Origin of the sequence: Maribellus maritimus (assembly GCF_022267315.1) — a bacterium.
Lineage (GTDB): Bacteria > Bacteroidota > Bacteroidia > Bacteroidales > Prolixibacteraceae > Draconibacterium > Draconibacterium maritimum.
This window is the reverse complement of record NZ_JAIKLE010000038.1, coordinates 1-57,671: the sequence shown is the minus strand read 5'-3', so window position 1 is coordinate 57,671 and position 57,671 is coordinate 1. Positions and strand designations below refer to the sequence as shown.

The 57,671-nt window shown below is 37.9% G+C and carries 44 protein-coding genes (1 of these 44 running past the window's edge); 4 read left to right on the top strand and 40 right to left on the bottom strand.

The window, feature by feature from the left end; translation table 11 throughout:
- From K5G00_RS23965 to K5G00_RS23845, 25 genes are all read right to left on the bottom strand, one after another.
- A protein-coding gene (locus tag K5G00_RS23965; protein WP_238769043.1) for a sulfatase family protein crosses the window boundary here: on the bottom strand, window positions 1-437 show its start. The gene continues 1,012 nt to the left of window position 1, outside the view; 437 of the gene's 1,449 nt are visible here — the first part of the coding sequence; its start codon is at window positions 435-437; its stop codon lies off the left edge, out of view.
- 324 nt (window positions 438-761) lie between these two features.
- On the bottom strand, window positions 762-2,417 hold the full coding sequence (locus K5G00_RS23960; RefSeq protein WP_238769042.1) for a sulfatase-like hydrolase/transferase: 1,656 nt from the start codon (window positions 2,415-2,417) through the stop codon (window positions 762-764).
- A 39-nt stretch (window positions 2,418-2,456) separates the two neighbouring features.
- Window positions 2,457-4,244 (bottom strand): FAD-dependent oxidoreductase, encoded by a 1,788-nt coding sequence (locus K5G00_RS23955; protein ID WP_238769041.1) that lies wholly within the window; start codon window positions 4,242-4,244, stop codon window positions 2,457-2,459.
- 57 nt (window positions 4,245-4,301) lie between these two features.
- Window positions 4,302-6,209, bottom strand: coding sequence for an FAD-dependent oxidoreductase (locus tag K5G00_RS23950; protein WP_238769040.1), 1,908 nt, complete (start codon window positions 6,207-6,209; stop codon window positions 4,302-4,304).
- A 416-nt stretch (window positions 6,210-6,625) separates the two neighbouring features.
- Window positions 6,626-7,642 carry a glycoside hydrolase family protein gene (locus K5G00_RS23945; protein ID WP_238769039.1) on the bottom strand — a complete coding sequence of 339 codons (1,017 nt, stop codon included), beginning with the start codon at window positions 7,640-7,642 and terminating at the stop codon, window positions 6,626-6,628.
- Window positions 7,643-7,742: 100 nt separating this feature from the next.
- Window positions 7,743-9,542: an arylsulfatase gene (locus K5G00_RS23940; protein WP_238769038.1), complete on the bottom strand. Its 1,800-nt coding sequence runs from the start codon at window positions 9,540-9,542 to the stop codon at window positions 7,743-7,745.
- A 97-nt stretch (window positions 9,543-9,639) separates the two neighbouring features.
- Window positions 9,640-10,464, bottom strand: a complete 825-nt coding sequence (locus K5G00_RS23935) for a sialate O-acetylesterase (RefSeq protein ID WP_238769037.1) — start codon at window positions 10,462-10,464, stop codon at window positions 9,640-9,642.
- An 11-nt stretch (window positions 10,465-10,475) separates the two neighbouring features.
- Window positions 10,476-12,674 carry a glycoside hydrolase family protein gene (locus K5G00_RS23930; RefSeq protein ID WP_238769036.1) on the bottom strand — a complete coding sequence of 733 codons (2,199 nt, stop codon included), beginning with the start codon at window positions 12,672-12,674 and terminating at the stop codon, window positions 10,476-10,478.
- 31 nt (window positions 12,675-12,705) lie between these two features.
- A complete protein-coding gene (locus K5G00_RS23925) occupies window positions 12,706-14,640 on the bottom strand; it encodes a glycoside hydrolase family 97 protein (RefSeq protein ID WP_238769035.1) in 1,935 nt (644 codons plus the stop codon).
- Window positions 14,641-14,820: 180 nt separating this feature from the next.
- Window positions 14,821-15,927: a nucleoside hydrolase gene (locus K5G00_RS23920; RefSeq protein ID WP_238769034.1), complete on the bottom strand. Its 1,107-nt coding sequence runs from the start codon at window positions 15,925-15,927 to the stop codon at window positions 14,821-14,823.
- Window positions 15,928-16,222: 295 nt separating this feature from the next.
- Window positions 16,223-17,650, bottom strand: a complete 1,428-nt coding sequence (locus tag K5G00_RS23915; RefSeq protein WP_238769033.1) for a sulfatase family protein — start codon at window positions 17,648-17,650, stop codon at window positions 16,223-16,225.
- A 45-nt stretch (window positions 17,651-17,695) separates the two neighbouring features.
- Window positions 17,696-19,165: a carbon starvation CstA family protein gene (locus tag K5G00_RS23910; protein ID WP_238769032.1), complete on the bottom strand. Its 1,470-nt coding sequence runs from the start codon at window positions 19,163-19,165 to the stop codon at window positions 17,696-17,698.
- A 144-nt stretch (window positions 19,166-19,309) separates the two neighbouring features.
- Complete coding sequence (locus K5G00_RS23905; protein WP_238769031.1) at window positions 19,310-20,086, bottom strand: glycoside hydrolase family 16 protein; 777 nt, start codon at window positions 20,084-20,086, stop codon at window positions 19,310-19,312.
- A 174-nt stretch (window positions 20,087-20,260) separates the two neighbouring features.
- A complete protein-coding gene (locus tag K5G00_RS23900; protein ID WP_238769030.1) occupies window positions 20,261-23,341 on the bottom strand; it encodes a glycosyl hydrolase in 3,081 nt (1,026 codons plus the stop codon).
- A 141-nt stretch (window positions 23,342-23,482) separates the two neighbouring features.
- Window positions 23,483-25,777, bottom strand: a complete 2,295-nt coding sequence (locus K5G00_RS23895; protein ID WP_238769029.1) for a glycoside hydrolase family 31 protein — start codon at window positions 25,775-25,777, stop codon at window positions 23,483-23,485.
- Window positions 25,774-27,204: an arylsulfatase gene (locus tag K5G00_RS23890; protein ID WP_238769028.1), complete on the bottom strand. Its 1,431-nt coding sequence runs from the start codon at window positions 27,202-27,204 to the stop codon at window positions 25,774-25,776. The genes K5G00_RS23895 and K5G00_RS23890 overlap by 4 nt, the downstream gene beginning before the upstream one ends.
- A gap of 1 nt (window position 27,205) precedes the next feature.
- Window positions 27,206-27,421, bottom strand: coding sequence for a hypothetical protein (locus K5G00_RS23885; protein ID WP_238769027.1), 216 nt, complete (start codon window positions 27,419-27,421; stop codon window positions 27,206-27,208).
- Window positions 27,397-29,217, bottom strand: a complete 1,821-nt coding sequence (locus K5G00_RS23880; protein ID WP_238769026.1) for an FAD-dependent oxidoreductase — start codon at window positions 29,215-29,217, stop codon at window positions 27,397-27,399. Before K5G00_RS23880 ends, K5G00_RS23885 begins: the two co-directional genes overlap by 25 nt.
- A gap of 177 nt (window positions 29,218-29,394) precedes the next feature.
- Window positions 29,395-31,344 carry a hypothetical protein gene (locus tag K5G00_RS23875; protein WP_238769025.1) on the bottom strand — a complete coding sequence of 650 codons (1,950 nt, stop codon included), beginning with the start codon at window positions 31,342-31,344 and terminating at the stop codon, window positions 29,395-29,397.
- Between the two features lie 68 nt (window positions 31,345-31,412).
- Window positions 31,413-32,528, bottom strand: a complete 1,116-nt coding sequence (locus tag K5G00_RS23870; protein WP_238769024.1) for a glycoside hydrolase family protein — start codon at window positions 32,526-32,528, stop codon at window positions 31,413-31,415.
- Between the two features lie 177 nt (window positions 32,529-32,705).
- On the bottom strand, window positions 32,706-33,623 hold the full coding sequence (locus K5G00_RS23865) for an alpha/beta hydrolase (protein ID WP_238769023.1): 918 nt from the start codon (window positions 33,621-33,623) through the stop codon (window positions 32,706-32,708).
- Between the two features lie 406 nt (window positions 33,624-34,029).
- The gene (locus K5G00_RS23860; RefSeq protein WP_238769022.1) at window positions 34,030-35,721 is read right to left on the bottom strand and encodes a RagB/SusD family nutrient uptake outer membrane protein; all 1,692 of its coding nucleotides are present in this window, start codon (window positions 35,719-35,721) and stop codon (window positions 34,030-34,032) included.
- Between the two features lie 32 nt (window positions 35,722-35,753).
- The gene (locus K5G00_RS23855; RefSeq protein WP_238769021.1) at window positions 35,754-38,777 is read right to left on the bottom strand and encodes a SusC/RagA family TonB-linked outer membrane protein; all 3,024 of its coding nucleotides are present in this window, start codon (window positions 38,775-38,777) and stop codon (window positions 35,754-35,756) included.
- Between the two features lie 17 nt (window positions 38,778-38,794).
- On the bottom strand, window positions 38,795-41,092 hold the full coding sequence (locus K5G00_RS23850) for an FAD-dependent oxidoreductase (protein ID WP_238769020.1): 2,298 nt from the start codon (window positions 41,090-41,092) through the stop codon (window positions 38,795-38,797).
- Window positions 41,089-42,750: a sodium:solute symporter family protein gene (locus K5G00_RS23845; protein WP_238769019.1), complete on the bottom strand. Its 1,662-nt coding sequence runs from the start codon at window positions 42,748-42,750 to the stop codon at window positions 41,089-41,091. The genes K5G00_RS23850 and K5G00_RS23845 overlap by 4 nt, the downstream gene beginning before the upstream one ends.
- A 193-nt stretch (window positions 42,751-42,943) precedes the next feature.
- On the opposite strand from K5G00_RS23845, the gene K5G00_RS23840 reads away from it, so the two are divergent.
- Both K5G00_RS23840 and K5G00_RS23835 read left to right on the top strand, forming a co-directional pair.
- Window positions 42,944-43,960: a LacI family DNA-binding transcriptional regulator gene (locus K5G00_RS23840; RefSeq protein WP_238769018.1), complete on the top strand. Its 1,017-nt coding sequence runs from the start codon at window positions 42,944-42,946 to the stop codon at window positions 43,958-43,960.
- Window positions 43,961-44,082: 122 nt separating this feature from the next.
- Window positions 44,083-44,688: an IS5 family transposase gene (locus tag K5G00_RS23835; RefSeq protein ID WP_238769017.1), complete on the top strand. Its 606-nt coding sequence runs from the start codon at window positions 44,083-44,085 to the stop codon at window positions 44,686-44,688.
- A gap of 156 nt (window positions 44,689-44,844) precedes the next feature.
- Here K5G00_RS23835 and K5G00_RS23830 read toward each other — a convergent pair whose 3' ends face one another.
- The 6 genes from K5G00_RS23830 to K5G00_RS23805 form a co-directional block, all read right to left on the bottom strand.
- Window positions 44,845-45,087 carry a hypothetical protein gene (locus K5G00_RS23830; RefSeq protein ID WP_238769016.1) on the bottom strand — a complete coding sequence of 81 codons (243 nt, stop codon included), beginning with the start codon at window positions 45,085-45,087 and terminating at the stop codon, window positions 44,845-44,847.
- 16 nt (window positions 45,088-45,103) lie between these two features.
- Window positions 45,104-45,739: a DUF6563 family protein gene (locus K5G00_RS23825; protein WP_238769015.1), complete on the bottom strand. Its 636-nt coding sequence runs from the start codon at window positions 45,737-45,739 to the stop codon at window positions 45,104-45,106.
- Window positions 45,740-45,744: 5 nt separating this feature from the next.
- Window positions 45,745-46,467 (bottom strand): hypothetical protein, encoded by a 723-nt coding sequence (locus K5G00_RS23820; RefSeq protein WP_238769014.1) that lies wholly within the window; start codon window positions 46,465-46,467, stop codon window positions 45,745-45,747.
- Complete coding sequence (locus K5G00_RS23815; protein ID WP_238769013.1) at window positions 46,464-47,153, bottom strand: porin family protein; 690 nt, start codon at window positions 47,151-47,153, stop codon at window positions 46,464-46,466. The genes K5G00_RS23820 and K5G00_RS23815 overlap by 4 nt, the downstream gene beginning before the upstream one ends.
- A 41-nt stretch (window positions 47,154-47,194) precedes the next feature.
- A complete protein-coding gene (locus K5G00_RS23810; RefSeq protein WP_238769012.1) occupies window positions 47,195-48,004 on the bottom strand; it encodes a tetratricopeptide repeat protein in 810 nt (269 codons plus the stop codon).
- Between the two features lie 457 nt (window positions 48,005-48,461).
- The gene (locus K5G00_RS23805; protein WP_238769011.1) at window positions 48,462-48,785 is read right to left on the bottom strand and encodes an aminotransferase class III-fold pyridoxal phosphate-dependent enzyme; all 324 of its coding nucleotides are present in this window, start codon (window positions 48,783-48,785) and stop codon (window positions 48,462-48,464) included.
- Window positions 48,786-48,902: 117 nt separating this feature from the next.
- Between K5G00_RS23805 and modD the strand changes: the two genes are divergently transcribed.
- Both modD and K5G00_RS23795 read left to right on the top strand, forming a co-directional pair.
- Window positions 48,903-49,748: a ModD protein gene (modD, locus tag K5G00_RS23800; protein ID WP_238769010.1), complete on the top strand. Its 846-nt coding sequence runs from the start codon at window positions 48,903-48,905 to the stop codon at window positions 49,746-49,748.
- A gap of 353 nt (window positions 49,749-50,101) precedes the next feature.
- On the top strand, window positions 50,102-50,689 hold the full coding sequence (locus K5G00_RS23795) for a hypothetical protein (RefSeq protein ID WP_238769009.1): 588 nt from the start codon (window positions 50,102-50,104) through the stop codon (window positions 50,687-50,689).
- 148 nt (window positions 50,690-50,837) lie between these two features.
- On the opposite strand, the gene K5G00_RS23790 is transcribed toward K5G00_RS23795, so the two are convergent.
- The 9 genes from K5G00_RS23790 to K5G00_RS23755 all read right to left on the bottom strand — a co-directional run bounded on the left by K5G00_RS23790 (window position 50,838) and on the right by K5G00_RS23755 (window position 57,078).
- A complete protein-coding gene (locus K5G00_RS23790) occupies window positions 50,838-51,191 on the bottom strand; it encodes a hypothetical protein (protein WP_238769008.1) in 354 nt (117 codons plus the stop codon).
- A 232-nt stretch (window positions 51,192-51,423) separates the two neighbouring features.
- Window positions 51,424-51,603 carry a transposase gene (locus K5G00_RS30245; RefSeq protein ID WP_394800878.1) on the bottom strand — a complete coding sequence of 60 codons (180 nt, stop codon included), beginning with the start codon at window positions 51,601-51,603 and terminating at the stop codon, window positions 51,424-51,426.
- 20 nt (window positions 51,604-51,623) lie between these two features.
- A complete protein-coding gene (locus K5G00_RS23785) occupies window positions 51,624-52,274 on the bottom strand; it encodes a (Fe-S)-binding protein (RefSeq protein ID WP_238769007.1) in 651 nt (216 codons plus the stop codon).
- A gap of 4 nt (window positions 52,275-52,278) precedes the next feature.
- On the bottom strand, window positions 52,279-52,980 hold the full coding sequence (locus K5G00_RS23780) for a GTP-binding protein (RefSeq protein ID WP_238769006.1): 702 nt from the start codon (window positions 52,978-52,980) through the stop codon (window positions 52,279-52,281).
- A gap of 40 nt (window positions 52,981-53,020) precedes the next feature.
- Window positions 53,021-53,827, bottom strand: coding sequence for an ATP-binding cassette domain-containing protein (locus K5G00_RS23775; RefSeq protein ID WP_238769005.1), 807 nt, complete (start codon window positions 53,825-53,827; stop codon window positions 53,021-53,023).
- A gap of 94 nt (window positions 53,828-53,921) precedes the next feature.
- Window positions 53,922-54,563, bottom strand: a complete 642-nt coding sequence (locus tag K5G00_RS23770) for a response regulator (protein ID WP_238769004.1) — start codon at window positions 54,561-54,563, stop codon at window positions 53,922-53,924.
- Complete coding sequence (locus K5G00_RS23765) at window positions 54,560-55,513, bottom strand: sensor histidine kinase (protein WP_238769003.1); 954 nt, start codon at window positions 55,511-55,513, stop codon at window positions 54,560-54,562. Before K5G00_RS23765 ends, K5G00_RS23770 begins: the two co-directional genes overlap by 4 nt.
- Window positions 55,514-55,703: 190 nt before the next feature.
- Window positions 55,704-55,925 carry a hypothetical protein gene (locus tag K5G00_RS23760; RefSeq protein ID WP_238769002.1) on the bottom strand — a complete coding sequence of 74 codons (222 nt, stop codon included), beginning with the start codon at window positions 55,923-55,925 and terminating at the stop codon, window positions 55,704-55,706.
- 271 nt (window positions 55,926-56,196) lie between these two features.
- The gene (locus tag K5G00_RS23755) at window positions 56,197-57,078 is read right to left on the bottom strand and encodes a metal ABC transporter solute-binding protein, Zn/Mn family (RefSeq protein ID WP_238769001.1); all 882 of its coding nucleotides are present in this window, start codon (window positions 57,076-57,078) and stop codon (window positions 56,197-56,199) included.
- Window positions 57,079-57,671 lie beyond the last annotated feature (593 nt).

Below are 57,671 nucleotides of genomic sequence, written 5' to 3'. Positions count from 1 at the left end.
AACAAATTGCCGGTTTCAAAATTAAAATCAGTCTTCCCCCATTTGGTCATATCTGTAGCCTTTCCATTAGTACAGAAATAACCTGCTTCCTTAAAATACTCAGTTATAGGCTTAATACCCTCAGGCAGTGGCATTTTGTCCATAGTCCTATGATTTAAACAATTAATAGCGGAAGGATACATACCTGTAATTAATGATGACCGGCTCGGAGAACACACTGGAGCAGTGGCATAACAATTTTCATACAAAACGCCTTGTTCTGCCAGCTGGTCAATATTGGGTGTCTTAACATCTTTGTTGCCATAGCACCCTAATTCTATCCCGAGGTCGTCGCAGTTTATCCAAAGTATATTAGGGCGTTCCTGTGCTTGAAGCAATGTCGAAAAAAACAGTAAGAAACAGACCAATAGCATAATCCGAGTTTTTTTTATGTTCATGGAAAAAACATATTAAATAGTTAATATTTTATTTAAATGAATACTATTACTGAGAGTTACTCCAAATCTCTTTTAATTAATAATAAGCCTTCGGGGAATACGAAAAGCATCTACCACTCCCCTCTCTCTACATCCTGAATCAGGTTTCCTATCATTTAAGGCTGGAAAAGGACAAATGCCATTTAGAGATTCTTTAATACATTGTGCTTTTGTGTAACCTGCTAAAAGGGACAGAAAGGCTAATGATGATAATAACTGTTTCATATCTGTTAATATTTCCTTTTTTTAACCATATCTATCTTCGTTTTCATTCCATTTATTTTATTATTCCGCCTTTACAAATTGACTTTGACTGTCTTTTGTATATCGAACTACTTGAGGTTTATTTTTTCCTCGTGCAAATGCAATTTTCAATTTCCAGATTCTCCTCATTTCTTTCAATATCTGGCTATAATTAGCCTCCGCCACTATATTTGTTGTTTCGTTTGGGTCATTTTTAAGATTAAAAAGTTCTTCATATATAGGTTCTTCTCCATGAAACGGAGCTTCTACATAGTTCCTGTAAATAGCTATTTCTGCATCATGCACACCATAAAGCAAATCATCTGATCTCATGCCCATATCTTTTGCCATTTTAATGATTTCAATTGCAGATATGTTATTGTTAGCATAATAGCGAATGTATTTCCATTCCTTGTTTTGTACGGCATCACAACGAGGATTTCCAAATGGCGTTGACCATAAATTCTCTGTAAACAGGTATTCTCTTACCGGAGTAATTTCCCCTTCAATAATATGATTTAAAGTTTTGCCCTGATAAGAATCTGGAATTTCAATACCTGCGTATGCAAGCAATGTTGGAGCAATATCAATGGTTTGGATCAATTCGTCTACAATTTGTCCCCCTGCACTCTCCTTTACCAAAGGATTATATATAATAAACGGAACATGGGTGCAAATTTCATAGCACAATGCTTTACCTCCCAATCCAAATTCTCCTGAAAACAATCCATGGTCTGAAGTAAAAATAATGATAGTGTTTTTCTCCAGGCCATTTGCCTTTAGCGTTTCGCGCAGCTCCCCAATCAACCTATCTATTCCTGTAACGGTCTGCATTTGGCGTATTACTCGCTCCCTCACTGTATTAGGAGAATCGACCCAATTGTAACCTGTTTGTCTGTCTTTAAAATGGTGGACGCTCTCGGGCAACCTATGTGTCTTAATGTCTGATTTCGCTATATAATTTTCGGGTAAAGGAATGTTTAAGTCTCGGTATAACGTGCGGTAAATTTCAGGATCGCTTTCCAAAAGCTTCATACTTCCTGTTCCCGCTCCATGAGGGAGATTAAAACAGATATTTAAAAAGAAAGGCTTATTACCAGGACGATTCTCTAAAAAATACCGTGCCTCTTTAATTTGATGTTCATTCCCTAAAAAATCCTGAACCCCCTCTCCTATTATTTCGATTTGAGTATCACTCTTCGCGCCTTTAAAAATCTCATGCCTCGTTTTAGGGTAAAAAGTCAAATGTTTATGACCAGCATACCAGTAATCAAACGACTTCTCCATTAAGCCACTTTCATACCCCTCATTACCAACCGGAGTATGATTTTTTCCAATGTATCCGGTGTAATAGCCATTTTGACGCAATATAACCGGATAGGATTTTTCCCAAGCTTCTGGCGCCACACTGGTTCCGGAGTTAAAATTGACTCCATGTTTTCGCTCAAACTGACTTAGTAAAATAGAAGTGCGACTTGGCGTGCAAATGGCACTCGTAACATGAGCATTGGAGAAGAGGGTTCCTTCTTTTGCTAATTTATCAATATTAGGAGTTTGTATCAACTTGTTTCCGGTACATCCCAACATGTCATAACGCTGGTCATCAGTTAGAATAAAAATTATATTAGGCTTATCTTCAGCAACTAACGACTCACTAAAGAACAGAAAAAAACAAAGCACAATAAAAATCTCCCTCATAAAATATTTATCTTAAAATGGTAAAAAAACTGTCTCTGTTTAGTGCATCTTTGTTTTCTCTTCAATACGCATTTTATCTAAACGGGATTTCATTTCTGAAAGGTGCGAATGGTACACATCGCGTGGAGAACAATCATTTTCGGTGCAAACAACCGCTGCTGTTCCGACAACTACACCCATTTGCGTGGTAGTGTGCATCACCCGCGGACTTCCCAACCCTACATGTGTAGCAGAAAAACAACGTCCTGCCATAAACAGATTGTCGATGTCTTTCGAATAGAAACAGCGATAAGGAATTTTGTAACGTTCAATCTTGGTGAAATCGGCGTAACTCAAAAAATCATATTTCCCTCCTTTGGGATAGTGTATATCAATTTCTCGTACCTCTTCTACAAAACCATCTTCAAAATCAGGGTGGTTAACGATATCGCTTTCTTTTAAAATGTAATCGCCAATAATACGGCGCGATTCACGTTTGCCCGCTACATAAGCGATCCATTTTAACTTTAGGTTCGCATTTTCCGGGTCTTGTTTTACATTGTACCAGTTACCATAAATTGCACGAAACATGTGGTCGCGAATTTCCTCAGCATCGTAAATAGTATTCATAAGCAGCCCGTATTCCCAGAACCATTCTCCGCTTTTTGCTTTGTAATCTTTTGCTACATCCATCGCCCATAAAACCTCTTTCCACCCCAATGTTCTGGGCTTTTCCTCAAATTTGCGGGAGATCTCCCCTTCCACTTCAACAGAATTCCACAAAATGGTATTTCCCATCGTCATGTTATCGGGTTGCTCAGGGGCCATCGATTCATTGAATTCTTCCCGTGCTTCACGCCCCATCCGCACTTCAGCACCTGCCCAATATCCAATCCAGCCATCACCGGTAGCATCAACAAACAATGGTGCTTCAAAACGTATTTCTTTGTGTGTATGCGTGTGAAAACAATCGACTGCTGTAATTTTATTATTCTTTTTATGAACTGTAAAAGCACGAGTATTTGGAAAAACAGTGATATTTTCTTCACCCCGAACCACCATTTCAATGGTGTCGTTTGCTGCAATTGCTCCGGAATCGCCATTTGGATAATGCTCTGTTCCAAGCTCTTCAACGATGTTGTATACTTTCAGTCCCAATGTATGTACCCGAATTTCTTTACTGGCATTTCCACCCAGCACAGGCCGGTCATTGATTAAGGCAACTTTAATACCCTGACGCGCTGCAGCCACGGCAGCCCCACAGCCAGCCAGACCTCCACCTATCACTACCAGATCAAATTCATCTTTTAATTCGGGGGGAGGTATCCCCAGTTTTTCTTTTCGCCACGCTGTCATTTCTTCCAAATCCACAGGCGGAAAATCGTTTTTATCTTTTGAAAAATAAATCGCATCACAACGTCCCTCAAAGCCAGTTTCATCTTTTAATTCAATTTTCAATTTTTTTGATCTTCCTATCTTAATACGTCCTGATTGAATCCATTGCCAATCTTCGTTGACACCATAAGTTTCCGGATATTCCTTATTGTCAAATATTATCTTAAACGTTCCAGGTGTTTCCGGATGTGTGGGCACCCAGTCTTTTGTGCGTACCCAGAACCAGTACCTCCCACTTTCAGGGAAATCAACTGTTGTTATTGCATTTTCCACTGGTTCACCCATTCCATGTGCCAGCAGATAAGGAGAGCCCATGGAAGAAGTAAATTGCTGGTCGACCACCCAGCCCCCTTTTTCATCGAAGTTTTCTGTTTCTACTAAAACCGAGAAAGTCTGGGAAAATAATACTTTTACAAAAAATATTAATATCGTAGTAATTGATATGCTTTTCATTTAGGTTTTTATAAAATGTGTATTGAACAAAAATTATTATTAATGATTTACTTATTTCTAATTATTTTGTGGAACTCCGTTAACTAAATGTGATTTTAGCAGGTTTAGTTTTTTTTGATACACTTCACGTGGAGAACAGTCTTCCTGCACGCAAATCGCAGCAGCCATCCCAACAACTTCCCCCATCATTCCTGTTGTGCGCATTACGCGAACAGTACCTAATGCCACATGAGTTACACTAATGTTTCTTCCTGCCATAAAAAGATTTTCAATGTTCCGGGAATATAAACACCGATAAGGAACAGCATATGGTTCAATTTCAATATGTTTGGCTTCCGACAGGAAAGGTTCTTCTGTAAAACCTTCGAGCGTCAAAGGATAGTGCAGGTCGATAGTCCAGGTTGTTGTAAAACTGGCATCAGGGTATACCGTTCTTTGTATCAGATCCTGCTCTTTCAGAATGACATCTCCCAAAAGCCTTCTGGACTCTCGTTTTCCTCCAATATAAGCTACCCATTTTAATTTATAGTTCTGGTATTTTTCTTTGTTTTTACTTTTATTTTTCAGAAAAGACCAGTTCCCATATACAGCCCGAAGACCATAGTCTCTGATATGTTCAATATCTTCAACCTGATCCCAAAAAAATCCGGTTTCCCAATTCCAGTCGCCATGCGTAAGATATTGACAAGTTTCTTCTGTAAATTGAACGGCCCATGGACATTCCGGGAACGAGGAAACTGAGTCAAGTTCTTCCGCATACCATTGAACAGATGTTCCCATAATCAAGTTGTCTCCATCATTTGGGGCGCTGGACTCTCCCGTTTTTTTACTGCTCTCCCGTCCAATTCTGTAATCGGCGCCAGCCAGGTACCCCAGATTACCATCTCCCGTACAATCTGCAAAAAGTTGTCCTTTAAATAATAATTCTTTCCCGGTGATAATGTCTTTTGCTTTAACGGAAATAATTCTGTTATCTGATTCTTGTGCAGCAAAAACATGAGTATTAAGGAATAATTCAATGTTTTTCTCTCCGCTTACAATTTTTAACTTTTTATCATCACCATAATTACTTTTCGGTCCGGCATTGTGAATTTTCTTTTCCGGATTGTTTTTTATTATCTCCAAAATTCTCTTACTTCTTTCAGATTCAGGATTACGTTTGGCTTCCCAGAGTGTCCAGTGTCCTACAGAACCAGTTTCATCAACCAGTTTTCCAAGTTTTGGGTAGGGGTCCTGAAAAATAAGTCCTGAAAGTCCAACACGAACTTCTGAACTGTTATTTCCTCCTAATACCGGGCGGTTTTGAATTAATGCTACTTTACACCCAAGTCTTGCTGCAGTAACTGCAGTGCAAATTCCGGCCATTCCTCCGCCAACAACAACTAAATCAAATTCTCCGGCATCTATTGTTTCTTTTGGAAACCCTGAATTATCGCGCCTGAATTGTGCCAAAGCATCATATTCAACAGGTGGGGTAAACCGTAAATCCTTGGTTAAAATAATCGCATCGCAACGGCCGTTAAATCCTGTCATATCATGTAAAGCTATCTCAACTTTACCTTCTTTTAACTGAATGGTACCGCCATTTTGCCAATGCCATTCAGCTCCTTTGGTTCCAAATATTGTTTTGACAGGCTTATTATCAATTAACACCTGAAATTCGCCGGGGAATTCAGACACTCTCCATAGAGCAGTCCAATCCCGGGTACGAACCCAAATCCTGTATTTCCCTTTTTCAGATATATGGACTTGCGTTTTTGCGTCCTCCACCGGAACTCCCATTCCATGTGCTAATAAATACGGAGACCCCATTTGGTCCATACTTTGCTGGTCGATAACCCATCCTCCACGATCTTCAAAACTTTCGGCTTCCAAAAAGATATGATTTTTTGAGGTTGATGGTTTCCATATCAAAATCAGCAGAAACGCAAATACAAATATTCTTGTTGTGTTATTATTATACATCGTTTTTTTATTTTCACTGTTTATCTTTTACTCCTCTGTAGTTACGAATAGTTACGGAGGCTATTAAGCAATAATTATACTATCTCTTCTCCGCTGTTTTCTCGTTAATTTGAGTTTGACCTGTTATGCATGACAGGCAACAGGTTAAATTTAATTTTTTGAATTATTAAATTATAATTTAAAGATTTTATCAAGCTATGGGGACGATTTTTTGATTCTTTTATCACACAGTTTTTTTGATTTAGGTTTTTACTAAGATTAAGCTAGTTAAGGACTTTACTTATTTCAAAAATAATTCTCACTTAAAAATATAAATGGTTAAAACCAAGTCCAACAAAATGAATAACAAAAACCTCGGAAGCGTTTCCGGAAACGTTTTCGTTCTCCGGAAACGTTTCCAGAATCAGAAGTTTTAATTATAGCACTTTCCTTCTCAAATGGTACAGCCAAAGCTTGGTTATGTCGTTTTCATTCCCAGCAACAAGCATTCTGGGATGTTTGAGCAATTTCCCGTTCATCCCATAAATCATCATAATATCCCGGGGACCAGTTCGCGGTTGATTAAAGAAAAAAGGATCAAAAAGACGCCATCGGAGACCATTATCAGAAGTATAGTGTAGCCAGGTAAATTCCTCGTTTTCAAAATGGCGGTAAAAAAGATGCCAGATATTTGCTATTTTAAACACGCGGGGCATTTCTCCTCCACCATCAACCGCAAGAACAGGCCCCGGATGTTTTTCAAATTTTAAATCATTTACAGAAGCTTTGGCATACCCGACTCTAACGCTGTCAAGTTCGCGATTTGTGTTGAAAGCTTTATAAAACATATGAAGTGTGTCTCCATCAGGGATGACACATGGATCGTCCAGACGCATGGAATCCCAATCATCAACGGAACCAGGTGTTATCACTACACCATGTTTTTCAAAATTTCCCATTGGCGCCCCGTTTTTATCGGCTTTAGCTATAGCAAGAATAATGGAACGTGACATATATCCTGATTCTCCCTTTTTTGCATAAATGTTCGTACTATCATTGTTTGACTTAGGTGTGCCACCATAAAAAAGATATATTTTGTCATCGGTAGCATATACATGCGGACTTGAGCACCCTACGGCATCGGGAACACCAAGTTCAGCATGTTTTGCGACGGTAGACACATATTCCCAATGATACAAATCGCTGCTTCGATAATACCTTATCACTGCATTATAAGGAGACATTCCTTTTTCCAGATAATCCGTAAAAAGATGATATTTTCCCTTTTTATCCTGATAACAGCTGGCCATTCTGGGTTGATAAGGTGTGATATCAAAAGCAGGTTTTTCACTATCCGGTTCTAACTTAAAATATTCAGAAGTAGCAACTTCTGTTTGAGATTTTGTGAACATGGATAGGGTTAATAACATATACAGGCTAAATATTTTTTTCATTATGTAAACAAAAAATGGAGAGACTTTAGGTTTTATAAGCTTACTGTGCTATCTTATCGCATAAACTTTAAACATCTTCAATAAAGAAATAATTTTCTTATCACATTCTTTCTATGTACAAATAGTAGGCAGGGTAAACCCTGTTTTCACTATCGATCAACTGTGCTTCCAGATCATATTTCCCGGCAGGAACATAACCGATAAAGGTCACGTCCTTTTGACCTTGAGTGATATTTGCAAATTTTTCTATATTAGCTACATATAAGTACGCTTTTACAAAATCATTCTTTTCACTTGCAGGCATGGATCTCTGCAATTCGATAGGCTTTTTTGCCGCAGGAAAAGTCTCATTAATATTTAACCCGCTTTCTCTTGGAAATCTGCAAAGGCTTATTTTATAATTAGCGCTTTCAACAAATTCAATTTTCCATCTTCCTGTCGCCTGCGAGGCTGTTGTTGCACCGTACTGATGCCAGATTAATCCATGTTTGCCAGTCAGCATATCATGTGCTGATATCCGACTTGGGCTTTCATACCGAGATCCTACTTTTATGTATGCATATTTTTCATCTATACCTTCTTCCAAAAATGACTGCCACCACCTTTCATATCCTTCTGCTAATCGAGCCGCCACCTCCGGATATTCTTCGATAACATTGTTGTGTTGTCCCAAGTCTTTGGAAATATAAAACAATTCATCTCCATTTACCAAACGCCATTCTTGATCCATTACGGAATAGTTTCTGTATTTTACGAGATTTTGCAGTCTTTGTGTATCCATATACAGAATTCGATTGGGCCATTTACTATTTTTATCATAAAACAGAGGTTTCAGGCTAATACCATCCAACGACTTTACAGGTGTAAAATCAAGATTCAACATATCAACAAATGTTGGTAACAAGTCATAATGTGCAACCAACTTATCAATATCTTTTCCTCCGACTAATTCTCCATTAGGCCAACGAATAAAAAATGGCACACGATGCCCTCCATCATATTCACTCCCTTTACGGCCTCTTAATCCGGCATTGAAAACTAAGTTTCCGCTGGCTGTACCGTTATCGGTTGTAAATATGAGAATCGTATTATCTGTGAGATTTAATTCATCCAATTTGTTTTCGAGGGCTTTAAAATTATCGTCAATATTAGTAATCATCCCGTAAAAACGTTGAACATCTTCCGGAAGTTTGTCATAATTTTTATAGATGTCGAGATACTCTTTTGGTAAATTTAACGGGCCATGTGGAGCATTTGTCGAGATATAGCAAAAAAACGGGTTGTCTTTGTTTGCTTCAATAAAATTTATTGCTTCCTTGAAAAATACATCTGTGCAATATCCCTCGTATTTTTCGGGTTCGCCATTGTGCCAGTAGGTATCGTCAAAATAATCATTTCCCCAGTAATCGGGACCCTGTGTAATACCTCCACCGCCATGCCGAACAACTTCGTGAAACCCTCTGTCTTCAGGACGATAAGGATAATTGTCACCCAGGTGCCATTTACCAAACATGCCATTGGTATATCCATTTTGGGCAAATATCTGTGGGAGGAGTACTTCATCCTCAAAAAGGAGTGAGTGACCAGCAATGGTATGATACACATTTACTCTGTTGGTATGTCTCCCTGTCATCAAAGAACCACGTGTCGGAGCACACGTAGTTGATACATGATAATTTGTAAACCTTACTGCTTCCTTATATAATTTATCAATATTGGGTGTTTTAACGTAGGGATTTCCCATACAACCAAGATCCCCCATCCCCTGATCATCGGTTATTACTATAACAACATTTGGTCTCTCTTCCTCCAAAGGTGTTGCATTTACAGTCAACGGAACTCCTAGTAAAAAAAATATTGACGATATTATCACACATGAATTCTTAAACCTGATTTTCATATTATTAAAATTTAAGTAGACAAAACAATTCAAACAATCCCATGCACAAATTGCAAGTGAATGAAAATGCAAAAAAGAGAAATAGAATCTTATATGTTTATTCATTGTCCTCTTGGTTATAATGTTTATAGACGAATTCAGCAGCTTTTGTACCGATATCATTCAAGCCTTCCTGATTGTAATGGACTTTGTCTTTAAACCACTTTCGTTGTCCAAACTCATTTGTTTCTCCATAAGCGATATAAACTCCGTTCATCTTTTTCGCAATTATCGTCTGAACATCTCTCACAGCCCGACAACCGCCAGGTGCTTTATCCTGCTGATAAGCCGTTTGTACGATAAAAAATGGTAAATCTTCACCAAATTCATTTCTGAACCTTTTGATCAATCCTTCAAGTACCTTTTGGTATTCAGTTGCAGTTAATTGTCCAGCCAAAATAGCATTTGCATCGCGTTCGCCTTGAATCCAGAGGACACCAGACAGACGAATGCCTGACTTTATTTCGGCCATTTTTGTTTTTTCAACTGCCTGAGCAAAGAGTTTGCCCGAAGTATCCCATGTACCGTAGTTAGCCATTTCCGCTTTCCAGTGACACGAGGCACCTCCCCGGGCTGCCGTCACCATATAAATTTTTTGCCTAAAGAGTTCATACATCCCCTTTGCAAAAGCGGGAGCCACACTTCCTGTTCCGGCTTCCTGGAATTGCTTCCATGATTTCCCTGCAGGATCTCTTAGTGGAATAAATTTATTGTTTTGAGCATCAAATTCAAATGCTGTATTTGTTTTACATACAGGACTATTTAACGAATCTCCCTGCCCAACAGCATTACTCTGACCGGCTAAAAGGAAGAGTTGAGATTTTTGAACAGAATTAGAAAAACAATTCATCAAAATAAAGATTACGATTATTTGAGTTTTCATAACTATCTTTTTTAATAAATTAGCGGAACTATTGTTGAAAATGATATTTCACTATCGACAGGTAATGTTGCCATAATAAGTGCTTTCATCTTACCATGTTCCATATAAATTTTTGGCATGTCACAGGTGCGCGTGCACGTTGTAACATCACCATCTGTCCAGGGAATTTTTCCTGAAAGAAATACCAGTGGTGCTTGCGCCAATTTCCAATTTAATCCGGATGAGTCTGAAGTCCAAAGCAACATTGAACCTTTTGGATAGTCCGAAAAACTTTGATAACAATCTTTGCCGATACAATAGTAACGTCCGTCTTGATACCACTGCACATGGTCATCAATAGCAAATTTAGACTGCACGTCAGTATCATCCTCTTTGTTCTCTACTGTAATAAAAGGAATATTCGTATCAACAAACGGGCCTAAGGGTGAATCAGACAAAGCAGTTACATGCACCACCTTTCCACCCCATGTGCTTCCGTCAACAGTAACGTATTTGTATGCCATGAGAAACTTACCATCGGGGCGAAGGGAGACCACAGGTGTAGCAGTCATCTGTCGCCCATTCGAAATATCTATTAAAGGCTTATCAAAACGTTTCCATTCACCATTAATGTTATCAGTTATAGCAACACCAACTCTCTGATTATTGCGATTTACCCACCATTCAGGATTATCTGTTTCAGGCATAAAATCATCAGGAGTTGTAGCCCAATAACCGGAACCTTTGTTCCCATTATAGTAAAGATAATATTTGCCATCATACTCAATTAAATGAGGATTGTGAGTCATCTCACCATCCCAATATTCATTGCCTCGTGCTGGAAGCACCACATTTTTAAAAACATAAGGTCCAGTTAAATTATCTGACACTGCATGAGCCACTTCTGAATGTGTTACCCAGGCATGGTGCCCACGAGATTTTAACCAACGTGAATAAATGGCATGATATTTCCCATCTTTCCCTTTAATAATATTTGTTCCCCAAACATTATATTTCTCTTCTTGAATGATATTGGATTTATCCAATTCTTCGGGAAGTAATTGTTGAAAATTTAGTTCTTCATATTTTTGTTTTAAAGGTATTCTTACATTGCACGAATGATCACGATATACCCCATCGACAGTCAAGCTTAATGCACCATACAAGGATCTTGGAATACCATTTTCAATTAACAATTGTGGGCGTTCAAGTTGTGCGGTACTCTTTTCTCCATTTTCCCATTCAAATCTACTCCTTAGTACAAGCGGATGTTTTGTTGGTTTCCAATCGTACCCATTTTCCGATTTCATTAGGGCCAAAGCCCCGGCATCTCCTGTATATGTTCCAACAACATCGCGTACAATTGCATAGTATTTATTATACTGGTGCCATACATAAGGATCTTCGGCAACCATATGAATATTTTCTGTTCCTTTTAGCTCAAAAATTGGTTCGCTGTGTTTTTTGAAAGGTCCCAGAGGGTTATTTGCAAAAGCCACCATAAAGCGAACCTTTTTCCCAGTCGAAAGTTTGTAACTCTCATCAGTAGATAAATCAATGGACTTATAATTTTTACCTTTATCGACCGCTTTGTATATCAAAATAATTCTCTCATCACTCGTATAATTAACTGCAGGATTTGAGGTCATCAATGCATCATAAGCTGTGGGATTATCACTTACATCTATTATTGGTTTATTCAAACGCTTCCATGGCCCGGAAGGATTGTTGGCAACGGCGACGCCTATTCGCTGGTTATTGCGATAAATCCACCAATCTTTGTTACTCATCGAAATAGGTTGTTTGGCTTCAATAAGGCCAGTAGTTCCCATGTAGTAAAGGTAGTATAAGCTATCTTTTCTGAGTATTGTTGGATTGTGGGTTGTTGTTCCATCCCAGAACTCTTTTCCCCGAGGAGGAAGCGTAACATTTACAAATTCAAAAGGACCATCAACATTGTCTGAAACAGCATAAGCAATCTCTGAGTGGGTTACCCACGCATAGAAACCAAGTTCGCGTTTCCAACGGGAATAAAACATGTGGTATTTCCCATCTTCACCTTTAACAACTGAAGCTCCCCAAATGTAATAATCAGAATCGATGAATTTATTTAATTTGGAAACAGGTTGCACCATGACCCCAATATTTAGTTCCTGACCTTTTACAAAACCTGAATTTAAAACAAATACAGCATAAGGTAGTATGAAAATTATTGGAACGATTTTCTTCATAATATATACCGGCTATCGGATTTAAAACTGATTATTTCTCCCTTGCTTTAAACCAAATTACAGCACCTCCATTCGCGGCTAAATTCAACATTAATTTATTATTCTTATCACAAATAATTGCTTCTTTTTTGAATGGAATGGCTGTATTACGCTTTGTTAAATTAGCCCTTGGGTTTAGTCCTTCCAAAGGGACGGGTTCTGCTAAAATATCATCCGAAAATATTTCAGCAGAATAATTTCCTTCCTTTAGAAAATTACAATTCACCTGCAATTGTTTTTTCTCTCCGGCACTTAAAACTCCCAAGTACCAGTCATTCCCTTTTCTGCGTGCAAGAATTGCCAATTCACCTATTTTACTTTGTGGAAGAACAAAAGTTTCATCCCAAACCGATGGCACCTCGTTAATAAAATTAATGGCAGGTTGAATTTTTTGTGTCTTCAACAAATATTCGGGATTTTCGGCGATACATTGAAAAGGAGAATAATAGCAAACCAGTGTAGCCAGCTGATGCGCCCAGGTAGTTTCTCCGGGAGCAGTAAAAGCAAGTGGCGTATAATCTGCATGTCCTGTAACGTAGCGAGTAAAAGGCAAAGCTGCATTGTGACTCGCAGAAAGTGGTCCTTCTTTCATATTATTTAGTTCAACTCCCCGAATTCCTTCACGTGAAACTTCGTTCGGATATGTTCGGTACTCGCCTGAACTTTGCTGGCAACCGTGAAAATTAACCATCAACTTTCGTTCTGCAGCCAGCTTTAAAAGTGCTTCATCAAAGTTGATGAGTGATTTAGTCTCGCCATTCATAAAATCTACTTTTACGCCGACAGCACCGGTTTGTTTTAAACTATCCAGAAATCCAGCCATCAAGGCATACCCGTTTTCAGGAAAATTGAGCTGATCGGAATGTTTCCATAAAAAAATGCCTACATTTTTATTTTTTGCATAATTACACAACTCTGTAACTGTCTCCCATTTGTTACTCCACCTTTCCCAACCTTCGTCAACCATTGTGTATTCAAATCCAAGTTTTTCAGCATTATCAACAGTACGCTTTTCTGCTTCAAAAGTTGAGAACTTTCCCGACCACCAATACCAGGCTGCTTTTCCAGGTTTAATCCAACTCATATCAGCAAACAATCTTTCATCCGGTTTTGGGTTTAGCGATGGAACAAGGGTATTATTGACAAGGCTATTTAAATCATCAGCTAAAAGAATACAACGCCAGGGAGTTAAAATATCTCCTTCAATTTCAAACCCTTTTTCATCTTCTGTAAAATTTGCTTTGAATGTATTGTCACCAATAGCCTCCAAGCGCATTCCGCTGTAATTATATAAGGCAGCTTCAGCCACTAAAGCATAACCACCGGCCGGCATCTCGCAGGTTATTGTCAGCCCCTGAACCGGTCCCATTTTTGAAACAGTTGGCATTTTTGAAATATCTGAGCAGAGCCATTCTCCAGCATGAGATTTTAATTTCCAATCGTTGTTGCGTTCGAAATACCACACTTTTGTATTGTTTGGGAACCGGAATGAACTTAATTCTCCTTTAACATCCTGAGTGCCGGTACCTGGAACTATGTACCTGTAAGCTACTCCCTCTACAGAAACCAGAAATTCAAGAAACCAGGTAAAACCATCTTTTTCCTTTATTTCAAATTTTGAGATATTCGCCTTGTGGTTAGCAGTATTCTTTCCACCAAACATTGAATAGTCAAATTCTTCACTGAAACGATCAGAAAGCTTTATTTTTGAATTAGACCCTAAACTTTTCTCATTTACTATAATTCCTATCAAAGAGGTATCTATAATTACATGCCCATCTTTTTTTACGGTGTATGATATTTGATGATTTTTTAATTGTAAAACCTGGGCTTCGACGCCATTGTTAGAAATATTAAATTCTGTTTTATTAGAAGTACATCCTGCAATAAACAGGAGGGTAACCAGTAGTAAAATTAGATTTTTCATTTATGTCATTTCTTTAAATTTATTTCTGTTTTAATCATTCAAGGCCTGTGAGTCAAACTCAATTATGAGATACACCCCCACACCAAAAGCTATACAGATCATTCTTCAATAAATACTTTACGCTTTGTATAAACAAATCGGAAAGGAACATCCAAATACTATCAGAAAATGAAGAGTTCTCTAATTCGGATGCTTTTCTTTTTGTAATAACATTGGTTTTCTGTTGGTAGGAGGATCGCCTGAATATTTCAATTTTGCAGGCTTTTGTATCATTAAATCTTCAATGATTACAGCCAGATCCCTTTTGGGCATCTTGTCGATTAACCTGTAATGATTTCCATTTTCGTTGGGTATCCAGTCAATTACCGCACGATCTTTAACAACCATTGTACCTCTTTCCAGGTCAAAATAGTTCCGCACACCTCTTACCGCAACCAAAACTGCTGTTTGGTCGTAACTGGATCTCCCTCCTTTTCTGTATTTATAGTTAGAAACTGTATCCAATCTGTCTTCAATAAATGCTATCTCGTATGCATCTTTCACCGGATTATTTTTTGTTTTCGTTTTCACCAAACGATCACCTGTCCGAATAGAACGTCCTATCTCTCCCCCGCTAATAATGATTTTGGTTGGCCAGTTTTCAAAAACATATTTTCCACTCTGAACATCCAGTAATATATTACATGCGTCTTTCCCTTCCTTGAAATCGCCGGCCATAGATACCAATTGTTTAACTTTTTTCTGCACTAATTCCACTCCCGTCAGCGGACTTATTTGATCCGGCGTAGATTTTAATAAAATGTTCAAATTTGTTAAAAACCCGACAGTAACAATTGTCACACTACTATCAGGCTGGTTACTTAATACCTTTCGATAAACTGAAACTGCATCAGGTGCCTTTGAAGTTGCAGAAATAGTATGCTGATAATGTAATGGTAATTCTTCTGTCCACTTTCTGACTTTATGCCATGGGCCAAAGGCTCCGGCCCTGCCTTTTACTGATCCAATTGGTATATTCGGTCGTCCGTAATATGTATTGATTATGTCAATCAATGGAACTGATTTCTCATATTGGTTGGAGCTTCCGCATGCCAATATTTCGACTTCTCCATTATCAGCAAAAGCATTCAAGGCTGCCAAAGCCCCCACATCATCATAATCTGGTCCCATGTCTGTATCAAAGATGACTGAAACCTTTTCAATAGGGTGCCAGACATTTTTTTTCGCCAAACTGATGTATAAAAGAATACCTGCAAAAAAAATTAACAATATTAGTCTTTTCATCATTTTTGATTTTCTTTATTTTAAAATTTCAAAGTTCAATACATCTCCTTCAACTTCACCTTTTATATATTTACCGTCGGGGCTAATCCTATATTTCGAAAACAATCTATCAGTTCGCTTAGCTTGTTCTGCTATTTCACAGATTGCTGTTTTAAAAATTATATTACCAAAACATCTTTCATGAGCAAAAAAAACCACTTGACCATTTATTGTAACCACATATACTTCACTTCTTTTACTACTGATCTAATCAATACAATAATGTCGTTTCTTTCGTTTTCTTATTTCCAACCACTTACTATTTCGAAAAAGGAAGCATCAACGTTTTTCCGTAGCCAATCCGTTTTCGTTTTTGTACATATTGTCGTGTATCTGTAAAAATATCCATTTCGCCCGTTACGCGAGGGTCTTTGGTCAACATACCATATTGGCGAAATTCATTGGCGAGCCTTTGCATATCATCAGCAAAGGCAGGATCTTTCGACAGATCATTCAATTGCCAGGGATCATTTATAAGATCATAAAATTCAACTTTTGCCGGTTTAATGGATTCTATATTTGTAAGAGGTAATCCATTTTCATCCACGTTGTTATAAGATACAATATAAGCAAACCGATCATCGCGGATACTTCTTGATGACCTGCTATCGGGATCAAATTCGCCATGCCACTCCAGACCTGTTACAACTGAATTCCGATCTGCTTCAATACGCCCCGACTTTTTCGATTCCAGGATCCGCAGCAGACTTGAGCCGCTCATATCTGCGGGTGGTTTTATTTCCGCAACCTCAAGAAAAGTTGGCGCAAAATCAGTAAAACAAACAAAATCACTTACTTTCCTCCCAGCTTTCACACGTGACGGCCACATAATTGCGAGTGGTTCATGCACACCCAGATCATAGCCACTTGCTTTACCCACTTGTTTTTCCCCTCTTAATATTGGTGTACCATTGTCAGAAGTCACAACAACTAAAGTGTTATCTAATTCGCCAATGGCTTTCAGGCTTTCCAGCATCCTTCCGAGTTGCATATCGGCGTAACATATTTCATAAATATAGTTTGCTCTATCTTGTCGGTTCTCTCTTGTGTCCTCAACACCAGGGAAAAGTTGAATTTGATCGAGGGTAATCCCAAATTCCTCCTCCAACCGCTTATAATTTTCACTGCCATTAGGAAGATGAGGCTCCGAAAGACCTGCCCAAAAGAAAAATGGCTGGTCCATTTTCCTCGCTTTTAGAAACAAGTCAAAATTGGCTGCATAATCGTTATCTACAATACCTTCAATTTTATTATCAATTTTTGCCTCATTAAACGGGACTCCAGACACTTCTGAATGTCCATTCTCAATATGTACACCGGGGCCCCAGGTTTTTTGGGTGTTTCCGATATAATATCCATTTTTCGCTAATATATCTGTAAAAACAGGAAATTTCTTTGGCAAGAAAGCCTGAATAAAAGCCCCTTGTTCCAGCTCCCAGAAGTTGCGACCAGTAAGTACACTTGCCCTTGACGGGGCACATGATGGTGCAGAGGTAAAGGCATTGGTAAATAAAATACCCTCTTCTGCTACCTGATCAAAGTACGGTGTTGGTATCTTTCCAAAGCCATAGGCACTTCGCTCTATCCAACTTTCATCATCTGTAATAAAAAAAAGAATATTAGCTCGCTTTTCTTTCTGGCAAGAAAATAAGATTGAGAATAAAATCAACACAATGTATCTATTCATTTTCGATTTGTTTTTTAGTTAACAGATTGGTTAAGTAATTATAATTTAGAGTTTTGTATTTGTATCGCTCAACACTTGTTTGAGTTGATATTTAGGCCAGTCTAAAACTTTAAAGTTTATTAGCAGCAACCACCCGCATAATGTCAAGGCGACAATTATTCCAATAGTATAAGAAATCACGTAAGAAAGTTGAAAACCTTCCGGTGCAATTAAAATATAGGTTATTACAACTGCTGTCATAAAAGTTGCAGGAATCAGAACGAACCAAAAGGTTTTACCATTTTTAAGCATGTATACAACTGCTGCCCATAAAACAATCGTTGCCAACACCTGATTTGACCATCCAAAATAACGCCATATAACTGCAAAATTAACCCGTGTGAGAGCCAGCGCAATTGTAAAAACCGGAATGGTAATTATCAAACGCTTAATTAATTTTTGCTGATTTATTTTAAACGAGTCAGCTATGGTTAGCCTTGCACTTCTGAAAGCGGTATCGCCGGAAGTAATTGGGGCCGCCACTACACCAAATATGGCAAGAATACCACCAATCCTGCCCAGCATTGTATTACAGATAATATTTACGGCCCATGCTGCATTGTGTCCCTCTTCTGCCATCGTTTTACCCAATTCACTAACTCCGCCAAAAAATGCCATTGCTACAGCTGCCCATATTAAGGCGACTATCCCTTCTGTAATCATAGCTCCAAAAAATATTTTCTTCCCAAGCAACTCATTGGTGACACATCTTGCCATTAAAGGCGACTGAGTAGAATGAAAACCTGATATAGCCCCACAGGCAATGGTTATGAACAACAGCGGAAAAGCAGGGAAGTCATCTGGTGAAGCGTGTAAATTTGCAAAGTTCTGAGCGTTTAACTCTGGTATCCTATAATCCCCCAAAAGCAGGGATATAAACAATCCAATAGCCATGATTAACAATGAAATCCCAAATAACGGATATACTTTCCCGATTAACTTATCAATTGGAATCATAGTGGCCAAAATATAATAAATGAAAATTGCAGCAATTAAAATGGCTACGTTAATCCCAGTTAGTTCGTACATGATGGTTGCAGGACCTTTTACAAAAACTACCCCGACAAGGATCAACAAAACAACTGCAAAAATTCTCATAAACTGCCTTACCCCGTTCCCCAGGTATTTGCCAACGATTTCAGGGACACTTTCTCCATCATGTCTGATTGATAACATCCCGGAGAAATAATCGTGCACAGCTCCTGCAAAAATACACCCAAATACAATCCACACAAATGCAATCGGGCCCCACAAAGCACCAGCAATAGCTCCAAAAATTGGGCCTAAGCCAGCAATATTTAAGAACTGGATAAGAAATATCTTTCCGGTTTTAAGCGGAACAAAATCAACACCATCCTGTTTAGCGATAGCCGGTGTCTCTCGGTTTTTATCCGCACCAAATTTTTTTTCCACATAAGTTCCGTACAGGAAGTAGCCCACAATTAATATAAAAATGCAAATTAGAAATGTTATCATAGTTATCGGGTATTATTGGTCTCAGTCTATTTCTATGTAATCTTCTTACTTTTAGTGCCATTTTCAACATTACTCCAATGGCACCTTCGGGTTATTACGGATTTACGCCCGTTTTATATTTACAGTCGGTAATATGTTTCAAACCTATTTATTAAATATTTTAACATAATCAATCTCCATGTAAGTTCCATCTATTTCATCGCTTACTTCTCCCGCCCATGTTATAATGGCCAGACTTAACAGAACAGGAGCAGGAGAATGACAAAATTCATTTTTCGCTCTACGGATTTCCTTTCCGTCCAAATAGTAAATTAATTCCTGCTCATTCCATTCCAGACCAAATGTGTGGAAGTCTTTCGAAAAATCTGTTTGATCAAACTGAAACGTTTTGTGAAAAGAGGGATGTGTTTTTTTCCCATCTGTGTTGACCGTTATATCGGACCAGTTATGAATGTTTGTATTCACTTCATTGGGATAGTGACCTTCATTTATGTCAATTTCAAATCGTTTCCCTGTTGACGGTTCAGAAGCTGAAGACCTTGTCATCAGCCAGAATGAATTATTTGTTCCGGTCTCTGAAGCGTAGCGGTAACGACACTCAAAATAACCGTAGCGGAAATCTTTTCTTGTCCACATACTGGCAGAAGTCCAATCTTGTCCACCTCGCGATTCTTTGCGATTTACCAGTCGTACTGTTCCACTTCCAACTTCAATATTTTCCGGCCAACGGCTGCACAATATATGTCCGCTTGGACCATTCTGAGATTCCCACACCTTTAATAATTCTTCTCTGTTTGCGTAGTTAAACTCGTCTTTCCAAACTAACTCCCGTTCTTTTGTTTCGGGCAAATTATTGTCCTGCGAACATGCAAACTGAACTATTCCTATACAAAATATGCTTATTAAAAAAAGTGTTCTCATTGTTGTTTGTTTTTATTGGTAAAAAATGAATAAATAAAGTCTCCCTTTTTTTAGTACCTGATTCAGGTATTGGCAACATTTCAAAATCAAAATATCTTAAAATCCACAATAGGATGATAAAAAATTGACTTTTCATACGTATTAAACCGATTATATCTCTTTACTATACTATTATTACCTTACTTCTACTTTTACCTTCGAAATTAATTGTACAGGACCGATTAAGCCCGACGGAACTAATTCTTTGTTTTTCAAATGTTCCCATTTCCATCCCACAAAAGCTTTACGACCAGTGGGACTCTCTTTTCCTTCAATTACCCAATCGGGAATCTTAGCTAATCCCATCCCTTTTGCCGTAGAGCCAGTATTGGTGGTCCATTCACAATCTTCTGGTAGTTCCTGGTCTCCAATTACACGGTTTACCCAAAGGTTGGCCACATTTATTTTAAGAGCATTTTCCCCTGTTTTTAACGCACCTGTAATATCAATAACGAAAGGGCGCTTCCAAAGTACTCCTACTGATTTCCCATTAACAAATACTTCGGCTGCCACATTTACTTCACCAAGGTCCAAAATCATTTTTTCACCCTGATTCAATTCATCAATATTTATTTTATTCTCGTAAGTAATTGTTCCCGAAAAATATTTTACGTTCGCCTCATCGTACTTTGCGAGATCTACTAATTCCCTCAAAATTAAAGGTTCCGGAGCCCCACTACCATCAAAAGAAACATTCCAGGGTGTTGTTAACATGTATTCTCCAACTTTTTTTGCGGGGGTGAAATTATTGGCACTCTCCTCTTTTATAGCTTGGCGAAATACAACAAAAACAGAACCGGCCTCCTTCATTCTCAATGTTACCTCCATTCGCCCGTCTACCAATTTTTGATATTCAGGCGCTATAATTATCTCACCGGTTTCAGCATCCCATAATTCAGGTAATTTATCTGCTACTCTGAATTTAGCTTTTATAGTTTTGGCTCTGTTGTGTTGGTTACTAACAAAATACATGTCTGTTTGAGCAGTACTCCGATGGATAAACTCAACACCATTTCCAGGAAACAAAGCTCCTTCATATTGCCTGGCATCATCCAGGGTAAAATCAAAATCAGGCAAAAGGTTACAATCCGCACATGCATCCAAAATGTTTGCTGAGGCATAAACCGTTCCTTTTCCATAGCTATTCTTATATTTTATTTCACCATCTGATTTTCCCCAGATTCGGGAAGTAAGGATTTGCAGTTCAGCAAGGGCTGAATCTGCATTATTCAAGCCGGGAACACATGTTGGTTTATTAGCAACAACAACGGCTCCTTCATTAATTAATTTTTCCAGTGTTTTTAAAACTTCCGGTCTGGCATGATCTGAATTCATTACTACAAGAATTACATACTCCAGTCCGTTAGGTAAAACGAGCTTCCCATCCTTAACCTTTACAGCTTCAAGAATATCCCTGTTACAAAAATCGTAATCGTAACCATAAGGTACAGAGGGGTGCAAATCTTCTCTCAATTCCGGATCAACAGGTGCGTCTTCACCAACATAGTACAAAACATCACTTTTCGGATTCCCTGCTTGAAGCATATACTGACAACGAGCCATATAATCAAACCAGGGTTTGGCATATTTCCACCAGGTATTGTGTCTATTGAACAGAGAGCCATACGATCCCAAAAGCAATCCGGGTTCTTGTCTGAATGGGCTGTTTGCATATCCATGCAACCAAAACTGATTAATGCCTTTACAATAAAACCAGTCTCCCTGTGCTTTTATATCGCGGGGGTTAGTTTCAAATATTTTTCCCGGAGAACCTGTAAATGCTTCGGCACCTACTATTTTTCTGCCATAGGTGTGTGCAGAAGAGGAAGACAATTTGGCAATTCCACCGAGGTTGCTCGAACTATTTGCCCAAAATTCAGAAGCCGGAATATCTATGTATTTACCCGAAGCAAAATCATTGGTATTTCCAAAGTTTCCATATCCCTCGGCAACAAATCTTACCCCGTTATCATGAGCCAAAGTCTGAAAACGTTTGTAATAATTTTTAATAATCATGTCACTGACCGTTTTTCTAAAATCCCATAAAAATTTTTCTGTGAAATCGGTACTTTCAACCACTCGTCCGGTAATTGCAGGTAAATATTTGCGAATGTCATACCCCCTCATTTTGTTAAAATTGTTCTCAAAACCTTTTGTCCAATTCTGATGACCAGCCTCGTAGCTGTCAATGGTTACAGATGCTATCGAACTTTTTTCTCCCTCTTTTCCTGCCACAAGCATCCTTTTTACCGATTCTTTCCAATGAAAGTCCACCGCTGCCGCCGACATTTTATCAACTTCGAGCCCTTTACCTCCTTTGGGAGCAGGATGATTTGAACGCCCTGTTGGCTGATAACCGACACGCAATATTGTCCAGTCACCTTCAGGCACATCCCACTGCAAATTCCCATCCTCATCCAGGTTGTCAGTCAAATCAATCATATCGTTCATTTTTACCACATCTTCAGGTGGAGCCTGTCGTTTATCTTTTATATATCTCGCCATTTTTGAATAGCCGGCTTTTTCCCACCAACCATCGATGCGATAAGGTTTACCTGCTATCTCTCCCTTTGGAGTAGGAAAAGCCAGTAGTGCAATATCGTGGTAGTAGCCCCTTACATAATCGCGAGGCATATAATAGCGTAAATTAACTATAGTATCACGCTTCATATCACGTTCCAGTCCTAATGCGGGTTTTGGAATACTTAGTTTTTCATCAAACTTCAATGGTCCTTTAAGCTGTTTTTCTGTCCATACGACCTCTTGCATAGCGTTTTCAGGTGTGTTCCAAGGACCTCCGGAAGCCGACCAACCCGGACCATTCATCACCCCCATTTCCAAACCTAATCGTTTAGCTTCTTTTTTGGTATGAATAAACATCTTCCACCATTCATCGCTGTAATAAATTACCGAACCAGGAGGTGTTCCCTCGGCTGCATTAAAAACACTGAATCCACCAATCCCTGATGCTTTCATGGATTCAAGGTCTGTCGTAATGCCCTCTTTTGTCAGGTTTCCATTCAACCAATGATACCACACCTGTGTTTTTGCAGAATGAGGTGTTTCTTTGAAATAAACCTCTGACCATTCACAGTTTTCCGTGATTAAATTATTGACATCTGCATCCGGTGACGGAGTATGCGTACACCAAAAAAATGCCAGAAGGACAAGCATAAAAGGTATTTGCTTTATAATCTTTGTTTTAAAGGTTTTCATTGTTACTGTAATTTTTTTCTTTATCGTACACCAATTCAATTTTTATCGTTATCGCAAGTCCGTGTTTATAAAAGTCCCTCAACCTTTTCCTCTGTACTCACATCTGAAAATTCGTACATCAATTCCGATGCATTTCCTATTTTATTTAATGTGGTAATTATGCCCTTCAATAAAATCAAACTGAATGGCATGCCTTATCTTTTCGTGAATAACTTTTTTGTCAGCAGTTAAATCAAAAATTTCCAAATTCTCCCAATCAGGATTTTCTATAGAAATCTCACTTTGTGTTTCTCCATCTTTTCCATAAAAAACAGTTTGTGTTTTGTTGGTTACAGGATATATCCGACCTTTTAATTCGCCCTCAATTTCTTCAATCACTATCCCTGTCCCTCCTACAAACAGAGGGGTTTTATCTACCGAAATTTCAAAATCGTTAAGTAGCAGCGGCCCATAATATTCCTTTCCCGTATCGTAGTCGATCCATTTACCTTCCGGCAAATAAACATTTCTGGTTTGGGCGGTTTCATAATCGTCCCCATATAACGGATATGCCAAAAGCGCATCTCCAATCATCCACTGATAGCCTCTTTCTTTGTAGTTTTCTCTTCCATGTACATTTATATCATTTGGATATGCAACAGGAAGTGGAGTCATTGTATGAGGATATCCGTCGTGATAAAATTTTATGGCATTGCTATAAATATATGGATGTAAACGTGCATGCAACAGAGCACAGTCCAGCATTACTTCTGAAACCTGCCGGTCATTATAATTCCAGGGGCCTTTCCCCATTGACATCGCGGAATGTAAAGCAGCTGTACGGGCATTTCGCATCAGATAGGTTTTTATTTCAGATGATACTTTACCGTCAAAATCGCGACCACCAAATAATCCTCCGATTATATCCATATAAGTTAGAGGAAAACCACTATATGCAAGAGTTAGAGAATTAACAGGTCCCCTGTCCTGATTCATATCATAATTAAAATCTTCAATTCGATGTAATTCACCGGGAGAAGTCAAATAGGAATTCCGAATCATAATTTGATAACCTTTTTTCTTTAATGCAACATTGACCGCATCTATTTTGTCATCGGGAAATGAATAAGCACCATAACTATAAACATCTTCCTTAAATCCATCAACCTGCCATTTGTCACATAAGTTTACATACCATTTCACAGCTTCTTCATTGTGAACATCAAGAAGATATACCAGGTCCTTTGGAAAACCTATTTTATATTCCTTTGCCGCTCCATCTTCTTTCAGAAAATAACCATTTTCAAGGCCTTCCTTTGTAAATGGCCCATTATGAATAAAGGCTATCCTTAAGCCTATAAAAAATTTAAGACCTTTCTCTTTGAAATATTGTTTAAATTCTTTGGGATTGGGATATTTGGTCTTGTCCCACATACCAAAACTGGTTGTGGATTTATATTTTTCATCGGTTTGTGGCCAAAACCCTGAACCGATGACCATCCATTTTAACGGATAACCCAGATTTAAGTAGTGATCTATATCAGCCTTGACTGTTTCCGCAGATGTATTCCAGGCAAGTGCACCCCATGCTTCCCAACCCACGCCATAAAATTCATAATCTGGTTTCATTACCGGAAAACCATTCTCATTTCTAGCTGTCAGAAAACCAGAATAAATAGACCTGGGATTTCCAAAAAAATAGTAAAACGAAGCTATTTTTTTTGTATGCCTACTTCCTTGTATTATCTCATCTTTTGTACTTACTACTATTTTAGCACCCGAATCGATATTAATCAATCCAAACTGATTCATCGGATAAATGGCAAAATTACTCACCATGCGCGAGGCATATCCGTTTGATGAATTATAATCGTTATTTGTAAAACCGGTGATTTCTGTTTGAAACTTACCCTTGTTTTCAGGAAGTCTTTGCCACCAATTTGTTAAAACATCACCTAATCCATATCCCGGGCTAACTCCTGCTGTTCTTAGTGCCATTGCAATGGGTTTATCATCCGGATTTTCAAGTTCAAATCGAGCCTGTTTATTCTCCAATTTTAATCGGAGGATAATTTCCTTGTTATTTTCAAGAACTACTTTAAAAGAATTTATATTATTGTTTACACCAATATATTTCGTAGACTTAGCCGGAGATAGATTTTCAGGGGAGCCTGCCAAAAGTCCGGAAACCGGATGAGCAGGCACCAGGAAAGTTCCATTTGACTCTCGAAAACCATACCTGAATCCATCTTTGATTAATACAAACTCTATTCCTTGACCGTTACGAATAATTACGTTATCCTCATCTTCCGATATAAGTCTTTCGTTACTCGTGCATTGTTGCAATACAACAGTCAAAAAAACAAAGGCGATTCCTTTAAATAGTTTGTTTACTCGGTTGGTTCGATTTATATTCATATCGTCAAGTCCTCCAATATTTGCTATAATTTGAGTCAATTTTTATTTACAGGCCAGGGTTTTAAACCACATTGCTCTGCCCAATGATTAAACTGGTTCTTCAAAGAATCAGCTATAACCTTTTGTTTATTGATAAGGTTATTTAATTCGGTCGGATCCTCTTTTAAATTGTATAATTCCCAATTAAGATTATGTGTCTTAACAAGTTTCCAGTTTCCAATCCGGGCGGCCTGATTTCCCTGGTGTTCGAAAAACATAGTTTTATTCGGTTTCTGTTTTTCGCCATGTACAAGTGGCATGATGTCAGCACCTACCAAAGGCATCAATTCCTTACCCTTCAGCCTTTTAGGGTACTGCGTCTGTGTCAGTGACAATATGGTTGGGAAAATATCAGTAATGTGTACTGGTTCGTGCGACAACCTTCCGACAGACTTAATTCCCTTCGGCCAATGCACAATCAACGGTGTTATTATACCACCTTCATGCGTAAATGTTTTGTATTTCCGATAGGGTGTATTACTTACATTACCCCAATTTTTGCCATATGCAGTCCAGGAGTCGCGCGAGCCCAATTCGGCTTCGGGAAAAGCGTTTAAATTCGCATCTGTTCCGCCGTTATCGGAAAAAAATAAGATAATGGTATTGTCCAGTTCGCCTTGTTCTTTGAGCACAGAAACCAAACGACCAATGTTTTGATCCATTCGGTCTATTTGTGCTGCATAAATAGCCATTTTCAAATCTTCTTTTTCCTTGTCTTCCAGCGAATCCCACTCATCATAATCAGGTGGCGAAAGTTTTGTAGTTGCTTCAGTAATTCCCAGTTTTTTTTGTTTCTCAAAGCGTTGTTGGCGATAAAATTCATAACCTTTGGAATATTTTCCCCGGTATTTGTTAATATCCCCGGGCCATGCCTGTAGGGGGAAATGTGGGGCTATATAGGCGAGATACATAAAAAAAGGCTTGTTGTCTGTTATAGCCTCACGGGAAAACTCAATAGCATAGTCGGTAAAAGCATCTGTAGAATACCAGGTAGAATCAGGAGTCACCAGTTCTTTATTCAAATAAACCTGTCTGTCGCGACCAACGCAGGGATAGAAATAAACACCTCCCCCTTTGGGAATTCCATACATCCTGTCGAAACCACGTGCAAGCGGATCATATTCTTTTTCATGCCCTAAATGCCATTTACCAAGCATAATGGTGCGATAATTATTTTTCTGTAAGACCTGAGCTATGGTCACAACATTATTCCTAAAACGCCCCTGATATGCCGGGTATCCCAAATCGCTGTCCATGTAGCCATATCCAGCCTGGTGCTGATACAATCCGGTGAGCAAACTGGCACGTGTAGGACAACAACGAGAAGTGTTGTAACAATTTGTAAACAGCACTCCATTTTCAGCCAATGCATCTAAATTTGGTGTTTCAATTTCAGAACCCGTGCACCCAATATCTGAGTATCCCATATCATCTGCTAAAATGACTATAATATTGGGTCGCTTCCTCTGTGCAAATATTGTTAAACACAACATGAGAAGTAGGATAATTGTGGTCAATCTTTTTTGTATCATACAAATTATTTCTTTGCTTTGGTAATTTTAATTTATCCTGTTTCTTACTATTTACACCTGAAGCCCCAAAAACAGGAATTATATCATCTATTTCGATGGGATTCCTTCCCATAAAAAGGATTTTAGAATATCAAGGTACTTTTCATAAACCTCTCTCGGATTACATTCTTCTTCAACACAAATTTTTGCAGCCATTCCAACCACTTCGCCCATCATTCCGCCAGTGCGCATTACCCGAACAACTCCCAATGCTTCATGCGTTACACTGATGTCACGACCTGCCATAAAAAGATTCTTTATATTTTTTGAATACAAACAACGATAGGGTACCCAATAAGGTACTTTGTATTTTTCGTGGTGGTCGTAAGAGATAAAACCATCGCCTTCGAAACCTTTATAATAAGGTTCGAATGGTAAATGCAAGTCCAATGACCAGGAAGTTGGCACACAACCATCTTCGTACTTTTTGTCGTTTTGAATGTCTTCAAAAGTAAGCACAACATCGCCTAATAATCTGCGTGATTCGCGCAGCCCGGAAATGTGAGCCATCCAGTTAAATCTATGTTTTGGGTATTGATTGTCCACATTCTTAAGACAATCCCAGGCACCAAATGCTGCACGAAAATTCCAATCGCGAATGTACTCTCCTTCTAAAATCGGATCGCGATCGAAACCACTTTCCCAAAACCAGGAGCCCATTGCCTTCAAACCTAAATTTCCATAAACTCCCTTGTTATCACCTCTTCCCGGAAATGGTTTGTCGGATAAATCGAGTGCCCAAGGACACTTTGGGAAAGGTTGCTCCGTTTCGGTTTCAATAAAATTAAAGAGGTTGCAACGTCCCATGTGCCCTTTTTCAGTCATTTGGAATTCAGCTCCGGACAACGCTCCAATTGATCCATTTCCTGTGCAATCGGCAAAATATTTTCCTGTAATTTTTATTCGTTCGCCAGTCTCTATGTTTTGGGCAAAGACTGCTTTTATTTCATCCTTTTGGATTTTTGTTTTGTTGGCATGAAAGTTCAGGAAGAGTGAAATATTTTTTTCATTCTTCAAGAGTGCTTCCTTCATATCATCTTCATAAAATTTCCCTTTGTTTTCAAGTCCGTAATGGCCTCTGTTTTTTTGCTCCAACTCATTTACAACGTTTCCAATTTTTGGATAGGGCTTGAAGTTTACTTTTCCACCCAGCCACACCCGAACCTCCGAACTATTGTTTCCACCCAATATGGGGCGGTTCTGAACCAGGGCAACCTTAAGTCCTAAACGTGCACCGGAAACAGCTGAACAAATCCCTGCAATTCCTCCTCCAACTACCACTAGATCGAATTCACCTTGGTCTTTAATTTCTGAGATTGCCTTGGCTTTTATGCGAAGTTTTTCCAAATCTTTTAAGGAATTAGGAGGCATGAAATTTTTATGCGCTGTAATACAAATGGCATCGCAACGACCATCAAAGCCTGTTAAATCGTGCAGTACAATTCTATGCTTCCCTTTTCTCAATTGAATACTTCCCCCGGATTGCCAATGCCATTCTGCATTTCCAGTGCCAAAAGTTGGTTCCAGTTTTTGGCCATCAATCAACACTTTAAATTTTCCGGGAAAACCTGTTGCCTTTTTTGCCTCTGATACCCCTGTCTTTTTCCATGGTCCAACCCAATCCCGTGTTCGCACCCAAACATAATATTTATTTGGTTGTTGAATTTCGAAAGTTGTTTCTGCATCAGCAACCGGATTACCTAGTCCGTGAGCCAATAAAAAAGGCGAGCCCATTTCGTCCATAAATTGCTGGTCGATTGCCCAGCCACCTCTGTTTTGAAAAGATTCGGTTTCTAACAAAATCACTTTCTCATGCCCGATAGCATGAATAAAAAAACAAATCAGAAAAACAGACATAAACAATTTCATGATTTTGCTTTTACAATTAAATAATAACTTCGGTTACTTTTACTTTTCGATTTTCAGGAAGATATAAATGGACAAAACCGTATTTCGATGTATGATTCATTAAAGCTCAAAATAAGTTTCACAAAACGAAAAAAACCTGGAATCAGATTAAGTTAGACCAACTCCCATATATACCTCCTAATTTGATATATTTACAACAGCTTCTTTTTCCAATCCTAAATAACCGTATCTTACTTTTATCATTTTTAAATTTTTATTTTGAGGAACTTCAAACTGAGTTGTAAACACGCCTGTATTTTCTCCCGTCTCAGTAAGAGTCAGTTTTTTTACATTTCCCAAACCATCATCAATTTCCACCCATCCGGTATCTTTTTTATCCCAGTTCTGGTTTAATGCAGCTTTAAGTTCAACAATAATTTTTTCACCAGATTTTACATTATATATCTCATTATTATAGTCTTTGTCAAAAATCCTCAAATTATGACTTCCTATTGTTGAGAATGTAAGTGTTGCCATCCAACCGCGGTTAGAAATACACCAGCCTTCTGTAGCATAAGCATTTTTTCCAAAAACCTGCCCATTATTTTTCCCTTCAACTTCTTCCACTGTTTGGGCAATCGGAAACTGGTTGTCAAGAGGGGAACCATCCAAAGTTCCGCGAACCAAACCCAATTTTCCATACCCATCTGGATGCGATTGAGGCCATCCGTGTTCTATTCCCTCCCAGTATCCGCCAATTTTTAAGCGTTCAGTACTTTTGTTACTAAGGTGAGAGCCAACAGGATTAACTCCAAAAACAAAATCGACTTGTGCCCACCCCACGTCCCTCAGTTTTTGATCGCCCAATATATGAGCTGCCGCAAACATTGAGCCCCCTAATGCAGGAGTTCCGCCTAATTCCTTTGTTCTGGCATGTGCCCACTCTGTTTCGCTGTGTTTTCTATATTTCCAGAAATTATTGGTTTTTTGTTTCATGTGAACAGCCCAGGCAGCCAGTTTTTCTTTTGTTCCCACGGGCGCATTTTTCGGTGCTACCAACAAAAAATATGCAAGAGCCTGTGGAGTAATGTGTTCGGCATTACGAATCCACCACATGTGTCGCGGATTGTTAAAGTCCCAATTTGCAATAATATCCTGAGCACTTTCCTGCGCATATTTCAAAAATTTATCGGGATCGCCTTTCTTTTCATTTTTCTCACATAGATACATAAATAGATTACGGAACACGGATTGACCATAAGCATTGCCCATTTCATTAAACTCCTGAAATCCGGCATCTACCCATTTAACACTATATGTCCAATAACGAACAACTTTATTTCGTTCGTACTCTTCCCATTTTTCCAAACAAACCTTTCTGTATAGCTGATATTTCTCTTCGGATAAAAAAGGTTTTAAAAATGAATGATATGCAGCACAAACAGCCGCCAGTTGGTCAAGCGAATTCCAATAATCGTAGTTCATCCTTGGTTCACCTTCGTAACCCAGAGAACCATGCCGATTGGCAACCGGCCCGTTATAGTCGTGATATTTATAAGCAAATTCAGCATGCCACAGAATTAGCTCAATAAGGTCAGCTATTTTATCATCTCCCATTTCCGTTGTCCAATTATCAAAAAGTGCAGGATTACTGGAATAATACAATATTTCGAAAATTGTTTCCAATCCATATAAACCACCATCTCGGGATGGCCCTCCACCGTAAACTTTTGTCATGTCATATTCATCCAGATTATCAAATCCGCGAACGTCAACAAAAAAATCGTATGCCAGCTTTGACGAAATTTTTTCCATTAAATGATCTGCAATCCAAAAAGGGACAGACTTTCCATACCCCTCAACTTCAACCACATACTCCGTTCCGGAGGAGCTTGGATTTAATTCAGTAAACCAACCCTCATTGTTCAGCATTTTGTCTTCAAAAACTACTTGATTGGTTTTAATATTAATAATTTTAAACGGAGTATTATCAGGTGCTCCATAGCACACAAATCTTTTTGATTCTCCCAGGTTATAACCGGCTTGATTGACATAAGGGGCATATTTATCTTGTGCGAGACAAATGCTACTGTTAAAAAATGAAAATAAGACGTAATACAGAATTAAATGCCATAATTTTTGATTCATTTTTGTTGTTCTAATTATAATTTTAAAAATTCTACTTGTCTTTCAAATTAAAATTACCGAATTACATACTAGTTGTCGATTGAAGTTTCTAACGTTTTTTCTTTCATCGGAATCTGAACATTGAAAGAATTTCCAAAAGGTTCCTTACCTGCACATAGTAATGCAACAGGTTTTCCGTTTTCCATGTAAAGCTGAGGGCGCTCAAGCGCTTCCAGTTCTTGTTCGGTTCCATCTTTCCACTTTAAAACCAAAGTGGATACCAATGGATGGTTAGCTAGTTTCCAGTCTGTTCCATCAAGTGAGTAGAATAAGACCAAACTTCGTCCTGCGTTTGCAAAATAACCTTGTTGATCCTTAATGATAGTATATAAGCAGTTGTCCTGGTACCACACATAGGGGTCTTCAGCGGGAAACATTACACCTTCAGACGTAAAAATTGGTTTATTTTGTTTTACAAAAGGTCCGGTTGGGGAATCAGCAATGGCAGTTAGATGAACCACTGGTCCACCAAAAGGCATTGGCTTTTTCTTGCCAACTGCTTTATAAACTGCCAGGTACCTACCATCTGCCATTTGTGTTACAGAAGGATTAGAAGTCATTAAGGCGTCGTGCGCTGTAGAATCCTTGGTAACGTCAATCACTGGTTCGTCAAACCTTTTCCAAGGTCCGTTTGGATCATCCGCAACAGCTACTCCAATACGTTGATTGTTTCGGTGCGTCCAGTTAAGACTCTCTCCTGAATTGCTCGGAATACCGTCTCCGCGATTGCCCATATAATAAAGATAATATTTCCCATTAAAATAGTGGACATTGGGATTGTGTGTTACCATCCCATCCCAAAATTCGGCTCCGCGAGCAGGCAAGGCAACATCTACAAATTTAAAGGGGCCAAAAGGAGAATCAGAAACAGCATGGGCTATTTCCGAATGGGTTACCCATGCAGACCAACCAAACTTGTGAGGCCATCGCGAATAAAACATATGATACTTCTGATCAGATGCTGATTTCACCAATCCGGCGCCCCAAATAAAAGAACTATCATTAATGAATTTTGCTCCCGTCGGCGCAGATTCAAGCATTGATTTAATATTTAATTCACCGGGAGGGACTTTATCCTTTTCTTTAGTTGAAGAACATCCAAAAATAAAGATCAACAATATAACTATAAAAAGTAGTGGTTTCATTGGTTTCAATTATTTGTATGTATTTAGATCAAATTTAATATTCAACAAACCAAAATATTACACTCACGCTAACTGTAATAAATAAATCCGCCTCGCAATCAGGAGCACTTAAATCATCGATTTATCTTGTAATGTTATTTTAGTTCGACTCGTGTCATTCAGGATTTTAATTTTTATTTAATTATTATAAATGAACGTTTTAGGTGGTGCTTTAAGGTAGCCCAAGGAAACCAAAAATTTATCCATCTTATTTACGGTATCGATGAATACTGCATTTGAGCTCTTCCCATAATTAAAGAAACCATGTGGCTCTCCCTGATAGGCAACCAACGTACATTTATTCCCAAACTTATGCATCTTTTTAGTAAATAATTCTGCTGATATAAACGGTACGGTATTATCACCAGTTCCATGAAAAATAATTGTTGGAGGCAATTTGCCAACCACGTTGTGGTAAGGCGACATATCCTCTGGTTTTGGCCCCATTCTTTCTACCAAACCGCCAATCTTTTCATTCAAGGCTTTTTCAAAATCGTCAGTTATTGCAAGCACAAGAGCCGGATTAAAAAGAACCAGAGCATTAGGTTTTGAGCTTATTGATTTGTTTTCATTTACATCATCGAATTTGGGCAAAGTGGCACATGCTGCTGCCAAATGCCCTCCGGCAGAACCACCTCCCGCAGCTAATCTGTTACTATCTACACCCAATTCCGACGCATTTTCGCGAACCCAACGTATTGCTGATTTGGCATCAGAGACACACACATTAGGAGGGACACCATGCCTGCTTTTAACACGGTAGTCGGCAACTATCGCAACCATTCCTCTCGCCGACAGATATTCACAATGTTTTACAAATTGGGTAGGACTTCCGGTGTTCCAGCCGCCTCCGAAAAAGAATATAATGGCAGGGGCACTATTTGTTGATTTATGTTTTTCCGGAGTAAATATCCATAAATTCAAACTGGTCCCGTCAACAGTTTTATAAGTGATTTCCTTCGCTTCGTCAATACGTGGAGGATATTCCGTCTGTGCATTTGCGTCAAAAATCAAACTGAAACAGCATATTATCGTAACAAGTGATATTATTTTCATATCTTATATTATTACTTAAACGTTCTTTTGAAAAAATTATCCCGAATATCGTTCGGTCTGACAGCAATAAGTACTCAACTCCGGTAAAATAAGTGCATCCCGACAATAAATAAATATACCGTTTGTTATGATGGGAAAATCCTTCTGTGCCTTTTGTTTCTCATTTTATTTAAATGTAGTTCTTCCGTAAGCTTGATTCGTTCATTATGGTTGCAATATTTCATTTACTCTTTAATTACCTATAAGATAAATACTTGTCGTTAAAACTTCAAAATGCCAGAGCTATATGAATTTAAAACAAATGATTTTTCAGTATAACATTTATTAAAGAAAGGCTGGCTGTAGGAACCAGCCTTTCTACTAACAAACTAAACTATCTAATATAATTAGAATAAAGAATTACATTCTACCATCCATCATTTTGCCCCAAAGCAGGATTTAAACTTAATTCCGTTTCAGGTATCGGCCACAAATAGTCACGCTGTTGAAAATTTGTGTTTAATACCACACGATAATCTGTAGATGGGTGGGGAACATAGGAAGCAACATCATATACGGGATCTCCATATTCGTCGAATTCGACATCGGGATATCCTTCATAATCGCCCAATACAGGTCGTCCTAAAATTGGCCTGTTTAAAACTACCTCTGCACGTTTCCAACGTTTAAGATCATCCCAACGTAAGTTTTCATTAAATAATTCAATTTTACGTTCTGCTCGAACAATCTTTCTCATTTCATCCTGACTTCCGGCGGTAACTTCGGGCATCATAACATCGCTGCGTCCACGAACTTCATTGATGGCGGCCAAACAATCGGCATCAATTTCACCTAATTCAATTTTTGCTTCTGCATAGGTTAATAAAACTTCTGCATAGCGGCAAAGCATAAAAGGATTTTCACATTGAGCACTATTTGTAACATATTTAAATTCGAAATATTTACGTATCAAATAACCTGTAAATGATGTAAACTCAGTCGTGTTATAACTATCTCGATTTGTAACCGTTTCACCAGCGGCGTTTAATGTCTCAGGCTTATCCAAACGTGTTTCGTAAATATAATCCCCCCACAAATCACCTGGAAGTACCAATGAATAACGCATGCGAGGATCACGATTATCGTAAGGATTTGATTTATCATACAATGGTGATTCACTGATATCCATACCATCGACACAAAGATACGAATCAATCATATTTTGTGTTGGTACAATTGTAGACCACCCTCCCAAAGCTCGGGAAGCAGTATATCGAACATATTGAGTTTGAGTACCTGCCTCTACCAAATGACCTTGAGAAAATATTTGTTCTGTATTTTCTGTACTTTCTATAACATCTTCGGTAAACAATGTTTCGTAGCTTGGCATCAAACTGTATTGTTTTGAGTCAATTACTGATTTTGCTGCCGTAGCCGCGGTTGCCCAATCATTATTTTGCAGTGCTGCACGAGCTTTATATGCCATGGCTGCCCCACTTGTGGCACGCCCCAATGCTGTTACTTCTGAACCAGCTAGCAACTGAGCTGCCATATCAAAGTCTGCATAAATTTTCTGCAAAACTTCAGTCCTTGCAGTTCGGGTAACGTTACTTGCTTCTTCCACTGAATTAACAGGAGCATCAAGATAAACAACGTCTCCAAACATATTTGTTAAGCGCAAATAATAAAAAGCACGCAAAAAGTAAACTTCGCCCTGAAACTGTTTGACTTTTTCAGCCGCTATCAAATCCTTATTCTCTTCAATTTTTTCGAGTATTAAGTTACAACGACCAACACCTTGATACATTCTTCTCCACAGTCCCTGGAAATATCCGTGTGTATAATCCAAAGTAGATCCCAAATATCCAATTGTGAAGGAATTCCCCCTGGAATAAACGACATCAGATAATGCATCCCAGCTGAATCCAGGATTGAGGTATGAAACCTGGTATGCATCAATGTACGAATAGCAGGCATTTACCCCACCTTGTATTTCAACCTCGTTGGTATAGAATGTTTCAGCAGAAGGCACATCCAACGGATAGAGTTCTATTGGTTCCTCGCAACTTGTAACCATCAGTAACGCTATCAAGCCAATATATAATATATTCTTTTTCATTTGATAAAATTTTTATTTCGTCAATTTAGTTCTTAAAATTTTACTTGAACACCAAATACGTAAGTAGAGATTAGAGGATAACTTCTTTGAACACTAAAGGGAGATTCGGGATCCATCCCAATAGGCAAATCACTTATTGTAAACAGATTGGAAGCACTGGTATAAATACGAATATTTGATATCGCGTTTCCTTTTAACAAAGAAGCAGGAAGAGTATATCCCAATTGAACATTTTTTAAGCGTAAGTAAGCAGCACTAACTTGCCAGAAAGTAGATGGTTGGGTATTGTTTGAATGCTGATTAATTGACAAACGAGGAAAAGCAGCATTAGGATTTGGATTTCCTTCATACCAACGATCAAGATGTTGTTCTAGTACAGTAGATGCATTTGAAAAAGGATAAGCGTACCAACCTGAAATATAACCATCTCGTTTTCCAACCCCTTGGAAGAATAAGGCAAGATCAAATCCTTGGTATTCAGCATCTATGTTCAGGGAATAAGTCCATCGCGGAATCGGATTGCCAATAACAAAACGGTCATCCCCTGTCATTGTATCATCACCATCCTGATCAATGTAGCGAATATCCCCCCCTTGCAGTTTACCCCATTGGGTAATTGGATATGCCCGGGCTTCCTCGAATGAACTGAACAAACCATCAGCCTGATAACCATATAATGCATTTATCGGGTCGCCAACCTGTTTTACATATATTCCATCGACCTGTGGATTTAAGCCACCCATATCCGTAATTTTATTTTTGACATCTGATAAAATTCCAGTTATTTTATAATAAAACTTGCCAACAGTATTTGCGTGTGATAAAGATAGATCCCAACCGATATTTTCGACTGCCCCTGCATTTTGTTTTGGTGAATTGGCATACCCCATTACACTTGGAATTGGCATGCTTAACAATATATCACGAGTATCCTTTTTATACCAATCGAATGTGGCATCAAGCTTCCCTCCTAAGATGGTAAAATCGATACCGAAATCCAACATACGTGTTGTTTCCCAGGTTATATCATTCAATGCATAGTCAACAGGAGCATAACCAGGATTTAATTGGTCACCAAAAACCGCGTACTGATCTGTTGCTATGGTAAGTGCAAAAGGATAATTACTACCTAGTCCCGACTGATTACCTAATTCCCCCCAGGAAGCTCGAAGTTTTGCATTATCCAACCATTTAATATTTTCCATAAAAGCTTCTTCGGAGAAACGCCATCCTGCAGAAAAAGAAGGGAAAACCCCCCACTTATAACCACTGGCAAAACGAGAAGAGCCGTCGTAACGAACATTTGCCTCCAATAAATATTTACTATTGAAGGAATAGTTTACGCGCCCAAAATAGGACATTAAAGCCCATTCTGTTGAATATCCAGCATTGGTTTGTCCCACAGGATTATAGGAATTCAATTCTTCAAATTTCTGAAAATCATTACCTTGCCTATATGCATTTAAATGATTATAATCATTAGTTAAATACTGAAACCCTCCTAAAACTGACAAATCATGACTTCCTAGAGATTTATCATAATTAATCAGAATATTAACATCGTCTTCTTTGGTTGTATTTCTTGTTTCAGACATATTTGCCATACCAGTTGGCGTATATGTAACCTCTCCCGTCTGATAATCATAAAGATTAGTTGTTTTATTAACCGTTTTAATATCGGCTGTATTTAATTTTGGTGCATATGAGAAATTTATACGCAAACCTCTAACTGGCGTAATGATAGCACTTAGTTTTGCTAAAGTTTCGTACCATGTTTCATATCTCATATTTAACCCCTCAAATATCCGCATCATCTCATGAGGATCTCCATTATAATTATACCCCCAAACTCCATTTGAAAATCTTGTTGGATATAAAGCAGGTTGTCTCATGAGTTGATCAAGACCACTGTGGGCAGCATCCTGGTCCAGTGTTTTCCGTATAGATAAATCAACGCCAAACTCAACAAAATCATTCATTTTATAACTGTTGTTTGAACGAACACCATACCGGTTATAATTGGAATTTGGATAATGTGCATCCTGATAAGTATAATTTATCGATGTATTAGACTTTAACTTATCTGTTCCCATTGAAAAATTGAGAAAATGCTTTGTTTGAGCAGCTTTATCTGCATAGGTTTCTTTAAACATATCAGAGTTTGGATAAGCATCGCGATCAGTGGCATTTTTCCATGTATTAATTTTATCAGTTCCATAAATGACACCTCCGGGCACTCCGTCGTCGGTACGTAAATCATTACCGTTGGCTTCGTCGTACAAAGTCATATAGTCCCATGCACTGGCATTTACGGGATATGTAATAGGAGTAGTAAAACCAACAGAGCCGTTGTAACTAACCACCATTTCGCCTGATTTTCCACGCCTTGTGGTTATCAAGATTACACCATTAGCAGCACGAGACCCATAAATAGCAGCAGAAGCAGCATCTTTTAAAATTGACATGTCAGCGATATCATTCGGGTCTATTGCATCGAGTGATGAAGCAACACCATCGATCAACACCAAAGGATCGTTGTCGTTTAATGTACCAATACCACGAATACGAACCGTGGTTCCCTCACTTCCTGGTTTGCCGTTATCTGATGTAACCGTTACACCAGCAGCAATTCCTTGCAGTGCCTGCGAAGTTTGGACAACACTTTTCTCAGAAAGTTTTTCACCTTGCACTGCGGCAATGGAGCCTGTTAGGTTTACCTTTTTCTGAATACCATAACCCACAGCAACAACTTCTTCTATTCCAATAGCATCAAGCTCCATCTGAACATTAATGTTTGAACTCGATGAGATATCCACCTCCTGTGTTTTATAACCAATAAATGAAACCAATAAAGTTGCTATATTTTCATTGACCTGAAGGGTAAAAGTACCATCCGGTCCTGTTACTGTTCCAACCGTAGTTCCTTCTACAGTAACATTTACACCAGGTAAGGGCTGTCCTCCTTCATCGGAAACCATACCTGTAATTGTCCTTTGCTGAGCCCAAACTGTGGTACACAACAATAAACCAAAGACAAACACCATAAAATTTTTCATTTGCATAAAGTTTGATTTTAATTAAGTTTATGATTTAAACATATAATTTCGAAAAGAGCTGCCGGTACATCTTTTGAAGGATGTTCCAACCTGAATTTTAGTTCAGTGCATTCTACTTCTGTTTCTAATACCACATTATTTATGGTCTGATAATTACCTGTTTTTTTATAAAGAAGATTTTCATCTTTGTCGTAAATAGAGTAGTTCTGTATACAGAAAGGAATTATATCTTCAGGATGTCCCATTAAAACACTTTCCAGAGGGTGATCGTAATCTGTATCGAAAAACAATCTAATCTTTTTTATTTTTTGTGGTTTATTCCAAATCAGTTTTACCTCCGGAGAATTATCTTCCAAACTGGCCGCCCATGCATTGGTCTGCAAATATGGTCTGACAAATCCGTTGGTTAGGTTATTCTCATTAAACAACTTAATTGAGGGAGAAACAGAAAATGCGAGGTTTTTTCCATCCGGACGCCTTTTGGGTGTCCATAATTCAAAAGAGTCTACTCCTATTCCCTCAGGAGGCTCTTGCTTTCCATAATTGGATACCGCTTTATTCATTTTCTGAAACAACGATAATGTTCCACTTAAACGTTGTTCACTTGTTTTTACCAAAACGTTTGTTGTTGGTTGGAAAAGAAGAAAAGCATATTGGTCGGAATCCAGGGTAACCTCAAAGGAAAAATTGAGAAATTGCTTCCCCTTGGCAAGTGACATTTCAATTTTTTCCAGCTCAACATCGGGCGTGTAATTACCTGCTTTTGATGACTTCCTTAGCTGAATTATAAGTTTACTTTCGACGAGAGCATTTACCAATATTTTAAACTTATATTTCACCGATGCTTTTAATGGCAATAGTTGAGCAAATCCTTCATCAAGTCTTACCCAATCACCATTGAAAGCCATTTCTTTTAACTCATAAGTACTTGATGATTTCACAACAGGTCTTTCAATCTCTAAAAGACTGTAATCAATTGCCTTACCAGGTATACTTTGCCCCCTCAAATTCAACCGGTTCTGCAAATTGGACATATATTTTTGCTCCACAATTTTTTTTGCATCTATTCCTTTTTCAACACAAATTGCTGCGGCAAGGGCAGCCGCCTGCGCTCCATGTGCTGATGTCGCCATAACCCTGGTTGAGGCGAATGCAACGTGGGTGGCACTGATAATTCTTCCAGCAAAAAAAAGGTTATTAATCGTTTTGCTTACCAAACTTCTATAGGGTATTTGGTATATTCCTTTTGAATGCCACTGGTTGCAACCTGGCAAATCACTGTAAACTCCGTCGGCGGGATGTAAATCAAGCGACCAGCCACCAAAGGCAACAGCATCATTAAACTCTTTTTGTTCAACAATATCTTGTTGTTTAAGCATGTAATCACCTTCAAATCTTCGGCTTTCACGTTTTCCTGGAATGGTGCCCACCCATTCAAGAGTCAAATTTTTAGCTTCTGGAAAATTGCCGGAGTTTTTTATATAATCCCATGCGCCATAAACGACTTTCCATAACTCCCACTTAATATTCTCTGTCTCTTTAACAGTGTCCTCAGAACGCCCACCATATTCGAACCACCAAAACTGGCAACCGTTCATTTTACTGTCGATGGTTTTATAACGCGGGATTTTTTTTATATCCTTTAATGCAAAGGCAGGAGGTACGTATTTAACAGGATGTCCGGCATCTTTACTGTAAAAATAGATGGTGTGTCCCAGCATTTCTCCATAGTCTTTATCAGGAGCAAACAATTCCCCAAATTCTTCTTTGGTTTCTGCTCCCATGCGGAAAGGAGATCCGGACAAAAATCCAATAATTCCATCCCCTGATGAATCAATAAATAATGGTGCATTTAAAACATATTCGATTGAAGTCTGGCTGCAAAAAGCCCTTATACTCTCAATGGTATTTTCATCTTTCTTTGCCACCTCAAAAACAGCAGTATTCAGCAGAAGTGTGATGTTGGACTCGTTGGTTACTTTTTCAAGCAGGATTGTGTCAAAAATAATTGCATTACCTTCTTTATTTCTGTATAAGTTTTCAATTAATATTTCATCCACAACTCCACCTTCCCTCGACCAGCGATTATTATTCCCCATATGGGAAGTCGCACCTAAAATCCACAATCGGACCTCGCTGGAGGAGTTACCTCCCAGGACAGGACGATCCTGAACTAAAATTACTTTCACACCGGCTCTTGCTGCTTCAATTGCAGCACATGTGCCAGACAGTCCTCCACCAGTTATTATTAAATCAGAAGAATAATCTATTTTAAACTTTTCTCTTACGGAATTTTTATGTTTTTCAACAATCATTTTTTTGTTTTTTTGTTTTTGGGTATCATTATTAAACCAGTTATTATTATTAGCGTCCCTGCAATAAGCACCAACCACCTTCCGGTTGCAGCAAATGCACCAATGCCAACAATCAAAATTCCCGTTCCCGCAACACCAAACGAAATAACATTCTTTCCGTGCCTATTTTGAGAATTGGAACTAGTTTGTTGATGAGATTCCAATAACTGCTTCTCTTTTATTCTTTTATACTTCTCGAAATCCGGATTTTCTTTTTGGGTAAAATGGTATTTAACTTCAAAAAATATCAATACAAGGACAGGTGCAATAACACCCAGTGTCATTTCCTGAGTACGGGTTAGTGTAAAATCGAAGAGGTAGGGAGTAGCAAATTTGAAAATAACACTTATCAGCAAACTGGTTAATGTTGCCGTAAGAATACTCTTACCTGTCTGGCGCTTTGAAAATAACGACCACAACGGCGGTAAGTATAAAGCCCCACCAGTTATTGCTGCAACACTTAAAACCACTTCTACGATACCTCCCATATTCTGAACCAGCAATGCCACAACAATAGTTAATAAACCAAATCCAATAGTTGCAAACCGCGCAACTATCATTAAATGTTTGTTGCTTACATTCGGCTTGATGTTTTTATATAAATCATTTGTGAATACTCCAGCAGAAATATTTAGTGTGGTGTTCACTGAACTAGAAGTGGCAAAAATCATTGCTCCTAAAATTAATCCTAACATTCCGATTGGTAACACTTCCTTACACATCATTAGATACGCACCTTCATCTCCAAATCCTGTCAGTCCCGGATTTAAAACCCGGTAGATCATTGGGGGAAGCATCCAAATAACAGGGCTAATCAAATACAGCGAACCAAAAAGATAACCAACTTTCTTAGCATCTTTTTTTGTGGATACGCTAGTATATCTTTGTACATATGCCCAGTTTCCACTTATAAAAAACAAATTATACAAGCCAAAAGCAATGATAAATCCAAGCGTATATTCTCCGCTAAAAAAATCAAAAAAACCGTTTGGTGAATGCTGTATAAATGCAGTTATACCATCTACTCTTTGAAATGCAAGCGGCACGATTACCAGAACAGCAGTGGTTAAAATGATAAACTGTAAAACATCGGTTACTATAACAGCCCACAGTCCCCCGGCGGTTGTGTAAAGAATTATAATTAATCCAAGAATAATAATACACCAGTGTAAAGGAAAGCCAGTTGATACCTCAACAATTTTTGCAACCGGATAAAGAAATGCACCTGTCGTAAAAAGTGAAACAAACAGAAATAAATAGGAATAAAGTTTCTGAACCTTTATTCCCAGTCGTTGTGTGATATATTCAGCTGCAGTTAAAACTTTGGCTTTATGCCAACGTGGAGCAATAAAAACGCCAATAATAAAACCGGCAATTGCCATTGTCCATTGGATGGTTATTGCAACCAATCCATTTGTATATGCAATTGACCCCCAGACAACAAAAGTTCCGGCCGAAAAAAAACTCATAAATAGTGATAACCCGCTAATCCACCATGGAACAGCGCCTCCGGCTGCAAAATAGTTTATCATGTTTTTTCCGGATCCGGAAAAGGAAAGACCTGCTACCAGGATCCCTATGAAGAAAATTACAATAACAATGTAATCGATAAAATGCATAAGTTTCGGTTCAAATATGTTAATCGTACTGATTTTCGTTGTTCAAAGTATAACTATATCACCTATGTTTCAAAACTTTCTTATTTTAAAATTTCCGGAAACGTTTTCGGAAACGTTTTTATATTCCGGAAACGTTTCCGAAAACGTTTTAATTTATTTATTATTTTTGCGTTTAATCGCTAGATGTTAAAACATGAAACATGTTACCATAAAAGATGTTGCCAAAGCATTGAATTGTTCCATTTCAACTGTATCAAGGGCATTTAACAACAAATATGATATTCACCCGGATACACGTGAAAAAATACTAAAAATGGCGCTTGAGATGGGGTATTCACCCAATCCCATTGCTCGCAAATTAACTCAGCAAAAAACATATAACATTGGAATTGTTGTTCCTGAATTTATTAATCCATTTTTCCCGGAGGTAATAATTGGTATTCAAGATGTTTTTTTGAAAAAAGGGTACCAGACTTTAATTATGCAATCGAACGAGGACAGTAATACAGAACTGGAAAATATAAAAACGCTGGAAAACAATTTCGTTGATGGAATCATATTATCGTTATCTCAAAAATCACAGAATATTGAGTACATTCAAGCATTAATCAAAAAAAACTACCCTATTGTTCTCTTTAATCGCATAAATGATTCTCTACCTGTTTCAAAAGTTGTTTTTGATGATTACAAATGGGCTTTTTTTGCAACCGAACATTTAATCCAGCAAGGACTAAAAAAAATAATCCATCTTACGGGACCTATGCAACATAATTTTGCAAAAAACAGGGCAAAAGGTTTTGAAGATGCCCACCGTAAATATGGAATTAAAATTTCACATGAGCAATTTATTGAAACGGGACTTTTAATTGAAGATGGTGAACAAATTATTGAACATTTGATAAAAATAAAAAATCTTCCCGATGGAATTTTTGCGGTAAACGATCCAACGGCGCTGGGAGCAATGAGAGCGCTAAAAAGAAATGGGATAAAAATTCCACAGGATATCGCCATTGCGGGTTTTTCCGAAACTCCCATGGCCGCCCTGGTTGATCCACCGCTAACAAGCGTTTTGCAACCCACAACTCATATGGGAGAAGTTGCAGCAGAATTACTCTATGAGCAAATCATATCAGATTCTCTCGCTATTCCTAATACAGTAGTTTTGAGTGGAAAGCTAAATATTCGCGAGTCATCAAAAAGATTGAAATAACCTTAAAATTTTAGTTTACGTGCTACAACCAATCCTGATTACTCTAACTTTTAGCGGATATATCAAAAGTGAACCATCTGTAACACCTACATTACCATATCTGATCTGACGGCCAATGGCGTATGTTGCTGAAAGAGTTTGCCCCCTGGCAAACAGTTTACTATTATTTTAAGCAATGGAAACATAATGGTAGAAGGCACGATTTCCTGGTTTCAAAAGTACGCTTGAAGAAGAGGAAACAGGCCACTCCTACGATTGCTATAATCAACAGCCAGTCAATAAAAACAGCAAATGTATGCCAGAGAAGCATCGGTTATGATGGAGGAAAAAAGATAAAAGGTAGGAAAGGACATATTATCGTAGATACACTTGGGTTAATCCTCGCCATTGTTATGCATTCTGTAACACCACACGATAGCAAGGCGGCAGAATGCGTACTTGTAAGATTGAAAAACAAATATATCAATGGTATTGTAAAAATATTCGCAGATGAAGGCTACAGAGGAGAATTAAAAGAGATTGTAAGGCTCAAATTGGGCTGGATATTAGAGGTTATAAAAAGAAACGAAGCAGGAAAATTTAAAATACTGCTTAAAAGATGGAGCGTTGAACAAACATTTGCATGGGTATCGGTTCAGCGAAGAACCTCTAAAGGCTATGAAAGGTGGACTGAATCAAGCGTTGCATTTATACAGCTAATGATTCGGGTCATGCTTAACAAATTCTAAATATCAAAATAGTCTCTAAAATAGCTGTAATAAATTGCAGGGTTTTAACCATTATTAGATAATAAAATCTATTGAGAAAACTAAATACTTATGGATTTCCAATCCATAGGTTCAAAAGACAAAAAAAATGCTTTTTTCTACTTTACTCATAAGTGTTTATGATTTCGATTCTGTATAAAAACCCCAAATTCCATTTGAAAATTCACCTGTAGCAAATTTTACAATTTTCTTGCTTGTTCTAATCTCATACACTTCCATTGTGTATTCTTGATGGTATAATGGGTCATTTACAACTATCTTTTTGTCTGTCGAAACCCATTCATAATCCCATACGTTAATACCGTTAATCTTACATTTTATTCCATCAGGAACAGTAATCTTATGTTTCCAAGAATCCATACAAATATATATATTGCTATTTGTTAAGTAGTTTTAAGTACTTCAACATAGTTTCTTCTGAATCTTTTGCTTCTTCATTATTATATTGAGCTAACTGTTCCTTATCATCTGCAAGTAACTTCTCCAATAATTCTGGCGTAACCGTGGAAATTTCATTGGTACTTTTATCAATAATATAAAGAAATCGCATCATTGCCATTTTAGCACCAGCAATTGCTCCACCAATAGCACCAAAATAGGAAGCCATAGCCATTTGTTCCTTCTGTTCATCCGAAAGTTGAGAAAGTCCAGCTCTAACAACAAGATATTTCCCGTCGCTAATGACTGAAGCATACCAAGGTTGAATTTTGTATTGGAAACAATTGATGTACAGGGTATCACCATTGGAGTATGCCCACATTTCCTTTTTTATAAACTTCTTTTTAATTGATTTATCTGCGGAACTTATTTTATAATCGTTGCCACCTACCATTTTAATATCTCCATTTGTTCTTCTTTCAACATCAAAGTCATATTGTTGAGATGGTGTTTTATTTACAATTTCATCAAAACTCATGTATGCACCTTTGGGGTAGTTCTGTTGCTGTCCGAAAGATGAAGCGAATGTCGTAACTAATAAATAGATGATTAGTTTTAATTTTTTTGTGTTCATAGTGTTTAATTAGTATCCTTGGTTTTTAATATAGTTTTTTCATTGATTGATTTTATTGTTTCTCTAACTCTTTCCAAGTCAAATGGCTCTTTACCGCACTCAACTTTCTCTATACCATAATCTTTAATAAAATCGTTAAAATCAGGACAATTGCGGAATACATTAAACTCCTGATTGTCTACGTCCCATACTACACCAGTTCCAAACTCTGTAGTTTCCGGGAAAGAACCATCTATTGCTTCACCCAAAGCACCGCCTGCAAGACCACCAATACCACCAGCAACACCAGCACTTAATCCTGATTGCCAATGATTGATTAGTCCAGCTTCTGTGTACAGATATTTCTCCCCGTGCATGGTAACCAATACAAATGCATTCATGGAAGATGCTGGTGATAACGATTTATCTTCCTTGTTCTTATTTTTCAATATCGCCCAATTGCTGAAGTATAAACTTCCGTGGTATGAAACGGCAAATGCCTTTTTAATTTTTTTAGTAGTCGCTTTGTCCATAAAATAACATCTGCGTACAACAGAATCACTATCATTGACCAACTCAATCTTTTTTACAGTTAGTTCCCTTACTTCTGACGGTGTTTTATTAATGAATTCTTCTTTTGTTTGGTATATTCCATCAGGATAGTCCGAAATATTATGTTCCTGACCTTGCGTAGTATTTAATCCAAGTAGTAGGATTATCAATGAAAAAAGTGTCTTTTTTATAATCATTTTTTTAAACCTAAAATGTAACCTAAACTTATTGCAAAAACTCGGTTTTTATTCTTTATGCCTGAATCTTGTGCAATATTAGCAATACCATGTTTATAATTACCCCGTACCACAATTCTATTTACTTCCACACCTATACCTGCCTGAAAACCATAGTCAAATCTTTTCCATTGACCATCATTCCCTATTTCCCCACTATAATCGATAGTCCCCTCATAAACAACGCCTTCCTGACCATCAATGCGATATTCTTTTCGGCTTACTTTTCCTGATAGCCCAATTGCAAGATATGGACCAATATTACCAAATAGCTGTATGTTTTTTATCGAGGATGCGAGTCTTAATGATGCGGGTATTTCTATATAATTTAGTATTGCCTGCTCCCTTATTGGGATGTATTCTCCTGAATAAGTGGGCACAGGATAATGTGAATCAATCTTATAACCGCTTGAAGAAAAAAATACCCCTGGTTCGAAAGAAAATGAATTAGATAATGGAAGTTCGGTGGTTGCACCTAACAGGAACCTTGGTGTTAACTCAAAATTTTCACTATAAGTACCTCCCTGATTTTCAAAAAGCATTGTTGACATGTTCACCCCTGCTTTAATTTCAAATGTTTGAGCGTAAGACGATAATGTGAAGGTTGTTAAACACATTATCAAAACAACAATATTAGGTTTCTTCATAATCAGTAATTACTTTCTATTCTATGATAATTTTATTTCTTTTAATTCATTGGGTGTGATTTTTTAAAGTCAGCAATAGCTAAATCATATTTTTCTAGCTGCAAAAAATTCAACCCTCTGCCCAAGTATGCATCTGTTTCTCTTTCGTTGTAATTTATTAGAGTTGTAAAATCCTCAATTGAGGCTTCCTTCGAGCCAATATCGCTGTAAAGAAAAGCCCTGCTATACAATGCATATTTATGGTCTGATTTAATACCAATAGCTTTGTTATAATCAGCTAGTGCACTACTAAATTCTGATATGTTTTCTTTTACCTGCCCCCTGCCATGATATATATCGGGATTTAATGAGTCTATGCACAACGCCAAACTATAATCCGCAATTGCTTCTTTATACTGTTCCAAGTTATATTTAGAACTTGCTCTCCGGAAGTAATATTGAGCATTATTAGGATTCGCTTCAATTGCAGAGGTATAATCTTTAATAGCTTCAATATCATTACCCATCATCATTCTTGAAAATCCTTTATAAAAATGAGCATCGCCAAAATCTGGGTCTATACTAATAGCTAGATTATAATCGTCAATTGAACCTTCGAAGTCCAGTAAATTTGATTTAGATATACCTCTGCCCACTATGCAGTTAACGTTTTTGTCATCTATAGCAAGCCCTTTATTGAATTCAATAATTGCACCTTCAAAATCATTGATTGAATTCTTGCAGTTACCACGTTTAAAATAAATGTTGGCTTTGTTGATGCACCCAGCTAATAAAAATAATAAGAGGATACTGTTTGCACATATCTTAAACTTTGTTTTTAAAGAATGAATATTAAGGAAGAAATAAGACATTAGATCGTATTACTGATTTTCGGCACTAATTTAACAAAAACAATACCATGTATGATTTCATTTTCTACCTAAAACTCAGGTTGTCCAAATACCAACATTTGTATAGTAATATCCCTTTCAGAACAATTCTTCCAAAATAAAACTACTCCACCATCTGGCGTATAAGCTGTTTTGTGTTTTAAAAAATCATCAAACTTTTTCCGAACCTGACAGTACCTTTTTTTCAAACGTTGAACAGCCAACTCGACAATAATAAAGTTTTTTAAATAATAGCAGCTGTCCCGGAAAATATTCGAAAAGACAACTCTCCCGGATTTGCGGGATTCAGTTAACAACAATCGACGAATAAGTACGAAAGGACAACCGGAAAGATTTAATGAACACAAAGATTAAGGCAGATATAAAAGACGAAATCAGCCGCTTAAATGAAAAGAGCTTTAACTAATTACATATTATGTTATTTTTGGAAGGCGTTTTCCAGGATAAGAAAGGCATGTTGCATTTCTTCCTTCGACATTGTCAGAGTCGGGGCCAGAGTAAGCAGATTCCCTTGAGATACATTAAAGCTCAAACCGTTGTAATAACAATCATACATAATCTTTTCAGCTTCTTCTGTTGCTTTTTCTTTTGTTGCCCGGTTTTTTACCAATTCAATCCCACAAAAAAATCCAATTCCCCGAACGTCGCCTACTATGGAAATTTTTTGTTTGAATTCATTTAATTTCAATTGGATAAAAATACTGACTTTCGATTTCTTAGAACTGCTCAATGGTCCATACATTGTTACTAATATTGTTTAGTTTTATTCCGAGTATTTTTGAGTTGAAACCTTTTACTCCATCCTCTTAAGGATTCTGAAAGATTTTATACATTTTTAAATATAAAAAACAAATTAGTTATGATTTATTTTACTGAAAACGATATTGATCGGCTGATTGAAGACGATGTGCCGCTTGGAGATATAACTACTTATTTACTTGGGCTATCGGACAAAAAAGGGAAAATTGAATTGTTTGCACGTAGCGCAATGACAGTTTGTGGCGTAGAAGAAGTAGTGAGGATGTATAAAAAAGTCGGGCTGGAGATAGTCTCATCTTTGCCGTCCGGAACGATGTTGAATGAAGGCGATAAACTTTTAGAAGCCCGTGGTGATGCTGCTTCCATCCATACGATCTGGCGTAGTGGCGGAGTTCTCATAGAATTTGCCTCCGGGATTGCCACCCGAACCCGACAGTTGGTTAAAAATGCAAAAGCGGCAAACCCGGATGTTGTTGTTGCCGGTACACGAAAACATCCGCCTTATTTAAAAAAAGTAGCGCTAAAAGCCCTGATGGCAGGCGGCGGGATTCCACATCGTACGGGTATTTCCGATACTATTTTAATGTTCAGGGAACATTTGCTTTTTACTGGCGGATATAAAAACCTTGTTTCTTTAATTTCAAAAGTTAAACAACAACAAAAAGAGCGAAAAATTGTGGTGGAAGCCCACACATATGAAGAAGCTTTGTTGGTCGCACAGGCTGGTGCCGATGCCATTCAGATTGATAAAATGCCTCCTGAAATCTTTAAAGAAACTGCAACAGCAGGCAGAAATATTTGCCCTGAAATTTGTATGATTGCTGCGGGAGGCATAAATGCCAGAAATGCTGCCGATTATGCCCGTGCGTCTGCCGATGTACTTGTTACATCGTGGATATATTTTGCACCGCCTGCCGATATAGGAGTAAAAATTCTTCAGGCGTAAAACCTTATTTTTGTAAACTGTTGCCTTTGCTCCTCAAATCAATTTTCTGTGATTTTTATGGCAAAAACTTTAATTATTTTGTCAATGATCTCCGCATTCAGGAATGCATGCAAATTATATCATAAAGGCAAATACAGAAAAAATACTATCGAAGGTATAGCTCAAATGGTTGGCTTTAACAACAGAGCAACTTTTATTAGCGCATTTAAAAAATATACTGGCGTTCCCCCTCGTTTTATATCAAATCACTTAAAAAAAAGGGAACATTCCGCATCTACACATTATCAGTTAATTAGCACATTCTATCCGTTGAACTCAGTTTTACTATTTTGAATTAAGGTTGTAAAAAATCCTTGATTCGTGACAACCGGGAATCAAAGATTAGCCTCCATAAAAGATATCTACTTTATTTTTGGGGTAAAAACACAAATTACTTCAAAAACAATTGCAACACCTTTAAAAACCAAAATCATGAAATAACAATTTTTTTATTTATTGTAGTAAGCTTTATATCGTTTTGCACTTATTCACAAAACAATCCCCCTCATTTAAAAATTGGGGCAGGCCCTAGTTTAGGAGAGTGGGCCAGTACCGACGACGGCTGGGAAGAAGATTGGGGTGCAGGCGCAAATTTCAGGGCAGTGGTTTACAGCGATAAAAGTAGATTTTCGCTTTCGCCTTCCCATATCTATTTCCCGGTTTCGAAATTCAATTACACATACAGTTATTCTTCTACTGCCATTGAGGTTGATCCTGCCATGCACTATATCAATGTAGAAGGCCGTTTTTCTTTTGTAAAATTGCCAAAAGTGGAAAGTTATTTATTTATTGGGCCAAGCTTCCTGATTTACAAAGAAAGTGTAAGCGCTTCCAATACATATACTGATGTTTTCGGGAAAGAAAATCAATTTAAAACCGGGGCAATTGCAAGGTTGGTTTAAACCTGAACTTATCGGAAAGCGTCAGTATTTATGCCGGCGGTGGCTATTCATATATCGCCGACGACAGGTATGATGTTGAATAAATTCATTAAACCATTAAACTCCACACAAATCTTTATATACATTAGCTTCTTTACTGAGAAGTTGTTTAAAGTTTCCGCAATAAAATAACAATAAATGCTAATAAACTCAATGCTTTCCTGTGTAAAGAGCTTATTTCAAAACGAACTAATATAGCCTTGAAGGCATCCATCCAGGCGTTCGTTCTTTCGACAACAAACCTGCATTCATACAATAGTTCATCAAACAAATTCTCATTTGTTGTCCCGTTTCTCCAGTTTTGGTCAATGTTTCCGGTAACCTTTATTTCAGAAAGATAACGGCGGAAATCTTCGGTATCAAAACCTGAATCGGCATTTATAAAACAGGCCATCAGTACGTATATCGACCGTTTCCAAACCTGCCACCATTTTTTTAGCCTGTGAAACCAGGCTGAAAGCATCGTTGTGGTTCCCCTCCATTGGATTGCTACAAATTAATGGAATGCCTTGACTGTCTGTAATGATGAGCATATTGCTGGTTTTTGTCTTTTTCCTACTCTGGTAAGCCACGGCTTCTCCACCTCGTTTGGCCGGGGTATGTGTACCATCAAGTTGAATGCTTGACAGGTCTAGTAATTTCTTGTGTTTCGAAAGAACAGATTGCCAAACATTTTCCCAACTTCCATCTTTACTCTATTTCTGAAAATGATAGTAAACACTTTGCCATCGGTATTTACACCGAAAAGATTGCTTCATTGGTAAATGACGCCATTGGCAGCCTGTCTTCAACCTGTATAAAATTGCATTAGTCGCTTGATGGACTTCTACTTTTGCATTATTCTTTGATTCTCCAAATTCTAAATATCGGTAAATCTCTTTTTATTTTTTTGAAATTAAACAGTATGCTGCCAAACTTTTAAATCGATACAATCGATGCGGGTTTTATTATCTTCCAGTTGTACGATTATTCCGGAATGAACTTTTCCCATCATGCAATGAGCCGGCAGGAATTTTACAGTTTGCCCAACCTTGGGTGTTTCTCCTTCAATCGTTCCCTGAAATGACAGCACCATACAAATTCCGACCTCTGTGGCATCTTCTTTACGGGAGAGAAGTTTTCCCGGTCCGATTACCCACACATCCAACAGATTGTGATTTATTTCAATTACCCTTGCGAAGTGAATAATCGGACACCCCAACGGACGGTAGCGAATAATCATATCTTTTTCAACTGGAACAGATGAAAAACAAATCAATGTTTCACGACAAGATGGTTCTTTATCTAAGGGATGTAACGCAAAATCAGCCCCTACCCCGTCAATCAATCCTTTTATTTCAATTTTTTCTGTGTTTTTGTTGTTGTGTACAAACTTTTGCAGCGCCGTCCTATTCTCTTTCAATCGTTCCTGTTTCAGTACAGTACAATTATCAATCGAAACTTCATTTTTAGCTAACGCCGATGCAAAGCCATGGCATTCCCGGAAACCACATGCCCCACAGTTAAATCCCGGCAATTGTTTTTCTATTTCTTTTACGCTTTTCATTAAATTATTCACCTGCATATTCCTGAATTCCGTTAATATGTCTCAACACTCCCCGGTGGTTTTTCTTATGTATTTTTGTTTCTCCAACACAAAGTGTACAAATTGAAAACGGGGCATTATGCCGTAACTCTTCCTCTTCGTAACTAAAATCAGAAGCCTCACTAAAACAGCCAGCCAGCTCAACTGTTCCTTTCCCTGTTAATCCATTGGTTTCAATAATCCGGCATCCGGGATTCATTTCCAATACGCGCTCGCGGAAAATCTCTCTTTCAGCCTGCGAAATGATATCACCTTTCGTTATTGCAACAACATTTGCTGTACTTAAAAACGGCCCGACTTTTAACGGCGTATTGGGCCCCGTTGTGGCATCTATTACGCATACTCCCAAACTGTTGATGGTGTAAGGTGCACAACGATGACAAAGTCCCGCCGTTTCTACTATCAGTATATCAGAATTATTTCCTTGTGCATATTCCAACATTTCGCCTAAATTGAAAATGGTAAAGTGGTCGGGACACATGTCTTTTGATAGCCCAAGCAGGGTCGGAACACCTTCTTTCTGAAACCGAAGGTGGTCTTCAGTATAAAGGCAATCAATTTTCACTGCAGAAATGTGTTTGTTTTGTTCTTTCAAATGTTTTAATACATGAAGTAAAACAGCTGTTTTGCCTGCTCCCGGAGTGCCGGCGACGATGATGACATTCATAAAATAGTTTTAAATTGTTTTTACTGAAATTTAATCCCGGTTAATCTTCCAAAACCGGTTGAAAGTCACTGGTAAAACTTTCCTGAAAACTAAAACTGGCCTTTACTTCCACACCTGACCTGACCATCTCACGGACTTTGAACAACTCTTTATCAACCTGGTATAATTGCTTGCACAACGACCTTTCCTCTTCTGTGGTCCCAAATATTTTTTTTATTCCACCGTTTTCCATTACAATTCTTCTTTGAGTAAGTAATGCCAGTAGAGGATCGTGGGTAACCACGAGGACAATTTTCCCATTTCCGGATAACAGTTGCATGGCTTCGTGCTTTTTTATTCCGGCATTTTCAATTTCATCGATTAAAACCACAGGTGAGTCACTTACAAAAGCCACATCGGCCACCATTAACGAACGACTTTGTCCCCCGCTTAAAACAGTAAGATTCATCTCTTTCTTAATGGGTTCGCCTGTTAACTGGTTGGCGTGATAAATAACTTTATCAACCAGGTTCAAATTTTTGCCCCGGCACTTGGAATGTAGTATCAAAAAATCCTTCACACTCATATCTGCAATAAAATTCATGTTTTGAGAGAGTTGTGCGATAAGCTTCTTTTTGGGATTATAACGAAGCTCAGGATCGGGAATGCTGTTATTGATTAAAACTTTTCTTTGGGTTGAAGTGTCTGACTGAGCCAACTGTTCAATGTCTTCCACAAGCGCGCTTTTCCCGCTTCCAGTGGGTCCTACAATGCCAACTATCTCTCCCCGGGAAATATCGATTCGATTAAAATGTTCTTTTAAGCCATTCTTGTTTTTTCCGGCCAGAATTGATATACTGTTTATCATCTTTTTTCTGACAAATGTATGGTGGTCATTTTGTTCTTAAAACCGCTTAAAAACGTAAAATCAGCTCTACGTCTATAGACGTACTTATTCCGGGTTAAACTTCAAAATACCCTTGTTTTATTGCATACACCACCAGGTTAGCCGTATTTTTTGAATTTGTTTTCTGAAGTAAATTTTCACGGTGTTTATCAACCGTACGTTTACTGATGGACAAGATTTCAGCAATCTCCGGATTGGAGCGGCCTTTACAAATCTGGTATAAAACATCTATTTCGCGCTCGGTTAACTCATTATTTTCCGGTTTTGTTGTTTTTTTATTTATCCTGTTTACAATGGATTGCAGAATTTCAATGGAAAAATAATTGCGCCCCTCACAAATATCAACAATGGCCTTTTTAACTTCGGAAAAATTTGAATTCTTTAATAAAAAACCGTTAGCTCCGGCTTCAATCATACTGGAATAATAGCTTTCATCAGAATACATGGACAAGGCAACTATTTTGATTTCGGGATTAATCTCCAAAGCTTTTCGGGCAGCATCCATCCCATTCATTTCAGGCATTTCAATATCCAGTAAGGCCACATTAACCTGTCTGCCTTTTAACCCGGCAATAAACTGTTTCCCGTTTTCAGCCTCAAAAACTTCATTCACAAAATTGAGGTTGGAAAGTAAAAATCGTAATCCTTCCCTGAAAAGCGAATGGTCATCAACAAGGTAAATATTTATCTTTTTCATTTTACAGGAATTTGAATATGTACTTTTACTCCTTCACCCGGTTCCGACTCCATATAATAAAATCCGTTTAACGATTTAATCCGGGAACGTATATTTTCCAGTCCCATGCCACTCAGGTGGATTTCGTTTGTACTGTCTTTGAAATTAAATCCGGAACCATTGTCTTCATATTCAATTCTAAGATAATCCCCGCTTTCTTTTATGTTGATTTTTATTTTACTTGGGGAACCATGTCTTACGCTGTTATTTAAAAGCTCGGATACTACTCGAAATACATTAATTTCCAAATCATATGAATACCGCTTCGACCCAAAATTATCGCTTAAATTCAATTGAATATCCGAATTGATTAAAAGCTGGCTGGCAAAGGTATTCAATGCTTTTGTCAGGCCATAATTCTTTAGTAAATGGGGACTTAAATGATTAGAAATCTCTTTTAATGTTATTATTGCTTCATCCGTCGCTTTACAGGTCCGTTCAATTATCCTTTTATTTGAGGCTACCATTTTGTCCAGTTCAATGGCACTAACTATCATTTTAATGGATGACAGAACGGGACCAAGGCCATCGTGTAATTCACGGGCAAAAGACTGACGGGCTTTCTCTTCGGTTTGTATAACAGCCTTTAATAACCGGGCTTCACTTTCTTTACGTATCTCATCAATACGATCCTGCAAATTAAAGATCTGGCGGATAAAAGTTACTCCCGTCAACATTAATATTGAGATTAAAACACCAACCCAACTGTTTATTTCTTCTTTTGAAATCAATTGAGTTTCCCAGAATAATGCCGAGAACTCAAACAGCCGGCGTAAAGCCATTAATACAAATCCGGATGAAATAAGTATCCAGGAAATATTAAAACGGGTTCTTCGGATTAGGCTAACTGCTGTAATTGCTGCTCCCAATTGAATTAGCATAGAAAGCAACAGGGCAATCTGAAGTAGCATGTGATTTTTGAGGTAAAGTTAACATTTTTGTCTTTTTTGTATCAGTAATAATCCCACTCTTGTAAACAGATGTTCGATTCTTTTTCAGGTTACATATTTTTATTACTCTTATTTTAACTTGTTAAGTAATTTATCGTAAGAGAGAGAAACTATTGGGGAGAGCCTCTCTCCATTAACCCTCAAAATATTTTTACTCTACTTTTTGCTTTGCCCCTTTATTCTTAACCTGTTTTTGCTCAAATCTTTTTCCTGTTTGAAGCCTGATATACCAGATTGTTAGTTGAATATCTTTAGAGCGATACTCCTTTTCGATCCCTTGTACCTCCAAATTCGTTTCAATCCTTGTTTTGCTGGATGTTGGTATGGGGACTGATAAACGAAATGAGGTGAATCCGGCTTTTATTGGAGTCATCGTTCAAAAAAATAAAAACATGGAATTACTGTAGAAATATGTTACCGCGAGCTGCAAGAAGATTATGATACACCGGTGGAAAAAATTCCGAACACAATTTCAAAAAACGACAAAATTATAGTAGAATCTGGAATTATGAGTACAATGATCTGCGGTGAGTACGACAAAATAATTGAGCTACTTACTCATTTAATAAAGCTACTCATGGAAAGTATCCATCAGTTTTCACTCTTAAAATTGCCAACGCTTGTAAATCCGGCAAAAAATAAACCTACTCGACATTAAAATTTTCTATTAACTGTGAAGTAATTTCTTTTAGATTTTTTTTCCATTCCGGATTGAGCGGCCACATTTCAACAATATTTCCATCGATTTCCTCTGCAAAAACGCGAGCCTGCTCCCGATCCAAATCACTTTGAATATAAATCACCCGGATATCTTTCTGCTTGGCTAGTTTCACTAATTCTGCCATACGTAGCGGAGTTGGTTGTTTTCCCCCCGGTTCCAAAGAGTATTGTATCAAACCGTACTCACGCGCGTAATATGAGAGGCTCGGATGAAACAAAATAAATGGCTCTCCTTTGTAACTTTCCAAGGCACTTTCTATGCTGTCATTTAATTCGTCAATCTCTGTCACAAACTTCAGGTAATTATCCTTGTAAACACTCTTTTTACCGGGATTAAGGATTGAAACTTCTTCCATTATTTTTCCAGCCATTTGTTTTACTAATTTTGGCGACATCCAGGTATGAGGATTCACACCAGATGCCGGACCAGGCTCGCTTTTAAACTGTACTTCGCCCTTAATTAAATCCAGCCCCACTGACAAATCGACAACTTTCATTTTTTTATTGGCTTGTTCAATCTTTTCTTTCCAGGCATATTCAAAACCGATATGCCCCATCCGAAACCAAACTTCGGAACGGGCAATATCTTTTAATTGAGATGGCAAAAGCGTAAAAGATGCAGGACTGGCACCCGGTGGAAGCAAAACATTCACTTTAAAATCATCCCCCGCAATTTTTTGTACAAATGTTCTTTCGGGTAAAATACTTACGGTAACGACCTGTTTATCTTCCTTTTTGTTTTGCGACTGATTGCATGAAAACAAACCTATCGAGGCAATGACTATCAGAAATCCTGCAATTTTCATTTTTTGTGGCTTATAAAATTATCTATATGGTTCTCATTGGTTCGTGTAAATCTAGGACTTTTCCATTTAGTTTTCTCTTATTTTCTGTTCCTTTTTGAAGAGGAATTTCTTTTACAAATCCTTATTTAATGGACAATAACCCCAATTTACTGGTAAATAAGAATTCATAAATGTGAACTTTTAAAATGAATAATTGAAATGTTGCTGCGTTTCGGCAGAGCTAAACTTCGCTTCATTATGCTGATAATCTCAATGATCGACGAATAGGGAAAAGAGCAGTACCTTGAGCTTAGGATAATATTTATTAGATATAGACTGTCGCATTGTACTTCAAGATGACTATTGACAATTTAATTAAAGCACTGAAAAAGTGTATCATAGTGCTTCCGGCATTAAAATCAAAGCTCTGCCCCGGCTTTTCTTTGCTAATATTTTACAAAAAAACAACCCTGAAAAAATTTTCAGTGAAACAAAATTTCACCTTTTAAACTGCAAGCAATTAAAAAACCACCTTCTAAGAAGGTGGACTTGTGAAAGCCCCTATAAGGGGCCGAAGTTGAGCCTTTGCTGCTCTTCTAAACGTTCTTGTTCTT

Coding starts and splice junctions, on each gene's coding strand:
- K5G00_RS23960 (WP_238769042.1), bottom strand. CDS start 2,417: ATGAGGGAGATTTTTATTGTGCTTTGTTTTTTTCTGTTCTTTAGTGAG.
- K5G00_RS23955 (WP_238769041.1), bottom strand. CDS start 4,244: ATGAAAAGCATATCAATTACTACGATATTAATATTTTTTGTAAAAGTA.
- K5G00_RS23950 (WP_238769040.1), bottom strand. CDS start 6,209: ATGTATAATAATAACACAACAAGAATATTTGTATTTGCGTTTCTGCTG.
- K5G00_RS23945 (WP_238769039.1), bottom strand. CDS start 7,642: ATGAAAAAAATATTTAGCCTGTATATGTTATTAACCCTATCCATGTTC.
- K5G00_RS23940 (WP_238769038.1), bottom strand. CDS start 9,542: ATGAAAATCAGGTTTAAGAATTCATGTGTGATAATATCGTCAATATTT.
- K5G00_RS23935 (WP_238769037.1), bottom strand. CDS start 10,464: ATGAAAACTCAAATAATCGTAATCTTTATTTTGATGAATTGTTTTTCT.
- K5G00_RS23930 (WP_238769036.1), bottom strand. CDS start 12,674: ATGAAGAAAATCGTTCCAATAATTTTCATACTACCTTATGCTGTATTT.
- K5G00_RS23925 (WP_238769035.1), bottom strand. CDS start 14,640: ATGAAAAATCTAATTTTACTACTGGTTACCCTCCTGTTTATTGCAGGA.
- K5G00_RS23920 (WP_238769034.1), bottom strand. CDS start 15,927: ATGATGAAAAGACTAATATTGTTAATTTTTTTTGCAGGTATTCTTTTA.
- K5G00_RS23915 (WP_238769033.1), bottom strand. CDS start 17,650: ATGAATAGATACATTGTGTTGATTTTATTCTCAATCTTATTTTCTTGC.
- K5G00_RS23910 (WP_238769032.1), bottom strand. CDS start 19,165: ATGATAACATTTCTAATTTGCATTTTTATATTAATTGTGGGCTACTTC.
- K5G00_RS23905 (WP_238769031.1), bottom strand. CDS start 20,086: ATGAGAACACTTTTTTTAATAAGCATATTTTGTATAGGAATAGTTCAG.
- K5G00_RS23900 (WP_238769030.1), bottom strand. CDS start 23,341: ATGAAAACCTTTAAAACAAAGATTATAAAGCAAATACCTTTTATGCTT.
- K5G00_RS23890 (WP_238769028.1), bottom strand. CDS start 27,204: ATGGGATACTCAGATATTGGGTGCACGGGTTCTGAAATTGAAACACCA.
- K5G00_RS23885 (WP_238769027.1), bottom strand. CDS start 27,421: ATGGGAAGGAATCCCATCGAAATAGATGATATAATTCCTGTTTTTGGG.
- K5G00_RS23880 (WP_238769026.1), bottom strand. CDS start 29,217: ATGAAATTGTTTATGTCTGTTTTTCTGATTTGTTTTTTTATTCATGCT.
- K5G00_RS23875 (WP_238769025.1), bottom strand. CDS start 31,344: ATGAATCAAAAATTATGGCATTTAATTCTGTATTACGTCTTATTTTCA.
- K5G00_RS23870 (WP_238769024.1), bottom strand. CDS start 32,528: ATGAAACCACTACTTTTTATAGTTATATTGTTGATCTTTATTTTTGGA.
- K5G00_RS23865 (WP_238769023.1), bottom strand. CDS start 33,623: ATGAAAATAATATCACTTGTTACGATAATATGCTGTTTCAGTTTGATT.
- K5G00_RS23860 (WP_238769022.1), bottom strand. CDS start 35,721: ATGAAAAAGAATATATTATATATTGGCTTGATAGCGTTACTGATGGTT.
- K5G00_RS23855 (WP_238769021.1), bottom strand. CDS start 38,777: ATGAAAAATTTTATGGTGTTTGTCTTTGGTTTATTGTTGTGTACCACA.
- K5G00_RS23850 (WP_238769020.1), bottom strand. CDS start 41,092: ATGATTGTTGAAAAACATAAAAATTCCGTAAGAGAAAAGTTTAAAATA.
- K5G00_RS23845 (WP_238769019.1), bottom strand. CDS start 42,750: ATGCATTTTATCGATTACATTGTTATTGTAATTTTCTTCATAGGGATC.
- K5G00_RS23840 (WP_238769018.1), top strand. CDS start 42,944: ATGAAACATGTTACCATAAAAGATGTTGCCAAAGCATTGAATTGTTCC.
- K5G00_RS23835 (WP_238769017.1), top strand. CDS start 44,083: ATGTTGCTGAAAGAGTTTGCCCCCTGGCAAACAGTTTACTATTATTTT.
- K5G00_RS23830 (WP_238769016.1), bottom strand. CDS start 45,087: ATGGATTCTTGGAAACATAAGATTACTGTTCCTGATGGAATAAAATGT.
- K5G00_RS23825 (WP_238769015.1), bottom strand. CDS start 45,739: ATGAACACAAAAAAATTAAAACTAATCATCTATTTATTAGTTACGACA.
- K5G00_RS23820 (WP_238769014.1), bottom strand. CDS start 46,467: ATGATTATAAAAAAGACACTTTTTTCATTGATAATCCTACTACTTGGA.
- K5G00_RS23815 (WP_238769013.1), bottom strand. CDS start 47,153: ATGAAGAAACCTAATATTGTTGTTTTGATAATGTGTTTAACAACCTTC.
- K5G00_RS23810 (WP_238769012.1), bottom strand. CDS start 48,004: ATGTCTTATTTCTTCCTTAATATTCATTCTTTAAAAACAAAGTTTAAG.
- K5G00_RS23805 (WP_238769011.1), bottom strand. CDS start 48,785: ATGTATGGACCATTGAGCAGTTCTAAGAAATCGAAAGTCAGTATTTTT.
- modD (WP_238769010.1), top strand. CDS start 48,903: ATGATTTATTTTACTGAAAACGATATTGATCGGCTGATTGAAGACGAT.
- K5G00_RS23790 (WP_238769008.1), bottom strand. CDS start 51,191: ATGCTTTCAGCCTGGTTTCACAGGCTAAAAAAATGGTGGCAGGTTTGG.
- K5G00_RS23785 (WP_238769007.1), bottom strand. CDS start 52,274: ATGAAAAGCGTAAAAGAAATAGAAAAACAATTGCCGGGATTTAACTGT.
- K5G00_RS23780 (WP_238769006.1), bottom strand. CDS start 52,980: ATGAATGTCATCATCGTCGCCGGCACTCCGGGAGCAGGCAAAACAGCT.
- K5G00_RS23775 (WP_238769005.1), bottom strand. CDS start 53,827: ATGATAAACAGTATATCAATTCTGGCCGGAAAAAACAAGAATGGCTTA.
- K5G00_RS23770 (WP_238769004.1), bottom strand. CDS start 54,563: ATGAAAAAGATAAATATTTACCTTGTTGATGACCATTCGCTTTTCAGG.
- K5G00_RS23765 (WP_238769003.1), bottom strand. CDS start 55,513: ATGCTACTTCAGATTGCCCTGTTGCTTTCTATGCTAATTCAATTGGGA.
- K5G00_RS23760 (WP_238769002.1), bottom strand. CDS start 55,925: ATGACTCCAATAAAAGCCGGATTCACCTCATTTCGTTTATCAGTCCCC.
- K5G00_RS23755 (WP_238769001.1), bottom strand. CDS start 57,078: ATGAAAATTGCAGGATTTCTGATAGTCATTGCCTCGATAGGTTTGTTT.